Source organism: Amycolatopsis sp. NPDC104775 (assembly GCF_055583325.1).
The window spans coordinates 115,344-173,014 of the sequence record NZ_JBVJOE010000007.1; the positions used below are offsets into that span (position 1 = coordinate 115,344).

At 71.3% G+C, this 57,671-nt stretch carries 34 protein-coding genes and 1 pseudogene (2 of these 35 cut by a window edge); 19 read left to right on the forward strand and 16 right to left on the reverse strand.

All coding sequences use genetic code 11. The annotated features are described in order from the left end of the window. The 5 genes in view from ACZ63D_RS28970 to ACZ63D_RS28990 are tightly spaced (each overlapping or abutting the next) and all read right to left on the reverse strand, a layout consistent with a single transcriptional unit that may run on beyond the window. Positions 1-1,312, reverse strand: partial view of an ABC transporter transmembrane domain-containing protein gene (locus tag ACZ63D_RS28970; RefSeq protein ID WP_465357522.1) — the 5' portion only. It extends 368 nt beyond the left edge of the window; only the first 1,312 of its 1,680 coding nucleotides appear in the window; the start codon lies at positions 1,310-1,312; its stop codon lies off the left edge, out of view. Then, on the reverse strand, positions 1,299-3,266 hold the full coding sequence (locus ACZ63D_RS28975; protein WP_465357523.1) for a B12-binding domain-containing radical SAM protein: 1,968 nt from the start codon (positions 3,264-3,266) through the stop codon (positions 1,299-1,301). The genes ACZ63D_RS28970 and ACZ63D_RS28975 overlap by 14 nt, the downstream gene beginning before the upstream one ends. Further along, positions 3,251-6,583 (reverse strand): amino acid adenylation domain-containing protein, encoded by a 3,333-nt coding sequence (locus tag ACZ63D_RS28980; protein ID WP_465357524.1) that lies wholly within the window; start codon positions 6,581-6,583, stop codon positions 3,251-3,253. Before ACZ63D_RS28980 ends, ACZ63D_RS28975 begins: the two co-directional genes overlap by 16 nt. Beyond that, positions 6,580-8,880 carry a lantibiotic dehydratase gene (locus ACZ63D_RS28985; RefSeq protein ID WP_465357525.1) on the reverse strand — a complete coding sequence of 767 codons (2,301 nt, stop codon included), beginning with the start codon at positions 8,878-8,880 and terminating at the stop codon, positions 6,580-6,582. The genes ACZ63D_RS28980 and ACZ63D_RS28985 overlap by 4 nt, the downstream gene beginning before the upstream one ends. After that, positions 8,867-14,107 carry a type I polyketide synthase gene (locus tag ACZ63D_RS28990; RefSeq protein WP_465357526.1) on the reverse strand — a complete coding sequence of 1,747 codons (5,241 nt, stop codon included), beginning with the start codon at positions 14,105-14,107 and terminating at the stop codon, positions 8,867-8,869. Before ACZ63D_RS28990 ends, ACZ63D_RS28985 begins: the two co-directional genes overlap by 14 nt. A gap of 158 nt (positions 14,108-14,265) precedes the next feature. Here ACZ63D_RS28990 and ACZ63D_RS28995 point away from each other — a divergent pair, with 158 nt between their 5' ends. From ACZ63D_RS28995 to ACZ63D_RS29010, 4 genes are read left to right on the forward strand one after another with little or no spacing between them, the layout of a single operon-like run. Further along, positions 14,266-15,363, forward strand: coding sequence for a Rossmann-fold NAD(P)-binding domain-containing protein (locus ACZ63D_RS28995; RefSeq protein WP_465357527.1), 1,098 nt, complete (start codon positions 14,266-14,268; stop codon positions 15,361-15,363). Next, entirely contained in the window at positions 15,333-16,691 is a 1,359-nt protein-coding gene (locus ACZ63D_RS29000; RefSeq protein ID WP_465357528.1) for a DUF6002 family protein, read from the forward strand. Before ACZ63D_RS28995 ends, ACZ63D_RS29000 begins: the two co-directional genes overlap by 31 nt. Further along, the gene (locus ACZ63D_RS29005) at positions 16,688-19,351 is read left to right on the forward strand and encodes a non-ribosomal peptide synthetase (protein WP_465357529.1); all 2,664 of its coding nucleotides are present in this window, start codon (positions 16,688-16,690) and stop codon (positions 19,349-19,351) included. Before ACZ63D_RS29000 ends, ACZ63D_RS29005 begins: the two co-directional genes overlap by 4 nt. Then, positions 19,348-20,967, forward strand: a complete 1,620-nt coding sequence (locus ACZ63D_RS29010; protein WP_465357530.1) for a beta-ketoacyl synthase N-terminal-like domain-containing protein — start codon at positions 19,348-19,350, stop codon at positions 20,965-20,967. Before ACZ63D_RS29005 ends, ACZ63D_RS29010 begins: the two co-directional genes overlap by 4 nt. Before the next feature lie 2 nt (positions 20,968-20,969). On the opposite strand, the gene ACZ63D_RS29015 is transcribed toward ACZ63D_RS29010, so the two are convergent. The 3 genes from ACZ63D_RS29015 to cynS form a co-directional block, all read right to left on the reverse strand. Further along, positions 20,970-21,935: a hypothetical protein gene (locus ACZ63D_RS29015; RefSeq protein ID WP_465357531.1), complete on the reverse strand. Its 966-nt coding sequence runs from the start codon at positions 21,933-21,935 to the stop codon at positions 20,970-20,972. Positions 21,936-22,118: 183 nt separating this feature from the next. Next, positions 22,119-22,349 (reverse strand): MbtH family protein, encoded by a 231-nt coding sequence (locus tag ACZ63D_RS29020; RefSeq protein ID WP_465357532.1) that lies wholly within the window; start codon positions 22,347-22,349, stop codon positions 22,119-22,121. Between the two features lie 169 nt (positions 22,350-22,518). Further along, positions 22,519-22,989, reverse strand: a complete 471-nt coding sequence (cynS, locus tag ACZ63D_RS29025; protein WP_465357533.1) for a cyanase — start codon at positions 22,987-22,989, stop codon at positions 22,519-22,521. A gap of 22 nt (positions 22,990-23,011) precedes the next feature. Here cynS and ACZ63D_RS29030 point away from each other — a divergent pair, with 22 nt between their 5' ends. From ACZ63D_RS29030 to ACZ63D_RS29055, 6 genes are read left to right on the forward strand one after another with little or no spacing between them, the layout of a single operon-like run. After that, complete coding sequence (locus tag ACZ63D_RS29030) at positions 23,012-24,442, forward strand: hypothetical protein (RefSeq protein ID WP_465357534.1); 1,431 nt, start codon at positions 23,012-23,014, stop codon at positions 24,440-24,442. Beyond that, positions 24,439-25,470 carry a hypothetical protein gene (locus ACZ63D_RS29035; RefSeq protein ID WP_465357535.1) on the forward strand — a complete coding sequence of 344 codons (1,032 nt, stop codon included), beginning with the start codon at positions 24,439-24,441 and terminating at the stop codon, positions 25,468-25,470. The genes ACZ63D_RS29030 and ACZ63D_RS29035 overlap by 4 nt, the downstream gene beginning before the upstream one ends. A gap of 1 nt (position 25,471) precedes the next feature. After that, positions 25,472-28,471 (forward strand): hypothetical protein, encoded by a 3,000-nt coding sequence (locus ACZ63D_RS29040; RefSeq protein ID WP_465357536.1) that lies wholly within the window; start codon positions 25,472-25,474, stop codon positions 28,469-28,471. 54 nt (positions 28,472-28,525) lie between these two features. Next, on the forward strand, positions 28,526-29,053 hold the full coding sequence (locus ACZ63D_RS29045; protein ID WP_465357537.1) for a hypothetical protein: 528 nt from the start codon (positions 28,526-28,528) through the stop codon (positions 29,051-29,053). 9 nt (positions 29,054-29,062) lie between these two features. After that, the gene (locus tag ACZ63D_RS29050) at positions 29,063-29,884 is read left to right on the forward strand and encodes a DUF3592 domain-containing protein (RefSeq protein WP_465357538.1); all 822 of its coding nucleotides are present in this window, start codon (positions 29,063-29,065) and stop codon (positions 29,882-29,884) included. Between the two features lie 13 nt (positions 29,885-29,897). After that, positions 29,898-30,896, forward strand: a complete 999-nt coding sequence (locus ACZ63D_RS29055) for a hypothetical protein (protein WP_465357539.1) — start codon at positions 29,898-29,900, stop codon at positions 30,894-30,896. On the opposite strand, the gene ACZ63D_RS29060 is transcribed toward ACZ63D_RS29055, so the two are convergent. Next, a complete protein-coding gene (locus ACZ63D_RS29060; protein WP_465357540.1) occupies positions 30,897-32,066 on the reverse strand; it encodes a PucR family transcriptional regulator in 1,170 nt (389 codons plus the stop codon). Between the two features lie 80 nt (positions 32,067-32,146). Here ACZ63D_RS29060 and ACZ63D_RS29065 point away from each other — a divergent pair, with 80 nt between their 5' ends. The 4 genes from ACZ63D_RS29065 to ACZ63D_RS29080 all read left to right on the forward strand — a co-directional run bounded on the left by ACZ63D_RS29065 (position 32,147) and on the right by ACZ63D_RS29080 (position 38,101). Then, positions 32,147-34,189: an acetate--CoA ligase family protein gene (locus tag ACZ63D_RS29065; protein ID WP_465357541.1), complete on the forward strand. Its 2,043-nt coding sequence runs from the start codon at positions 32,147-32,149 to the stop codon at positions 34,187-34,189. After that, entirely contained in the window at positions 34,182-35,501 is a 1,320-nt protein-coding gene (locus ACZ63D_RS29070; RefSeq protein ID WP_465357542.1) for an alkyl sulfatase dimerization domain-containing protein, read from the forward strand. The genes ACZ63D_RS29065 and ACZ63D_RS29070 overlap by 8 nt, the downstream gene beginning before the upstream one ends. 87 nt (positions 35,502-35,588) lie before the next feature. Continuing rightward, entirely contained in the window at positions 35,589-36,920 is a 1,332-nt protein-coding gene (locus ACZ63D_RS29075; protein ID WP_465357543.1) for an MFS transporter, read from the forward strand. After that, positions 36,920-38,101, forward strand: coding sequence for an alkyl sulfatase dimerization domain-containing protein (locus ACZ63D_RS29080; protein WP_465357544.1), 1,182 nt, complete (start codon positions 36,920-36,922; stop codon positions 38,099-38,101). Before ACZ63D_RS29075 ends, ACZ63D_RS29080 begins: the two co-directional genes overlap by 1 nt. 64 nt (positions 38,102-38,165) lie before the next feature. Here the strand turns inward: ACZ63D_RS29080 and ACZ63D_RS29085 are convergent, their stop codons facing one another. The 3 genes and pseudogenes from ACZ63D_RS29085 to ACZ63D_RS29095 form a co-directional block, all read right to left on the reverse strand. Continuing rightward, positions 38,166-39,374: a cytochrome P450 gene (locus ACZ63D_RS29085; protein ID WP_465357545.1), complete on the reverse strand. Its 1,209-nt coding sequence runs from the start codon at positions 39,372-39,374 to the stop codon at positions 38,166-38,168. Then, positions 39,371-45,088 (reverse strand): annotated as a pseudogene (locus ACZ63D_RS29090) (SDR family NAD(P)-dependent oxidoreductase); the annotation flags it as partial. The gene ACZ63D_RS29085 and the pseudogene ACZ63D_RS29090, both read right to left, overlap by 4 nt. A 769-nt stretch (positions 45,089-45,857) precedes the next feature. Then, on the reverse strand, positions 45,858-47,138 hold the full coding sequence (locus ACZ63D_RS29095; protein ID WP_465357546.1) for a threonine/serine exporter family protein: 1,281 nt from the start codon (positions 47,136-47,138) through the stop codon (positions 45,858-45,860). Between the two features lie 252 nt (positions 47,139-47,390). On the opposite strand from ACZ63D_RS29095, the gene ACZ63D_RS29100 reads away from it, so the two are divergent. Both ACZ63D_RS29100 and ACZ63D_RS29105 read left to right on the forward strand, forming a co-directional pair. Further along, positions 47,391-49,451, forward strand: a complete 2,061-nt coding sequence (locus tag ACZ63D_RS29100) for a hypothetical protein (protein ID WP_465357547.1) — start codon at positions 47,391-47,393, stop codon at positions 49,449-49,451. Between the two features lie 25 nt (positions 49,452-49,476). Continuing rightward, positions 49,477-51,108, forward strand: coding sequence for an ABC transporter substrate-binding protein (locus ACZ63D_RS29105; RefSeq protein WP_465357548.1), 1,632 nt, complete (start codon positions 49,477-49,479; stop codon positions 51,106-51,108). Between the two features lie 34 nt (positions 51,109-51,142). Here the strand turns inward: ACZ63D_RS29105 and cysC are convergent, their stop codons facing one another. Beyond that, positions 51,143-52,981 (reverse strand): adenylyl-sulfate kinase, encoded by a 1,839-nt coding sequence (gene cysC / locus ACZ63D_RS29110; RefSeq protein ID WP_465357549.1) that lies wholly within the window; start codon positions 52,979-52,981, stop codon positions 51,143-51,145. Next, complete coding sequence (cysD, locus tag ACZ63D_RS29115; protein ID WP_465357550.1) at positions 52,981-53,898, reverse strand: sulfate adenylyltransferase subunit CysD; 918 nt, start codon at positions 53,896-53,898, stop codon at positions 52,981-52,983. The genes cysC and cysD overlap by 1 nt, the downstream gene beginning before the upstream one ends. A gap of 84 nt (positions 53,899-53,982) precedes the next feature. Between cysD and ACZ63D_RS29120 the strand changes: the two genes are divergently transcribed. Then, on the forward strand, positions 53,983-54,456 hold the full coding sequence (locus ACZ63D_RS29120; protein ID WP_465357551.1) for a nuclear transport factor 2 family protein: 474 nt from the start codon (positions 53,983-53,985) through the stop codon (positions 54,454-54,456). 4 nt (positions 54,457-54,460) lie between these two features. On the opposite strand, the gene ACZ63D_RS29125 is transcribed toward ACZ63D_RS29120, so the two are convergent. Together ACZ63D_RS29125 and ACZ63D_RS29130 are read right to left on the reverse strand one after the other, a co-directional pair. Next, positions 54,461-54,895 carry a hypothetical protein gene (locus ACZ63D_RS29125; protein ID WP_465357552.1) on the reverse strand — a complete coding sequence of 145 codons (435 nt, stop codon included), beginning with the start codon at positions 54,893-54,895 and terminating at the stop codon, positions 54,461-54,463. Between the two features lie 24 nt (positions 54,896-54,919). Continuing rightward, positions 54,920-55,795, reverse strand: a complete 876-nt coding sequence (locus tag ACZ63D_RS29130) for a helix-turn-helix domain-containing protein (protein WP_465357813.1) — start codon at positions 55,793-55,795, stop codon at positions 54,920-54,922. Positions 55,796-55,888: 93 nt separating this feature from the next. Between ACZ63D_RS29130 and ACZ63D_RS29135 the strand changes: the two genes are divergently transcribed. Together ACZ63D_RS29135 and ACZ63D_RS29140 are read left to right on the forward strand one after the other, a co-directional pair. Further along, the gene (locus tag ACZ63D_RS29135) at positions 55,889-57,058 is read left to right on the forward strand and encodes a hypothetical protein (protein WP_465357553.1); all 1,170 of its coding nucleotides are present in this window, start codon (positions 55,889-55,891) and stop codon (positions 57,056-57,058) included. A gap of 4 nt (positions 57,059-57,062) precedes the next feature. Then, positions 57,063-57,671 carry the 5' portion of an SDR family oxidoreductase gene (locus ACZ63D_RS29140; RefSeq protein ID WP_465357554.1) on the forward strand. The gene runs 171 nt beyond the window's last position, so 609 of the gene's 780 nt are visible here — the first part of the coding sequence; the start codon lies at positions 57,063-57,065; its stop codon lies beyond the right edge, outside the window.

Genomic DNA, 57,671 nt, shown 5'->3' on the forward strand with positions numbered 1-57,671 from the left:
CTTCCGCCGCGGCCACTCGCAGGGCGGCCAGGGCGTCGTCGTCGCGGTGGGCCGCCAGGGTTTCCCGCAGCGGGCCACCGAACAAGTATCCGTCGACATCGCTCAGCACGATCCGGCGGCGGACCTCGGCCAGCGAAACCGCGCGGAGCGGGACTGAGCCCCACTGGACGTCCGAGTCCGTGAGCCGGGCGAGGCGTTCCAGGACCGTGACGGCTTCGGCGGTCGTCGGGGTCGCGAGCACCAGGAACTCCCCGGCGCGCACCTCGAGGCCAGAGCTCCAGTCGGCCATCGGCGCCTGTCCCGGCGGTCCGGGCAGCGCGTCGGGATGGTCCGTCACGTCCGGGCGCAGCAGGAGGATTCGCACGACCCGCCGCGCGGCCACCAAGCCGAGGCTGATGTCCCCCGCGCCCTCGATAAAATAGGACACCGGCACCACCAGCACCGCGACATAGCCGTAGACCGCGACCAGTTCGCCGATCGTGATCTCCCCGGCGGCGGTCATCCGGGCGGCGATCCACGTGACCGCGCCCAAGAAAAGCGCGGGCAGGCCGACGCCGAGCGCCTGGATCCAGCTGATCACCGCACCGATCCGGTTGCCCTCCGCACGCAATGCCTGCGAGGCACGCCGGTAACCGCCCGCGAACCGGTCTTTTCCGCCGATTCCGCACAGCACCCGAAGTCCCCCGGCGATGTCCGCGGCCCGCGTCGTCAGTGCCGCCTCCTGCCGCCGGTATTCGGTCTCCACGCGCTGGAGCCGACGCAGCAGCGGGCCGGTGAGCACGACCAGCAACGGCACCCCAAGCAACACCACGAGCGCCAGCGTGGCCGACACCGAGAACAGCAGCACCGCGACCACCGCGAAGGCCACGAGGCCGCCGAAACCGGGACCGGTGACCGTCAAAGCCCAGCTGATCCGCATGACATCCGTCGCCGAGATGCTGACGACCTCGCCCGCCGAGACCTTCCGCGGCAGGGTCGCGCCGACCTCGACGGCTTGGCGCGTCAAGGCCCGCACGGTGCGGAAAGAAGCATCCATCCGGACTTGGGTCATGGTGCGGTGCCGCACCGTCTCCAGCGTGGCATTGACCGCGCCGATGCCCAAGATCGCGGCAGCCCAGCCCAGCAGCGCGGCCATGCTCCCGCCGCGCAAGCCCTCGTCGACGGCGCGAGACAGGAAATACGGCGGCAGCATCAGACAGCCCATCCACGCCGTGCTGACCAGCCCGCCGGACAGCACCCGGCCCGGTTGGCACCGCACCAGCCACCACAGGTAGCGGCCCGGTCCCTTGGTGTCCGGGTCAGGCACCGGCATCGTCCTGAACTGTCACCAGGCCCTTCGCCACCAAGGAGTCCACAATGGACGGCAAATCGCCGGCGCGGGCGTCGCCCTCGGCGAGCCCGCGCAGGACCTTTTCCTCGTTGTCCCCGAGCGGAAATACCCGGGCGCGGTGGCGGTCGACGGCGATGGTGATCGCCAGGTGCGACCGTTCGAAGCCCGCGTGCGACGCCTCGGTGTCGTCGTCGAAGTGGACCGCGCCGGAGTTGGCGACCAGGACGCGATGCAGCACGACACCGTCGGCCAGCGACAGTTTCGCCTCGGTGGGAAGCAGGTCGGCCGGTTCGCCGCCGCCGTCGAAGAACTTCCGGAACGAGTTCGGGCCGAACCGGGCGGTGTAGAGAATGTCCTCCGGCACGTCGATCAGCGCGACCTCCGGGTAGAGCCGCTGGATCCGCTCGGCCAGACCGGTGGAGGCGCCAGTGTTCTCTTCGTAGTCGAGGTGGTACCAGCGCCGGGCCGGGTCGTCTTTCACGGTGATCCCGTACACCTCGGGCTCGTCGGCGATCGGCGCGCCCTTGAGCAGCCGGAAGGTGCCCGCGTCGGCACGGCCGATCACGTGCCGGTGGTCGCGGACGAACCGATAGGTGTCCTCCGCCTCGGCCGCGGTCTCCGAGGGGAAGTCGCTGAACACGCCGGCCTCGACGGAGATCCCGGCGGTGTGGCACATCGCGAGGATGTCGGCCATCCGTTGCGGCGTCGTGCCCTTGTCCATCGCCTTGAGCACGCGTTCGTTGGCGCTCTCCAGTCCCATGTAGAGCCGCACGCACCCGGCTTCGCGCATGGTCGCGAACACCTCCGGGGTGAAGCCCTTCTCGAAGCGCGCGACCCCGTGCCAGCGGATGTCGGTCTGCCGCTCCAGCAACGCTTCCGACAGCGACCTCAGGTGCGCGGGCAGCATGACGTCCGCTTCGAAGGAGAACACGTCCTCGCCGGTCGACGCGACCACGGACGCCACGTCCTCGGCGATCAGCTTCGGCGACCGCATCCGGTAGGGCGCGATCTTGATGAAGGCGTAGTTGCAGAACGCGCACCGGTTGAAGTAACAGCCGCGCGTGGGCATCATGCAGATGACCCGCTTGGGCGCGAAATAGTCGTTCAGCGGCAGCATGGTGAAGTCCGGGGCGGGCAGCCAGTCCAGGTTGAGCTGGTAGCCGGGGTCGAGCTGCTCGCGGACCGCGCCGCCGACGTAGCGGACGATATTGCGCACCGAAGCCGGATCGCGTTCTCCGGCAAGGGAATCCGCGAACTGCAGGAGAGTCTCGTCGGCCTCGCCGACGAGGAACGAGTCGAGCCAGCGGTGGAACCGGGCGTCCGCGGTGAGCACTTCCCGGCCCCAGGTGATCACCGGGCCGCCCGCCGTGACGTGCACGTCCGGGTCCTGCCTGCGGATTTCCTCGGCGAGCAGGAAAGCGGGGATCAGCTGCGAGAAGTACGGCACCGAAAGGCCGATCAGCCGCGGCTTCCGCGCCAGCAGCGACGGTACGGCGACGTCGCGGAAGTAGCCCGCGAGCGGTCCGGTCTCGGTGTCGACCGCGTGCGCGACTTCCTCGTAGCTGTCGTAGGTCGCCTGCGAGTAGGAGTACTTGCCGAACCGCGAGTCCGGCTGGCCCGCGGTGATCAGGTCGCCGGCGAGGTGGAAGATCCGCTTGGCGTAGAGCAGTTTCGCCGGATCGTAGAAGTCGACGGGGTCCCGCAGGATGCGGCGGGACTCGGCGATGTTCGCGACGACCTCGGCGGCCGCTCCGTCCGCGGCCTCCGCGAGCGGTTCGGGCCGCAGCAGGTGGTCGAAGGCCTCCAGGTTGAGGTCGCGGAGTTCGACCTCGTCGTGTCCGCCGCGGCGCAGCACGGCGCCGAGCAGCGGCAGCGCGCCGTGCGGCAGCGAAGGATCGGCCGCGGGCGGGAAAACCAGCGTCACCGGGACGCCCATGACCGGCCTCCTCGCGTCTGGGCTCGGGCCCGGCGGGCGCGCGCCCGCCGGTCGGCCGCTTCGAGTGCGGTGTCCGCGGCCTGGCCGTCCAGGAAGGCCGCGAACGCGCGCACGGTGGGATAGCGGAACAGGTCCACGAGCCGGGCGCGGCCGCCCCATCGCCGTTCGATCCGTCCGTGCAGGACGGTCAGGGCGAAAGAGGTCCCGCCGAGGTCGAAGAAGTTGTCGGCGACCCCGACCGGGCGGCCGTCCAGGACGTCGGCCCACAGTCCGGCCAGCTCTCGTTCGGTGCTGGACCACGTGCCTGCCTCGGCCTCCGGCTCCCCCGCGGCCGGGACCTCGCGGATTCCCTGGCTGAGCGAAGGGTCCAGCGGGGGTTTCTCGCCAGTGGCCACCAAGACGGAGATCCATGCGAGGTACGCCGAGAGCAGCCGGTCGATCCGGTCTGCCTCGTACAGCGCGCGGTCGTAGAGAAGCTCGACGCTGAAACCGTCCTCGTGGCGCTCGACGTACACGGTCAAGTCGAAGGCGGAACCGGGCTGTCCGGCGGGCAGGGTTTCCGTGGAGACGCCGGGAAGGACGAGTTCTCCGGGCGCGAAGCCGTAGACGTTGAACAGCACCTGCACGAGCGGGCCGCGAGTGGATTCGCGAGGTACCCGCAGCTCGGCGACGATGCGTTCCAGCGGAGCGGCGGGATGCGCCAGGGCGGCCACGAACTCAGCCGCCGCGGCTCGGACGGTGTCGGCGAAGCTCCGCGTGTCGTCGGCGCGGCACCGCAGCGGAGCGATCTCGACGAAGAACCCGACCAGGTCGTGGAACGCGACGTGGCCGCGGTCGGCGACCGGGGTGCCGAGCACGAGGTCGTCGCGGCCGGTGACGCGGTGCAGCAGCTCGGCGAACGCCGCGAACAGCACCACCGAGGATGTGGTGTCCAAAGTGGACGCCAAGGCTTCGACCGCGGTGGAGACGTCGTGGTCGAGGCGGCCCTGGACGAGGGCTCCCCGGTGCGCTTGCGCAGGCGGGCGGGGGTGGTCGCGAGGGAGGTCGAGCACGGTCGGCGCGTCCGCGAGATGTTCGCGCCACCACGCCAGGTCCTCGGCGGAACGACGCCGGTCGCGCTCGTTTCGCCAGGCGGGGTAGTCGGCGTAGCTGACCGGCAGCGGGGCCAGTTCGCCGGTGCAGGCGGCGGAAAGGTCCCGGCAGAACGGCTGGAGCGACCATCCGTCGAACACCGCGTGGTGGAAGGTGATCGCGAGGACGTGGTCCTCCGGGGCGAGCCGCAGCAGCTTCGCCCGCACCAGCGGACCGCGCGCCAGATCGAAGGGTGCGGTGGCTTCGGCGTCCAGCTCCGTCTGGAGCCGATCGAGGGGTATGTCCGCGACGGGCAGCGGCAGCTCGGACGGCGGATCGGCCACCGCGCGGGGCGTGCCGCCGTCGGACGGGAATCGCCAGCGCAGCACCTCGTGCCGGGCAAGAACCGCGGTCAGCGCAGCTCGCAGGTTTGCCGTGTCGAGCGGTCCGCGCAGCCGCCGGGCCATCGGCGTGTTGTACGCGGCTGATCCAGGGGCCAGCTGGTCGAGGAACCACAGCCGCCGTTGTCCCGGCGAGAGCGCGGGCGCATGTCCGGTGGTCAGCTCGATCTCGTCGGTGCGCACCGCCGTCGCGACGCGTTCGATGAGCCCGGCGAGGGTGCGGCTCTGGTAGATGTCGCCGACGCCGACGGCACGGCCGAGCTCGGCGCGCAGGGCCGCGGCCATCGTCATCGCGGTCAGCGAATGCCCGCCGCTGGCGAAGAAATCCTCGCCGTCGCCAAGCATTCGATGCCACAACCGGGTCACCACCGCGGGCAACGGTTCGTCTGCCGCGCCAGCGAGTTCGGGATCGGGCGGGACCAGCTCGCGCAACAGGCTCAGATCAACCTTGTGCGAGGCTAGCAGCGGCAGCTCGGCCAAGCAGAACACCCGCGCCGGGACCATCGCGGCGGGCAGCCGTGCCGCGCAGTGCTCCCGCAGCGCCGCCGGATCCGCCGTTTCCGGCACGCAGAACGCGATTACCGAACCGGAAACCGTGTCCGCGACGGCGTGCCGGACCTCCGGATGCGCGCGCAGCGCGGTCTCGATCTCGCCGAGTTCCACGCGCTGGCCGCGGATTTTGACCTGCCGGTCCAGCCTGCCAAGGAACTCCAGGTCGCCGTCGGCGGTCCGGCGCACGAGATCGCCGGTGCGGTACGCCCGGCCGCCGGTGCCGAACGGATCCGCGATGAACCGTTCCGCGGTGCGGCCGGGCTGGCCGAAGTAGCCGCGGGCCAGCCCGATTCCGCTGACGAGCAGTTCGCCCGGCACGCCCGTCGGCACCGCGCGCAGCTTCTCGTCGACCACGTGCAGCCCGTGTTCCCCCAGCGCACGGCCGATCGGGATCGGCCTCGTCCATTCGCCGCGGGCGTCGAAGGAGGACACCATGACAGTGGCCTCGGTCGGCCCGTAACTGTTGAGGAACCGGCGGCCCGGCCCGGTCCACCGCGCGACCTGCTCCGGGCCCGGTGCCTCGGAGCCCGTCCCGAGCACCGCCAGCTCGGGCAGCCCGTGCGGTTCGACCAGCGGCAGCACCGAAACCGGAAGATTGGCGTAGGAGACTTCGTGGACGCGCAGGAATTCGTGCAGCCGGACCGGATCGAGGCGATCGTCCTCGGGAATCAGCGCCACCTCCGCGCCGAGCGCGAGCGCGACGCCGATCTCGTGCAGGGAGAGGTCGAAACCGCACGAGGCGAACGCGAGGACGCGGGCGTTCCGGTCGAGTCCAACCCATTCGGCGGCGGCGTCCAGGTGGGCAGCGAGACCGCCGTGGCCGAGTGCGACACCCTTCGGTTCGCCGGTGGAACCCGACGTGTACATCAGGCAGGCGAGGTTGTCCGGAGCGACCTCCACCGGGTTCGCGGTCCCGTGAGATCCCTGACGGATTCGCGGAATACTGTGGTGCGCCAAGGCTTCTTCACCGTCGTCGTCGACGATGACCAGCGCGGGCCGGGCGTCGGCGAGGATGGCGTCGCGCCGTTGTCGCGGGTGGGACAGCTCCAGCGGCAGGTACACCCCGCCCGCCAGCATGATCCCGAGGAGCCCGGCGATCATGTCGGGTGTGCGGCGCTGGCATAGGCCGACTGGCGTTTCGGGGCCAACGCCGCGGGCGCGCAGGGTCGCCGCGACGCTGGCAGCCGCCGCGGCGAGCTCGCCGTAAGTCAGCCGCCGATCCCACTGGCGCACGGCGACCGCGTCGGGCCGCTGCCGGGCGTGGGCCAGGACTCGCTGGGGCAGGAGGATCATCCGCCCGCCCGAGGGTCTCGCAGCTGGATTCGCAGCTCCGACAGGTACGTCCGGCCTTCGGCGTCGGGCAGCCAGGCGTGTTCCGGCCCGGGCAGCAGTTCGGTGAGCGTCAGCGTCGTGTCCTTTCCGGCGCGGGCGGCGGCGCGCAGCGCGGCGCAGAACCCCGCCACGTAAACCGGGCTGGTGAAGTCCGCGTAGAGCGGTTTGCCCTCGGTGGCGAACTTCGCGAACACCCGTTCCGGCAGCCCGAGCTCGCGCCGCCAGCGCCGCACCGCCAGGTACCGCGACAGATGGCCCTCGACGTCGGCCAGCCCGGTTTCGCCGACCGTCGTCCGCCAGCTTTCCCGGCACACCACCAGCCGGTCCACCGTGATCCGCGGCGTATGCGGCCGCGCGGTGGCCGCACGGAACGCGTCGACCGCGCGCATCGTCAGCAGTTCCGAGAACAGGTCCAGCGCCGGGCGGCGGAAGCCGGGTCCGTGCACGACGAGTTCGCCGTCGCTTTCGGACACGGCCAGGCCGGCGATCCGGACCAGCCGCCCGGGATCGGCCCCGGGGGCGGCGACGAAGCCGAGCTGCCGGTCGTCGGCGTTCTCCAGGCAGCGGTTCACCCGTGCGGTCACCCGCGGCCAGGTCGGCGGGAACAGCGGCAGGATCCGGCCGGTGCCGATATCGCCGCGCAGGTCGGCCCGCAGCTGCTCGGGGTCGGGGTGGACGCGGACGGCGACCCCGGTGTCGAAGGTCGGCCACGAGACGTGCAGCTCGCCGAGCACGGCGAAGAAGTCCCCGCGACGCAACGCGTCCAGATTCTCCGCGCACAGCTGGAGATCCGGGCTGTGCAGCCGCGCGCCGGGCCAGCCAGGCCGGTCGGCGGGGAACAGCGTTTCCACGGCGAGGCTCGCGCTGTTGCGGCGGATGCCGCGGACATCCTCGGGCAGGGTGTCCAGCGCGAACAATCTCGCCCACCGCCGGGAAAAGTCGGTCAGGACGGCGGCGACCGGTCCGTCGTGCTCGCCGAAAAGGACGCCGCGGGCGAGGTACCACAACTGTCCAAAGGGGACTTCCGAGCCGCCGCTGTCCTCGGCCAGATCGGCATACAGCTGCCTCAGTCCACTTCGGACGGCGGCGGCGAGTTCCGCGGTGAGCCAGCGCGCGAGGTGGGCCATCCGGGTGAGGGCGGGCCCGAAACCATCCAGCAGCCCGATGCCAAAACTGACGTCCAGGTCCCGGATGGTGTCCTCGTAGCACGGTGTCCGGCCCGCGTACATTTCGCCGGGCCGCTGGCGGGGTGCGCTGCCGGTCACTGCGGTGACCTCGTCGTCCAGCTCAGCGAGGGCGGTCAGCAACGCGTCGGCGTCGCCCGCCGCTTCGGCGACGCGAGCCCGCGCCCGGTCGAGACGGTCGAGCCCGGCGAGTGCGGCGGCCCGGATCCGGTCGTCGTCGATCGCCTGGATCCCTTGGTGCAGCGCGGAGTGCGCGGTGTAGTTCAGGGGCAGGTCGATGCCCCACGACAGCAGCAACCGGTCGTGCAGGTCGGCGAGCATCCGCTCCAGGTCGGCGCGCTCCGCGAGCGTCCCTTCGAGCGCGGCCAGGACTTCCCGGGCCGGACGCCCGTCGCAGTGCGCGAGCAGCCGCGCCTGCTGCGGGGTCAGGGTCCGGGCGGGTTCGGTGGGGTGCCGCAGGAGGGTTCCGTCGAGCGCGAGATGCGGCGGCAGCCGGACGGGGAGCCAAGACCGGATCTCGCGGTCTTCGGCCAGGTGCCGGGCGTACGCGTCGAGCACCCAGTATTCGAGGCGGGTTTCGCGGGCCCGGACCAGGTGCGGGCCGATTTCGGCGGTGACGACCTCCGGCCCGGGGGTGATCTCGGTCCAGCTGACCGGGCCGAAGTAGCCGATCGTCTCGGTCTTGGCGCAGTAGCGCTGCCAATAGCGGGCGAGCAGGCTTTCGTCCCGGCGGCGGCGCCGGTTCTGCCGCGCGGGCTCGCGCTCCGCCGCGATCGCGTCCGCGACCTGCCGGATTCGCGGGTTCTGCCAGACGAGCGCTTCGCGGAACAACGGGTCGGCGGCGACCTTCGACAAGGCCCGGCTGCTTTGCGCGACGGCTTCGGCGAACGCCTGCTCGGCCTCGTGCTGATCGGCAGTGCCGTCGAGGTGCGCATCGACGACCGCCGCGGCTTCGGCGCAGGTGAACGCGGCGAGACCATCGGCGGGGAAGCCGGTCGTGCGGAGCTGGGCCGCGCGCCAGACCTTCCAGTCGCCGCCGGGAACCTCGAGGAGGTGTGCGTCAGCCGCGGCCACTGGCGTCTCCCCGCATCCGGGCGACCACGCCCGCCATCGCCGCGACGGTCGGCGCTTCGAACAGCACCTGCATCGGCACCCGGACCCCGACCGCGCTCCGCACCTGGGAGATCAGCTGGACCGCGGTCAGCGAGTTCCCGCCGAGTTCCGCGAAGTCCTCGTCCACTCCGACCTCGGCGACGCCGAGCACGTCCGCCCACACCCGGGCGATGGCGGTCTCCAGGTCGTCGGCGGGCGCGGCGTCCGAGCCAGAGGACAAGACCGCCTCGGCTCGCTGGCGGATCCTGGCCAGTGGCACCGCGGAAACGATCGCGCGGGGTCCGAGGTCCGCGCCCAGAAGCCGGTCGAGCAGGTCCACGGCCTGTTCCGGACGCAAGCCTTCGCCATTCTGCCCGGAGGGTTTGCTGCTGAGCGCCGCGACATCGGTGCGGCGCATGACGAAATCGGCAACCGTCAGCACCGGGTCGCCGTGTTCGTCCACAACGGACAGATCGGCGGTGATGACCTCGCCGTCCCGGGTGCCGTGGTAGCGCGCCCAGGCCCACAGCCGCGCGGGGAACGGCCGGTGCACCACCAAGCGTCCGTAGCTCAACGGCAGATACCGGCCCTGCCCGTCGCTGGCCACCGACGTGACCTCGTCGAGCACCGCCGGGTGCAGGGGCAGCCGCTCCGCCTCAGCGCGCACCGCGCTGGGAAGTTCGAAGCGGCCTAGGCGGCTCGTCCCGTCGGCGGCGTCGGCCGTGTGCCGGAGGCTGCGCCACCTCCCGCCCAGCGCGAAACCGCCCGCGTGCGCCAGACGTTCGCCGTCGTAGTCCTGGTGCCGTCCAGAGTGGCGAGCGCGAACGGCCGGCAGATCGACGGCCTCGGGAGCCTGATCGGCGGTCCACCGCGCCCGCGCTTCGGCGTGCACACCGGCTTCGCTGGCGACTTCGACCCGGTACTCCCCCGCCTCGGTACGAACGGTGACCTGGATGCGTGCGCTCTCCTCATCGCCGAGGACGAGCGGACGGACGAACACGAGATCGCTGAACTCGGCCCGTTGACTCGGCGACGATCGCGGCACGTGGTCCTCGAAAGCGGCCCGGATCAGCTCGACATGAGCGGCTCCCGGCATCAGGGCGCGCCCTTGGTGCCGGTGCTCGTCAAGCACCCAATGCGTTGCCGGGGAAACAGTCCCGCGGTATCCGCCGCTGCCGTCGCGGTGGGTGAGGATGGGGTGGTCCCAGGCTTCGCCGGGCTGGTCGAGCACGCGCTGCCACTCCCGCGGCACCTCGGTCTCGACGGCCATGCCGATCTCCAGCCACCGCCCCCAGTTGACCGACAGCCGCCGCGCGGGCCACCCGTCAGCGGCACTCGCGCACGCGTCCAGGTAAGCGTTCGCCGCGCTGTAGTCCAGCTGGCCCGGCGCTCCGACCAACGCCGAGGTCGACGAGCACAGCACGAGGAAATCCGGGGAAAGATCGCCGAACACCGATCGCAGCAGGCGGGTGCCCGCCAGCTTCGGGCCGAGCACGCGTTCAGCCTCTTCCCGGTTCCACGCCTCGATCATCTGTCCGCCGGCGACGCCCGCGGCGTGCACGATCCCGTCGAGGCGGCCGAACCGTCCGAGGAGGACTTCCCGCACGTGCGTCAGCCCGGCGGCATCGCACACGTCGGCGGCGACGACCTCGACCTCCGCACCGCCCGCCCGCATCCGGCGGATCGCCGCGACTGCCCGGCCGACGCGACCGGAGCCGTCCAGCCCGTCCCACTCGTCCTCCGGCGGGAGGCCGTGGCGGCTGGTGAGGACGAGCCGAGCGGCGACCCGCTGCGCGAGGTGCTCGGCGACGGTGATCCCGATTCCGCCGGTGCCGCCGGTGATCAGGTACACGCCGTGCGGACGCAGCAATTCGCAGTCCACTTCGGACAGTTCCGGGGCGGCCTGGTGCTCGGGCACCCACCGGCGTCCGCCGCGCAGCGCCACGACCGGATCGGCCGGGGTCGCGCGCAGTTCGGCCAGAAGGGCTCTCCCCGCGCGGTCTGCCGGGCCGAGATCGAGGTGGCGGACGCGCAGAACGGGCAGTTCGAGCGGAGCGACCTCAGCGAAGGCGGTGACCGTCGCGCTGGCCGGATCGACGAGGTCGGTGCCGGTGACGTCCCGCGCGCCCCGGGTGAGCACGTCCAGCCCGATCGCGCCGCTCTCCCCGGACTGAGCCTGCGGGGTGGCAGCGAGCGCGCGCAGACAGGCGATGAGACTGAACAGCCCGCGGTCCTGAGCGCGAAGCGGATCGTCCTCTGTGGAGTCGAGCAGCCAAGCGTGGACGATCCGGGTCGGCATTCTGCCGTGCGCGGCGAGGTCGGCGAACAGCCGCGCGTAGTCGTCCGGCACGGTGGCGCGGACGGAGTTGCCGAACCGGAACTGTTCTCCAGCAACGACTTCGACCACGTCGTCGCCACTGCGCCGGAGCGCCGTGACCAAGTCGGTGCCGCGAGGACCGTCGCTGAAGACCAGCCAGCGGGACGGCTCGCCAGCAGCGGCCAGCGGAGCGGTCTGCCGCCACGTCGGCACGGAGACCAAGCTGTGCTCGACCGGCGCGGGTTCGGGTTGCGGCGTGCCCCGCGGGTCGGGTTCCACGAAATAGTGCGTGCGTTCGAACGGATACGTCGGCAGTGGCACGCGACGTCCGGGGGTGCCGATGCGGTCCGTGCGCACCGGGACGCCGACTGTCCACAATCGACCGGCCGTGGCGTACATCGTCTCGATGTCACCGCGAGTATCGCCGGGGGTCGGCAGGCTCGGCAGGGCGAGCGGGCCTTTCGACCGGGCCGCGCCCTTCGGCCGGATCCGCGCGAGCCCGGCGAGCTGCCGCCCGGGGCCGCATTCGACGAACGCCCAGGAACCGTCGGTGAGCAGCCGCTGCACGCAATCGCCGAACCGGACGGTGTCGCGCAGCTGCCGGACCCAGTGGTCGGGGTCGGTCGCCTGGTCCGGGGTGATCCAGTCGCCGGTGCGGGTGGAGAGGTAGGGCCGGTCCGGACGTCGCAAGGGCACGGCCGCGACCTCGGCGCGGAAAGCCGGGAGAACCTCGTCCATCAAGGGAGAATGGAACGCGTGCGAGGTACGCAGACCTCGGTTCTGGATGTTCTCCGCCGACAGTTTCGCCGCGAAGCCTTCGACGGCTTCGGCAGGCCCGGCGACCACGCAAGCTCCGGAGCCGTTGACCGCGGCGAGGGCCAGGTCCGCGGGCAGCCGCTCGCGAAGCCGGTCTTCGTCCAGCGAGACAGCCAGCATCGATCCTGGCGGTGCCTGCTGCATCAGCCTGCCTCGCGCGCATACCAGCCGGACCGCCTCCGCCAGAGTGAACACCCCCGCTTCGGCGGCTGCCACGTACTCGCCGACGGAATGGCCGATCATCGCCGACGGTTCGACGCCCCACGATCGCCACAACCGGCTCAAGGCGTAACCGACTGCGAACAGCGCGGGCTGCGCGAACTGCGTGTCCTCCGGGTGCTCGGCGAGCAGTTCGCGCAGATCGGCCCCGATTTCTGCACGCGCCAGCGCGAGGCATTCGTCCATCGCGGAACGGAACACCGGTTCGGCGCGGTGCAGCTCCGCGCCCATGCCCGGGTACTGGCTGCCCTGCCCGGAGAACAGGAACGCGACCTTCGTCGCGGGGTCGGCGACCGCCGCGGCCGTGCGCTCCAGCAACCGGGTCAATTCTTCCCCGCTTCGCGCGACCACCGCGGCGCGATGCGGGTGCTCGTCCCGTCCGGTGCGCAGAGTGTGGGCGATGTCGGCGAGGCTCAGTTCCGGCGAGTCCGCAAGGTGTTCGGCCAGCCGCGTCGCCGCGGTTCGCAGAGCGCTCTCGGTCTTGGCGGACAACGGGATCAGCGCGATCTCCGTTGGCTCGGCGACCGGCCGTTCCGGCGGCTGTTCGACCACCAGGTGCGCGTTCGTGCCGCCGAAGCCGAAGGAACTCACTCCGGCCCGGCGTGGCCCGGAAGTCTCCCAGGCCCGCGCGATCGTGTTGACAGCGAACGGCGAGTTCTCGAAGTCGATGTCGGGATGAGGAGCGGTGACGTTCAGCGAGGGCGGAAGCAGCCCGTTCGACACCATGAGCGCGACCTTGATCAGGCCGACGACGCCCGCCCCCTGGCTGAGGTGGCCGATGTTGGACTTGGCCGAGCCGATCGCGCACCGTTGCCCAGCCCGCGGCTCGCGGCCGAAAACCTCGGTCAGCGCGGCGATTTCGATCGGATCGCCGAGCCGGGTGCCGGTGCCGTGCGCCTCCACGTAGCCAATCTCCGCCGGGGAGACCCCAGCCACGCTCAGCGCTTGGGCGATCACCGCGGTCTGGCCCTTCGGCCCGGGAGCGGTGAAAGACACCTTCTCCGAGCCGTCGTTGTTGACCGCGTTGCCGAGAATCACCGCGTGGACGTGGTCGCCGTCCTCGACGGCCTCGGACAACCGCTTGAGGACCACCGTCCCGCCGCCACTGCCCCAGACGGTTCCCGACGCCTGTTCGCTGAACGGCGCGCAGTGCCCGTCGATCGAGTCGACGCCGCCGACACGGGGCAGGTAGCCGCGGTGGTGCGGAAGCTCGATGTTGGTGCCGCCCGCCACCGCCAGGTCGCATTCGCCAGAGCGCAGGGCCTCGCACGCGAGGTGCACGGCGACCAGGGAGGTCGAGCACGCGGTCTGCACGGTCATGCTCGGGCCGCGCAGGTCGAGCTTGTAGGAGGTGAAAGTCGCGAGGTAGTCCGGCGAGTTGCCGACCATCGTCAGGCCGCGCCCGGCCGACTCCCAGATCCGCCGGTTGCCCCGGATGTTGCGCCAGAGGTAGTCGTCGACGCCGGTGCCGCCGTAGACGCCGACCTCGCCCTGGACCCGGCCCGGCGGATGGCCCGCGTCCTCCAGCGCGGTGTGGCACAGCTCGAGGAACAGCCGCTGCTGCGGGTCGGCGAGTTCGGCCTCGCGCGGGGTCATCCCGAAGAACGCGGCGTCGAAGCCCGCCATGTCGTCCAGCACGGGCGCGGCCGGGACGAACGCCGGGTCGTCGAGCTCCCCGGGCGGCACGCCCGCGGCCAGCTGCTCGGCGCGGGTGAACCGGCGGACCGATTCGACCCCGGCGGTCAGATTGCGCCAGAACTGGCGGACGTCCGCCGCGCCCGGCACCCGGCAGGCCATCCCGACGATCGCGACCGGTTCGACGGCCGGGCCGGGCTCAGCGGAGTCACCGATCGCCATACCGCCTCACTCATCGCACACGTCGGCCGACAACCTTCACCGCGCCAGTAGATCCAGGCCGCCCGCGGCCGTCCAGGCTTTCGGGCCCAGGCGAAACGAAGGTGGCGAGCGGGCGAACGCGGCTACCGTGAGCCCCGTTCTCCGCGAAAGGACCAGGTGTGACCGAGAATCCGGCCGGGATGCCCCGCGTCGTCGTCGCCGGGAGCGGTTCCCTGGCGCGCGGTGTGTGCTTTTCGCTTGCCCTGGCGAAGATTCCGGCCGTCGTGCACGTTCTGGCCCGCAGGCCCGCCATGGCGCGGGAGGTCGCCGATCTCGCCGAAATGCGCGCCCGGTTGAGCGGATCGCCAGTGCGCTTCGAAGCGGCGGCGCTCTCCGAAGTCCGGGAAACGCTGGCACGAATCCGCCCGCGGGTGGTGCTGAACTGCGCTTCGCACCAATCGCCGTGGGAGCGGATGACGAGCCCGTCGGAGTGGACAGACCTGCTGCGGCACGGCGGTTTCGGCCTCACTCTGCCGCTCCAGGCCGGTCCGGCGATCTCGCTCGCCCGGGCGGTGGCGGACGCCAGTCCGGACACGCTGCTGGTCAACGGCTGCTTCCCGGACGCGGTCAATCCCCTGCTGAAAGCCTTGGGGCTGCCGGTGTTCTGCGGCATCGGCAACGTGATGACCCTCGCCGCGGCCCTGCGCACCGACGACCCCCGGACGCTGCGCGTGCTGGCCCACCACGTGCACCTGCACGCGCCCGAGGACAGTGCCGACGAGGCGCTGGCCTGGCTGGACGACGAGCAGCTGACCGACGTCACCGCCCGGCTGGCCAAGGTCCGCGCGGCCGACCGCCGGGAGCTGAACGCGGTGACCGGGCACGCCGCCGCGCTCCTGATCGAAGCCCTGCTGACCGGCGCGGACCTCCGGACGAGCGTGCCCGGGCCGCTCGGGCTGCCCGGCGGATATCCGGTACGGATCAGCGGCGGCTCGCTGACCCTCGACCTGCCGATCGCCGAAGACGTTGCCGTGCAGCGGAACCAGCGCGCCGGGCACCGGGACGGAGTCGTCGTCGACGGATCCGACGTCGTGTTCGGCGAGGCAGCGCGCCAAGCCCTGCTGCCGTATCTGCCCGACGTCGCCGCCGGGTTTCCGGTCCAGGACACGGCCGAGGTCTGCGCCCGCCTGCTGGAAGTGCGCGACCGCCTGCGCTCCCCTGCCCCTTTCGCGAACGAGGAGAAGCGATGGCCGGCGCCCGCGCGTCCCGGAACCTGATCACCGACTACTACGACCAGATCCGCACGGAAGCCGCCCGGCGGTTCCCCGCTCCGGCGGCCGAGCCGGGCCGGTTCTCCCCCGGCTCCGCGCTGCCGGAGCTGGACCCGGCGGTCAGGGAGTACTTCTCCGTCGCGACCGCCGCGTGGGGCCCGCTGGCGGAGATCGGCGGCCATGCGCTCCGGATGCTCGACCTCACCGGCAATCCCGGCACGCACACCACGAAAACCTTCGCCTCCCTGCTGATCGTGGCCAGGGCGGTCGAGCACATCCGGCGCACCGGCGAGCCGATCCTGCTCTTCACGCCGACGTCGGCGAACAAAGGCGTGGCCCTGCGCGACGCGGCGGACCGCGCGATCGCGACCGGTCTCGTGCGGCCCGATCAGCTCCGGGTGATCGTGCTCGCGCCCGCCCGCTCCCGGGCGAAGTTCCGGTCCAGCGCGCTGTCGCGGGACCCGGACCTGGCCCGCCGCAATCCGGTGCTGCTGCTGGACAGCCCGCGACCGGAGCAGGTCAAAGACCTCGCCCGCGCGTTCGTGGCCCGCGAAGAGGTCCGGCCCGGTTCCCCGCGCCTGTGGTTCACCCTCGACCTCGACAACTACGTCGTCGCTGACACCGCCCGCGCCTTCCTCGAACACGACGTGGACCCCGCGCGCGGCAACCGCTGGCACGCGCACGCCGTGTCGAGCGCGTTCGGACTGCTCGGCTACCACCAGGGCCGCGAACACCTCGAGGCCGCCGGAGAGGCGGACCCCGCCGCCCATCCGGGTTTCCTGCTGGTCCAGCATCTCGGCGCGCCCGACATGGTGCTCAGCCTGCTGCACGGCGGCCACGATCCCGCGAACGCGCCCCGGTACCGGCGCTCCGCCGACGGCTGGGTCCAGGACGCCGACCCGCACTTCCCGCTGTCCACCGACGACCCGGACGAGGTGCTGGAGCCGACGTTCTACACCCGCCGCCCGGCCACCTCGCTGACCATGGACCCGCTCGTGCGGCGCTTCGGCGGAACCGGGATCGTCGTGTCGCGGCGGGAATGCACCAGCCTTTACCCGAGGATCCGCGAGCTGCTGACCGCCGCCGGGCGGCCGATGCCCGCCGACCACGCGGACCTGCGGGAGTGGTCGCTGGTGATGGCGCTGACCGGGGTGCTGAACGCGATCGAGCGGCGGCTCGTCCCCGCGGGCACCGAGATCGTCCTGCACGCCTCGGGGACCTACTCCGCGGCCGATTACCAGCCGATCGAACCGGCGGCCCTCGTGCCGGTGACCGGCTTGGACGAGGTGAGCGCCGCGGTGGACGCGGCTCTGGCCGTCCCGGCGGGACGATGACCGTGCGGGCGCTGCGCATCACCGGCCCGCTCGACCGGGCAGTCCTGACCACTGCGCTCGAGCGGATCGCCGCCCGGCTCCCGGACGGTCCACCCTCCACAGTGGACGCTTTCCCGGACACCTTCCCGAACAGCCCGGTCGAGATTTCCGCACCGCCCCTGCGGGCGCGCCTGCATCCTCTCGCCGAGGACGAGCACGTCCTGCTGGTCGCCCTGCCCCACGCCACCCCGCTGCGGCTCGGGCAGTTCCTCTTGCACCTCGTCGCGGAACTTTCCGGCACCTCGACCCCCGAATTCACCCCGGTTGCGCGGGCGACCACCGAACTCGACGCACGTTTCGCCGGGCAGCCCGCCTCGGTGTTCCTCACCGCGCTCGCGTTGCTGCTGCGGCGCTACACCGGCGTCAGCGCGATGACGCTCGGCCTGTCTTCCGGCTCCGAGAACCCCGTGACCCTCGCCGTCGATCTCACTGAGGACGGGCCAGTTTCGGCCGCACTCAACGACATCGCTCTCGACCACCCCGAGGCGACTGCCGGATTCGTGGTCACGGCAGCGGTGGACGAATTCCTCGACGGACTCGACCAGCCGAGCCTGCGTGCCTTCGCCCTCAGCGAGGACGGCTCGCCTCTAGCGGCCGGTGGACTCAGCCTGCACCCGGTCGCTCTGCCGACCACGCGGTACGACCTGGAAATCATCCTGGCCCAGCGGACGGACCGCCCCCGGATCTCGTGGCTCGGGCACCTGCCCGAGTCCCTGCTCGCCGACCTCGCCGCCGACCTCCCCGTCCTGCTGGCCGAGATCCTCGACGACCCGGCACGCTCCACAGCGCTCTTGCTCCCGCACGCTCGCGGCGACCGAACGGCAACCCTCAAACCTTCCGGCAGCACCCCATTTCCCGCCGACGCGACCTCGCTCGCGCACCGGTTCGCCGAGATCTGCCAACGGTTTCCCGCCAATCCAGCGATCCTGACCGACATGGAATGCCTCACCTACGCGCAGCTCGCCGCCCGAGCCGCGGGGACCGCGTCCCTGCTGCGCACCGGCACCGGACCGATCGGCCTGCTGCTCCCGCACGGCCCGTCGCACATCGTCGCGATCGTCGCCGCCGTGCTCGCCGGACGCCCCTACGTCCCGCTGGACGAACACCATCCGCCCGACCGGCTCGCCGCGATCCTGGCCCACGCGGGCGCGACCGCGATCCTGACCGACCCGGAACGCGAACCCCGGTGCGACCGGATCGGGCCGACGCTGACCGTGCATCATCTGTCCACTGTGGAGGAAGAACTCCGGCCCGGGGATCTCCCGGTGTCCGGAGACTCCCTCGCCTACGTGCTGTACACCTCCGGGTCCACCGGCCGCCCGAAGGCAGTCGCGCAACCGCACGCCAACGTCCTCTTCCAGGTCCGCAACCACGTCGACAACTTCCGGATCAGCCCCGCCGACCGGCTCGGCCTGCTGACCTCCTTCGGTTTCGACATGGCCGTCACCGACCTGTTCTCCGCCTTGCTTAGCGGTGCTGCCGTGGTGCCCTTCGACGTCGCAGCACACGGCGTCACCGCGCTCGGCGAGGTCCTCGCGAAGCACGCGGTGACGGTCTACCACTCGACGCCCACAATGTTCCGCTACCTCACCGACTCGCTCGGCGACCGTCGCCTGCCTGCCCTGCGCGCGGTTCTGCTCGGCGGCGAGCAAGTGCGCCGCGACGACGTCGAGCGGGCCCGGCGCGTCGGGGCCCCCGATTGCGTGTTCGTCAACGGCTACGGCGCGACCGAGATCAGCTTCGTGACGCAGCACCACCTCGGACCGGACGCGCCGGTGGACGGCGAGGTGATCCCGGTCGGCAGCCAGTTGCCGGGCGTCGAGGTCCGCCTGCTCGATCCGGCGGGCCGCCCCGCCTGCCTGCGCGGGGAAATCACCGTGCTCAGCCAGCATGTCGCGCCCGGCTACTGGCGGGATCCGGCCGCCTCCGCCGGGAAGTTCGTCACGATCGACGGCGTGCCCGCCTACCGCACCGGGGACCTCGCCCGCAGGCTGCCGGACGGAACCCTCCAGCACCTCGGGCGCGCCGACCGGCAGGTGAAGATCCGCGGCTACCGGGTCGAACTCGGCGAGGTGGAAGCGGCGCTGTGCGCGCAGCCCGGGGTCGCGCAAGCCGTCGCCGTGGCCGGGCAGAGCGAGATCGTCGCGTATGTGGTGCCACGCGGCGAGAAACCGGATCCGGCGGCGCTGTCCGAAGCAGTGGCGGGGAAGCTGCCGCACTACATGGTGCCGCGCGAGATCACCGTCCTCGACACGTTTCCGCTCACCAGCACCGGAAAGGTCGACGTCCGCGCGCTGCCCGCGCCGTCTCCGGCCCGCCGCGCCCGCCCGGAGGCAGACCTGCCGAGTGCGATCACCCGGGTCTGGTCGGCCGTGCTGGAGCTGCCGGAGCCTCCCGCGGACAAGGACTTCTTCGCGCTCGGCGGGCACTCCGCGCAGGTCCCTGTGCTGAAACGCCTGCTGGAGAAGGAACTCGGCGTCGAAATCCCCCTCGGGCGGCTGTTCGACCATCCCACCATCACCGCGCTCGCCGATTTCCTCACGGACAGTCCCGGCGACGCGCTGGACCGGGTCGGCACCCGGATGTCCCGCCGCCGCGCGGCCCGCCGGGGCTCCCGATGACCGAGGACATCGCGATCATCGGCATGGCGTGCCGGGTCCCGGGCGCAGCCGACCCGGCAACGTTGTGGCGCAACCTCTTCGCGGGCGTCGACCCGATCCGCCGCTACTCCGACGATGAGCTTCGCGCCGCCGGAGTCGAGGAATCGTTGCTGCGCGACCCGGCTTTGGTGCGCTCAGCAGGCCATCTCAACGGGATCGCGGAGTTCGACGCGGAGTTCTTCGGGTACAGCGCGGACGAAGCGGCGCAGCTCGACCCCCAGCACCGGTTGCTGCTGGAAACCGCGTGGTCGGCGTTCGAGGACGCGGGCTACGACCCGGCTTCCTGCCCGGACACCGGGGTTTTCGCCAGCGTCGGACCGAGCTGGTACGACCACTATCGCCTGGCCGGCGCCTGGCCCGGCTCGGCCCCGGTGGGCGCCGCGACAGACCACGCCGCCGCCCGAGTGTCCTACGCGCTCGGCCTTTCCGGCCCGAGCCTGGCCGTGCAGTGCGCGTGTTCGTCGTCGCTGGTCGCGGTGTGCCTGGCCGCGCAGAACCTCGCCGACTTCCGGTGCGACCTCGCTCTCGCGGGCGGCGCGGCAGTGCCCTACCCGGCGCGGCTGGCCGCGGACGACGGATTGATCTCGCTGTCCGGCCGTCTCCGCGCCTTCGACGCCGACGCGGACGGCTCGGTGTTCGGCAGCGGCGCGGGCGTCGTGCTGCTCAAACGGCTCGCCGACGCGCTCGAAGACGGCGACGCCATCCATGCCGTGCTCCGCGGCTGGGCAGTCAACAACGACGGCGAGCGCCCCGAATATCGCACCCCCAACGGCAGCGGCCAAGCCGCCGTGGTGCTGGAGGCGTTGCGGGCAGCGGAGATCGACGCCGTCAGCTACGTCGAGACGCACGGCAGCGGCACGCTGCTCGGCGACGCGCTGGAGGTCGACGCCCTCGGCCGCGCCTTCCGGCTCGCCGGGATCCCCGGCTGCCCGATCGGTTCGGTCAAGTCCGCGATCGGCCACCTCGACGGGGCGTCGGGGGTCGTCAGCCTGATCACGGCCGCGCTCGCCGCCCGGCACGGCACCGTCCCGCCGACCGCGCACTTCCGGCGGCCGAACCCGCACCTTCCCCTTTCCCCCGGCGGTTTCGCCGTCGCCGCCGAGCCCGTCGAACTGGCCGCGCCCCGCCGGATCGGAGTCAGCTCGTTCGGGCTCGGCGGGACGAACGCGCACGTGATCCTCGAACAGCCGCCGCCGGTTCACCGCCCGGCCGCGGCTCCCGCGCCGCAGCTGCTTCTGCTGTCCGCCCGCACTCCGCGGGCGCTGGCGGCGACCGCGACGCGGCTCCGGGACCATCTGGACCGCGAACCGGACTTGCCGCTGGCCGACGTCGCGTTCACCCTGGCCACCGGCCGCCGGGCCGGACCGTGCCGCCGGTTCGAGATCGTCCCCGGCCGCCTGCCGTCCGCCCGGCCGGACGAGTCCGCGGACCTGGCCCGCGCGGGCCAGGTCTGGGCAGCGGGAGGAACGCCGGACTGGCCGGCGCTTTTCCCCTCCGGCCGCCGGGCCTGGCTGCCGACGTACCCGTTCGAACGCGCCCGGCACTGGGCCGGCCGGGTTCCGGTGCTACCGGAATGAGGTCAGCGCGCGTCGCACAGCGGCGCATCGCTCGCCCGCACCAGCGACGCTCCCAGTTCCGTCGCCGTGTGCAGAACCTTCCGCCCGGCCCGCACCGTCATGATCAGCCCGGCGTTCCGCAGCGCACTGGCGTGTTCGGAAGCCGACGACAGGCTGACCCCGGCCTGCATCGCGAGCTCCGTAGTCCCGCGCGGCACCACCGCGGCACGGAGAATCGCCGCCCGCCGCGCCCCGACCAGCGCGGACAGGCCGTCCCCGCTCGTTCTGCCCGGCCCGCCGCGCGCGGACACGCCGGGAATCGGGTACACCACGGTCACCGGCTCGCCCTCCCCGCCCGGGATCACCACCGTCTCCGGGGCCAGGCACGACGGCACGAAGTCCAGTCCGTGCGGCGCGGGCAGGTCCCGGTCGGCCGGGCTGGCGATCTCCACGACGTTCCCGGGCCGGCTGATCCCGGCGGACACCGAGCCGATCGCGCCCGCCAGGCCCTGGCGCAGCAGGAGGTGCCCGCGCTGCGCCAGGTCCGCCTGCGCGGTGGCGGCGATCTCGGCCCACCGCGGCTCCACCAGGCTCCGGTAGCCCGCTTCGACGGCCTTCACCAGCGCCGCCCGCGCGCCGGCGCTGCCCGCGGCGAGGTCGTTCAGCCAGCCCGCGGGCTGCTTGAGCCGGAACGTCGCGGCGAGGTCGGCGCGCACCCGGCTGGCGGGCAAGGCCGCGAGGTCGTCCAGCGCGGAGCCGATCTCGGCGCGGCGCGAGACGAGGAAGTCCGGCACCTCGCCGCGCGCGGAGAACAGGTCGAACAGCGGCCGGATCGGCCGGGGCGGCCGCGTCCGCACCGCGAAATGCCCGCCGGGCCGCGCGTCCCGGCGCAGCCGGCACAGGGCGCCGAGCAGTTCGACCACCGGGAGGGGGCCTTCGAGAAAACGAACGGACTGCAATGACTCCAGGGTCAGATGAAGCCGGATCACGATACCACCGATCTGACGGAAACGCCGTTTAATCCCCCCTCCAGGCGAAGTCAATCAGGGCCGCGTACACGAAGAATACAATCGCCGCGCCCGCCATTCCGCGCGCGCGGAGAAATTCAGCGGAGACGCATTTATTCGTGCGACGGTGGTGTCAATTCCGGGGCTTCCGCCCGCCGGACGACCTCAGCGCGCGGGCGGCTCGGCGGCCTCCGCCATCGCGGCGACCAGCGAGGCCGGACGCAGGTCAGTCCAGTTTTCGTTGACGTACTCCAGGCACTCCGCCCGGGACGCCGGGCCGTGGACGGTCGTCCATCCGTCCGGCACGGCGGCGAACTCCGGCCACAGCGAATGCTGATTCTCGGCATTGACCAGGACGAGGTAAACGCCATTCTCGTCTTCGAACGGATTGGTCACGGAGTTCCCCTGTTCCAGTAGGCGGCCGAGCGCTGAGAGCAGGATAGACCAGTATTGCCGCGACGACGAGCAGTTGCCGCCGAGACTACCCGATTTCCGAATTCGCCGCCGGAATCGGTTCAGACGGACCAGGGCGGGCCGGAGCGCTCCCCGGCCCGCCCTGGTCCGCTCAGAACGGCTTGGCCGGCAGGTACTTGCCGTCCAGCGTGATCACGGCGCGCTCGCCGCCTTCCGGATCAGGAACCTTCTGGACGTCGAGCCGGAAGTTGACCGCGGAGATGATGCCGTCGCCGAACTGCTCGTGGATCAGGGCCTTGAGCGTCGTTCCGTAGACCTGGAGGATCTCGTAGAAGCGGTAGATCGTCGGGTCGGTCGGCACCCGGTCCGGGATCGAACCGCGCACCGGCACGCTCTGCAGCAGCAGCGCCGCGTCGTCGCCCAGGCCGAGCAGGTCCGCCACGGCCTCGGCGGATTCCTTCGGCAGCGGATGCTGGCCGAGAACGGCAGCAGTCGTGAACACCACCGACAGGCCTGCGGCGTCGGCGATCCGCTGCCAGGTGAGGTCCTTGCGGGCTTTGGCTTCCACCGCTTTCGCGGCCAGTGCTTCGCGGACGGCCGGGTCGTGCTGGCTGTGCACCATGGTCGGAAAGTCCTTTCCTCGGATGAGCACCGCACTGTGCGTGGACTCGGCCCGCGGTTTCCCCGCGCCGCCGAGGACTGCCATCGTCGTCGCGATCGCCGCGGCCGGGAACCGCCGCGGGCAGGATAAAGTGCGGGCGGAACGAGGGGGCGCGATGATGGCAGGCCAGGGGGAATCCCGGTTGCGTTCGGCCGTTCTCGCGCAGGCCTGGCGGCGGATCCCGGGCGTCGAAGTGCTTTCGGCGGGCGACGGCGGCCCGCTGACCCGCACGATCAAGAAGATCGTCGACCCGCTGGTGATCCGCACCGCGGCCCGGCCCCGGCTGGGCCGTCCGCTGCTGGATCCGGCCGCGGCGGCGGAACTGACCGAGCTGCTGCTGGCCGACTCGGCACGGCTGCGCGCGACGGCGGAGTGGTTCACCCACCTCAAGCGGCAGCGCCGGGCCCTGCGCATCACCGCGGGAAACGTCCAGGACGTGTGCTTTCCCCTCGCTTACGAACTCGCCACCGGCTTCGGCAGGCCGGACGCCTCCGCGCCGGAGCGGGCCGCGGCGGCGTTGCGCGAATGGCACGGGGAAGACGGTCCGGCCGGGATCGATCAGCTGACGCGGTACCTGGCGGATCACCATGCCGACCTGACCGCCGAGTTGCGCGGTCGCTGGGCTGCTCCGCCGAGCACCTCCCCGGAAACATTCGTGCCTCTGCTCGACGCTGTCGCCCACGGCTTCACCGACGAGGCGTGGCAGGCGCTCGCCGACTCCCCCGCCGGGCACGTGTTCGGCCTCGCCTTGCGCCAGCCCGGCGGCACCGCCGCGCTCGCCCGGGCCGTCCGCGAGATTTCCGGCCTCCCCGCCCCGGATCTCGGCCTGCAACGCGGCGAACGCACCGCCGTGCCGCCGCTGAGCCAGCGCGACGAAGCCGGACCCGAGCTTCTCGAACGCAGCATCGAACGGCGGGTCCGCGCGACCCTGCGCCGCGCGGCCGAGCCAAGCCCCGTCGCCGACCTGGTCGACGAAGAACTCCTCCGCGCGACTGCCGGTTTCGGGCTCGAAGCGCCAGTGCTGGCCACCTGTTTCGTGCTCGGCGTCGTCCTCGCGCCCGCGCTCCGCCCCCTCGACGGACCGGTGCCCAGCGCCATCCCGGAATTCGCGCAGAGGCTCAACGCCCAGGTCGCCCGGGAGGGATACGTCCTCTACGCGCGCCGGGCGCTGGCCGGTTCGACGCCCCTCACCGCGCAGCCGGACGCCGAGATTCTGCGAGAACTGCGCGAATTCGCGAAGCGTTTCCTCGCCCGGCTGTGGGCTCGGCTGCACGGCTTCGACGTCAGCGGGGAAATCCCGGCCGACTTCCGGGACCTGCTCACCGGAGTCGTCCGCTCGACCTCGCTGGACCTGCGGACGAAAGTGCGCCGCGCACTCGTCGCCAGCCTGCCGCGACTGGAGGCCGCCTCGTGACGCATCCGGTGCACACTCCGGTTCTCGCCGCGGACGGCGGCCTCATCCGCTTCGCGCTCGCCGAACTGCTCGGCGCTTCGAAGCCGTCGATGCGGATCGAACTCACCGACGCCGCGGCGGCTGAACCGTGGCTGACCAGGCTCGTCGGAGCCGAAGCGAGTGTGACCGCGCTCCGGGAAGGGCACGTCGACGTCCCGGCGCGGCCGGAGCTGGCCCGTCTCGCACTCCTGCTGTGGGCGCGCCGCTGGTGGCCTGCCAGCCCGCGGCTTGGAATCCCGTCGCTTGATCCGGCGCTGCTGGACCTCGAAGCGGCCGTCGCGACCGCGGCGGTCGAAGACGTAGCCGAGGGCTTGCTCGACGGCTTCGAGGCCAGCCCGGCGGAATTGTTCGACCAGGCGGCCAGCTCCGGCCTGCTCGCCGCCGCGCAACCGGTGGCGGAGGAAGCCCGGCTTCTGGGTGAGCAGCTTTCAGCGTGGTTCGACCGCCAGGACGACCTGGACCGGGCCGAAACGGCTCAGCTGGCAATCACCCCTGGTCAACGTGCGTATGCCTTGGCGGCGGGTTCCGGCCCCGCCGCGACCGGCGAAGGCGTGCTGGCCGAGGGACGCACCAGTGTCGACTGGGCGCGGGTGCCACCGGGCGTTCTGGACGCCGCGGAGGACACCGTGACCTGGCGAATCGTCGCGACTAGGACCGGTGCCCGGGTTGAGGTCGAAGTCGCGGGCGCGCTCGCCGACGCAGCCCTCACCGCTGTGGCGACCCACGACGGCGAGCCGTTCGCCGAAGTCGCTCTCCATCTCGGCAGCGGAGGCTTCGCCGGGGCAACCGAGCTGGACGAAGCCGGGACCCGGCTCGCAGCGGCACCCTCCGGCCGGATCGGGATCGTGGTCGGCGCGGCGGATCCGGACGTCGAGGGAACCGCCCCGGAGGACCGCGCCGAGGTGATTTCCCTGGTACGGGCGCGCGAAGCGCTGCCGCGGGAGGCCCGAACGCTGGCGGAGCGAGCCGCCGCGGACGAGGAGTTCTGACGTGCTCGCCGGAATGCCGCCGCCGCTCGCGCCGCCGGACCGGCCGCCTCCGCCGGAACTGGCCGACGCGGTGTCGCACGGCTACAACTGCCGTTGCGTCGCAACCCATTTCGGCCTCGACCCCACCGCCTACCAAGAAGTACCCGCCTGCACGCTGACCCAGGCCGAATACGACTCGCTGCTGACCGAGGCCTCCGCCGTCCAAACCGAGGCCAAAAGACTCGCCGCGGCACGCGACGTCACCGGCGCACAACGGGCGTACACCCGGATGCGGCAGCTCGCGCAGCAACTCGACCGGGTCAGCCTCGAACTCGCCGCGGTCAGCGACCTGGCCACCGTCTGTTACTCGGCGGGCGACCTCCGCACCGCGCGCCACTGCGCGGAAGCCGTGCTCAGCGTCTTCCAGACGACCACGGCCGCGATCGTCCACTTCGGACAGTACGCCGAACTGCGGATGGTCGAAGGCTCCCGCGAGGTGGCCGAACGCGTCCTCATCTCACTGTCCACTGAGGAGGGTGACCTCGTCAGGGCCCGCGAGCTGCTCGCGGACCAGCGACGCCGCGCGGCGTTCCGGAAGGCCGCCGAACCCGGCCAGTTCCCGCGCGAGCAGCTCGACCCGCACGGCACCGACGAGCTGGAGCTGCGCATCCTCGAAGTCCGCGTGCAGGTGGCCGCCGGGGATCCGGCCGGGGCGCGCGAGGCGATCGACGAGATCCTGGCCGCCCTGGACCGCATCGCGGAGATTGACGAGGTCCGCGAGCAGGCAGCGGCGTTGCGGGCGATGGCGCGGGCCGAACGCGCCCGCATCCGCCAGGCAGGCGGCGAGGAAGCGGACGCGACGGCGGACCTGCTGCGGCTCACCGCCCGGCACGACGGTCCGCTGGCGGCCAAATTCGCCATCGGGCTGGCCGAAACCCGCGCGCTCGACGGGGATCTGCCCGGCGCGATCGCGGCGATCGTCCAGGCCAGGGACGAACTCGCCGCGGCCGGGGTGACCGGCGACGTCGCCGACGCGAGCTACGCACTGGGCTCCTTGCTCCTGCTCGCGGGCGACGTCACGCAGGCGCGGGACCAGTTCGAGCACGCGGGAAAACTGTGGGCAGCGAACGGCGATACTCCGGGCGCGCGCCGGCTCGCGGCGGCGCTGGCTCGGTGCGCGGCGGCCGAAGGCGACTGGACGTCAGCGGAAGAGCACGTGACCCAGCTCCGGACGGCAGCCCGCGAATCGGGCGAATGGCTGGAGTGCCTGCGCGCCGACTACCTCGCGGCGGCGATCGGCCGCGAACGCAGCGAAAACCCGCGCGCAGTCCTAGACCTGCTGTTGCCGGTAGCCCTCGCGGCGCAGGAGTACCGGTTCGCCTTCGCCTCGGCGCAGGCGCGTACCGCCTGGGCGAACAGCGTTGCAGGCCCGGCGACGGAACTGCTGATGGTCCTGCTGACTCAGCTCGGGGAGACCCGGCTGATCGCGGAGCTGATCGAGCGCGCCTGCGCGGTCGGGGCGTACCCGGAAGCCCGTTCCCTGAACCTGACCGATGAGCTGCCCGCGCTGGCCGCTCCTCCAGCTCCGCAAGAGCAACTCCCCTTGGCAGCACTGGGTTCGGTCACCTCGTCGCTCCCGCTCCGGCTCGCCCCACCACCCGGCCTCCGCTGGTCGCCGTCCTCGCCGATGGAACTGGACGCCTGGACCCGGCTGGCCGCCGAACGGTACGGGTGCGCAGTGCCGACGACCGGCACCGTCGAGACCTGGCCCGCCGCCGAGCCCGGTCGCGAGACCTTCCTTCTCCGCTACGCCGACGCCGGGCACACCTATCTCAGCTGGCGCACCACCAGCGACCTCGACACCGTCCACACGCACCCGATCGACGCCGACCTCGTCGCCACCGTGCGCGGGTTCCTCGCCGAAGCCGCCCCGACACCGCGAGAAGGCGAACCGGTCGCCGCCGCCGTCCGTCGTTCACTCGACGCCTTCGGCAGCTTCGCCGCGGAACAACGCCTTGCCCGCATCCTCGCGCTCAACCTCCTTCCCGCTGACCTCGTCGCCCAGCTCCGGCGAGCCTCGCGCCCGCTGCTGCGCATCCAGCCGTCCCCGGCGCTCGCCGCCGTCCCGTGGGGCCTGCTCGCCCTGCCCGACCGACGCCCGGACCACGTGCTCGACGCCGACAAGGTCGACAGCTGCTTCGACAGCGACGTACGGATCCTCGACCTCGCCGACGTCTCCCTGCTCGCCCCCGCCGGAATCCCCCGCCGCGCACCAGCCCCCGCCGGACCTCCGGTCTACCTGCTCGATCCGCGGATCCCCGGCCAGAGCGCGTTTGGCGAACTGGGCTCCGTGCTCGGCAAACAGAATCCGTCCTCCCCGCTGATCCGCCACCTCGACGCGCAACTCGCCGCGGGCCCCGTCCGCCCCGCCGCGGCCCGCGGACTGGACCTGGTCCGCCGCACGGACACCGACCGGCGACTGCTCGCCGAACTGCTGGCCGAACCGTGTTCACGGCTGGTCTTCGCGGGGCACGTCAGCCGCATCCAAGACGCCCACGGCGCGCAGACCGCGCTCCACCTGTCCTGCTCGGCCGACCTGCCCGGCACCGCCGCACCGATCGGCGCGCACCGGCCGTTCACCGCCGCCGACCTCGCACTGTCCGAAGTGGACATGCCCGCACGCGTCGCCCTGATCGGCTGCGCCAGTGCGAGCGATTTCGGCCTGCCCGAACCGTTCGGCGTGCTGCTCGCCGCCGTCGCAGCCGGGGCCGGGCTGGTCGCCGCCACCGTCTGGGCACTCCCGACCTCAGCCGCAGTATCCGGCGCGGACCCGATGGCCGAACTGCTCATCGCCGTCGACACCGCGCTCGCCGGGACGGACCCAGTCACGCAGCTGTGCGCCTGGCAGCGAACTCGGCTCGCGCGCTGGCGCGAACGTCCCGAACCAGCCCACTCACCGATCTTCTGGGCCGCCCTGACCTGCCTCGACACCACCGGCGACGGCAAAACCTGGGTTCGGTAGCAGCCTCGCGGCCCGAAGCTGTGTCCAGCACACCGGCACAGCGAAAGGCATCCGATGTTCAAGAAGATCCGCGACAAGATCAACGAAGCCACCCAGCAGGGCATGGCCCGCGGCGCGCAGGATTTCCAGCAGCACGCCGAGCAGTTCCGGCAGGCAGCCACCGCGCAAGGGCACGACATCACCCCGCAGCTGCCGACGCCGCAGCTGGCCGCGCAGGCGTACCGCAACGCCGCGGCCGATCCGGAGACGGCGGCGTTCCTGGCCCTCCCGATGCCGGAGCAGCTGCGCCAGCAGCAGGAACTGCAGGCCTACGGCGCCGAACTGCGCCGGTTGTACGACACCGGCGAAGAGGCCACCCTGGTGATCCGCGCGCTGGAGCCGACCGGACGGACGGTGGCCGGACAGGCCCAGTACACCGCGACGCTCGACGTCACTCGCGCTGACGGCATGATGTACCAGGCGGTCGTCCCGCTGATCGCCCCGCAGGCGACGATCCAGCAGTACGCGCCCGGCACCCGGCACGAAGCCCGCCTCGACCCTGCCGATCCGGCCAAGGTCGCCGTGTTCGGCCCGCTCGCGTAGGCGGCCGCGGTGTTCACTTCCTTCGCATTCGGCCTGTCGGACGACCCTGAACAGACCCGGGCGTCGAACCGGCGGCTGTGGCTGCTCGGGATTCCCGCCACGCTCGCCTGGGCGGTCGCCGGGTGGTCCGGTGCCCTCGGTTTGCTGGACGACTTCCGGCTGATGTCGCTGAACCGCGTCGGCGCGTGGGGGGCCGACGCGGGATCGGCGGCTTCTCTGGTGCTGTTCTTCACCGTGTCGGTCATGGTGGCGTCGTCGCTGGGTTTCGCGATGCTCTGGGGCAGCGGGATGTCGTTGCGCCGCATGGGGATTGGCTTCCGGGCCAGTTCGCTGGCCGCGGCGCTCGGGGTGATGCTGGGCAGCGGCGTGGCGGTTCCGTCGTGGACGCTGCCGGAATCCGTCGGCGAACGGCTGCCTTTCCTCGACAGCAAGGCCGAGCCCTGGTCCGATGTGGACTGGGTGGTCTACTACGAGCCGTTTCTGGTGCCCGCCGCGGCCGGGCTCGTCGCCCTGGCCCTGATCGTGGTGCTGCTGCGGTCTTCCCTGCGCGCGGCGAAGGCGGAGGACCGCGAGCAGGCGCTGCGCCGCAGCGGCCGCCGGGTGACGGGGGTGCTCACCCGCGTGGACTTCACGAACGTCTGGGTCCTGGGGAGCCCCCGGTTCTCCGTCCACGTGCGGTTTCCGACCGAGACCGGCGAACGCGAGGTGGCGACCACGATGATCACGTCGCTGTTCCAAGCCCCGCACGAGGGTTCGGCGGTCCAGGTCCGCTACGACCCGCTGGACCCGAAAGCCGTTCTGGTGGAACCGATTTCCGCCGGACCGCAGTGAAGGGACTACTCCCATGGCAGCCTTCCGCACGATCGCGTTCGGTTTCCTGACCGGTTTGGCGATCGGAGCCAGTCTGTGCTCACTCGTCGCAGCGATCATCGTCGAGAGCGTTCCGTTGCTCGTGGCCGGGCTGGGAATCCCGCTCGGCTACGGCCTTCTGATCTACCTCGGCGGCCTGCCGCGGCGCGTCCGCGAAGCAGCGATCGAGCCGGTGGTGGCGCTCGCCCGCATCGAAAGCCTGCGCGCCGGTGGCGCCGAAACCGGCGATCTCACGGTGGATTTCATCCTGACCGTCGCGCCGGACGGGGCACCGTCCCATCGGGCATCGGCGACCCGCACGGTCAATCTGGTCGATCTCCGCGACTACCGCAAGGGCGACGTCCTGGTGGTCAGCTATCCGCCGGGCCGGCCGTGGAAAGTGCGGATCGTGGCCGACCCACCGCCGGAGTGGCGACGCCGAGCGGAAAACGCGGTCATCCCGGCCGCGGCTGAGTCCGCTTTGGTCCATCCGCCGCCGAAGGGCTGCGCGGCCGGTGTCTGCGCGCTCATCGGGCTGCTGCTCGGCGCGGGTGCGGTCCTCGGGCTGTTCCGCGCCGAACTGTTCACGCCGGAGCCCAGCGCCCCGCAGACCTCTCAGCCACCTGCGGCGGTGACTTCCTCGGGTTCCGCGACGGTCGACGTTGGCCCCGAGCAGTCATTGCTGGACGAGGGAGAGCTGCGCCGCGCCGTCGACGGACTCGCCCTCGGCACCGACGTCTCCCAGACGCTGACCGCGGTCGTCCAGGAACACCGGCTCACGGTCGTCTTCGCGCCGAGCGGAGCCCAGGTCCCGCGATTCGACCTTCGGACCCTGCCTGTCCCCGAGATCTCCCGCCTGGTCCGGAAAGCCTTGCGGACCCTCGACGTCGGAACGCCGCAGACCTGGCAGGTCACCGTCGTTCAGCTGCCGTCCGCGCGGATGATCCGGGTCACCGTGACCGGCCCCAAGGGCAGCGCCACCCTCGCCGGGTGATCAGCCCGCCAGCCCCAGTGACGCGCCGAGCAGCAAAATCCCTTTCGCCGTCCGCGGATCCGCGCCGGTCAAGTTCGCGATCCGCGACAGGCGATTGTCCACGGTGTTCGGATGGACGTGCAGCTTCCGCGCCGTCTCGCGCCGGTTGAAATCCGTGTCGAAGTACGTCCGGAGCGTCCCCGTCAGATCAGGCTCACCGCTCAACCGCGCCGCCAAAGCACGCAGCTGAGGAGTCGCCGCGCTGTCATGATTCAGCTGGTACTCGAACAGATGGTCCGCGAGCACCGCGACGGTGCCGGGCTTCGCGTTCAGCCGCAGCAGCCGTTCCGCTTCCGCCACCGCCGCCGGGATTTCCGGCAGCTCGGCCGCGTGCGCGAACGCTCCGGTGATCTCCACGCCCGTCGCCTGGTGCGCGCGCGGAACAGCCTGCCGGGCCTCGGCCAGCGCCGCCTCGTGATCGTCCGAAGCGGACGGAAGCAGCAGCAGGCCGCCGCCGGGATCCAAGTCGGCCAGCACATCGCCGGACAGCTCTCGATGCAAGTGCTGCAACAGCAGCCGCGCCTTCCGCTGTCCGGCCAGATGGCGCCCGACCGCGTCGCCGACGGAATCCGCCGGGTCGGCGGCGAATCGCACCGCCAGGACGCCGTACGCCGGGGCGAGCCGGACGTCGGCCGGTTCCGGGACCGCCTCCCCCGCGGCCAGCCGCCGCACCAGCGCCCGGGCCGCCTCGCGCTGTTCCTGGTCGGCGATCCGGAATTCCTTCTGGTGCGCCTGCACCGCCACGTTCACCACCCGGTGCAGGCAGTTCAGCAGCACCGCGGTCGTCTCCGGCGGCGGCGAACCGCCGGACAGCTCCAGGATCTCCGCCCACAGCTCCTCGGCCGCCAGCAGGTACGCGTGCACGAAATCGCCGACCGGCAGCCCTTCCGCGCCTCGCTCGCGGCCTCGCTGCCGGAACAGCTCCAGCTCGTCCTCGCGCGGATCGCTTCCCTCCCGCACCGCGCGCGCGAACATCCGGCCGAACTCGCGGCAGGTGTGCGCCATGTACAGGTGCAGGTGAGCGGGCGCCTCGCCGCGGTAGTGCGAGGACGTCTCGACGTACCGGCGGATCGTCCGCTCGACCGCCTTCGGCAGCCGGTGCTCGAAGGCGCGCCACGAGAACTGTGACATGTCACAGCACGGTAGCCGAAAACCTGGGCGATGTGCGCTACCAGCCGGGTGGGCCAGCGGCGACAGTTGGGGTTGTGTCCATGACCGCGATCACAGGAGGCCCGATGCGCTGCGAGCCGCTGTTCCGCCCGAAGTCGGTCGCCGTGGTCGGCGTTTCCGCGACCACCGCGCTGTCCTGGGGCCGGATCGCGCTGGACCGGCTGCTGCGCGGCGGCTACGGCGGCGAGGTCTTCGCGATCTCCCGCGGCCCGCTCGAGCTGCCCGGCGTGCGGACGGTCGGTTCGCTCGCCGAGATCGGCTACGGCTCCGACCTAGTGGTCCTCGCGACCCCGGCGGAAACGGTTCCCGCGCTGGTCCGGCAGGCGCGCGAACTCGGCTCCGGCGCGGTCGTCGTCTTCGCGTCCGGTTTCGCCGAAGGCGGCAACACCGCGCTGGAGGACGAGCTGCGCGAAGCCGCCGGAGACCTGCCGGTGCTGGGCCCGAACTGCCTGGGCGTGGTGAGCCACCCGGCTGGCGTGCAGCTGTCGACGACCGTTTTCCTCGACCGCGAACGCCTGCCGCCGGGCCCGATCGCGATCGTCACGCAGAGCGGCGCGATGGGGTTCGTCCTCGCCGACCTGCTCGAACAGGCCGGGATCGGCTACTCCTACTACGCGAGCGTCGGGAACGAAGCCTGCCTGTCCAGCCACGAGATCGGCCGCGACCTGCTGGCCCAGCCTGACGTCGACGTGCTCGTGCTCTACCTCGAAGGCGTGCGCGACGCGGACGGTCTCCGCGCGCTCGGCCGTCAGGCGCAGGCTGCGGGCAAGACCGTGGTGGCGCTCGCGGTCGGCAGCAGTGCCGCCGGTCGGCAGGCCGCTTTGTCGCACACCGCGGCCGTCGCCGGGGATCACTTCCTGCTCGCCTCGCTGTGCCGCCAGGAAGGCATCCACCTGGTCACCGACGACGACCAGCTCGTGGACGCCGTGCTCTGCGCCCGCAAAGGCACGACGCTGCCCCCGGCTCCCCGGCTCGCGGTGCTGACCATGTCCGGCGGCGCGGGCGGCATCCTCGCGGACAACCTCACCGCGCTGGGCGTCCGGATCCCGCCGCTGTCCGGGAGGACGCGCACGAAGCTCGCGGAGATCGGCGGGGTCGAGGCGGCCGACGAGAACCCGGTCGACCTCGGCGGCAACATCGACCGCTGGATGAACCGGGTCGGCGATCTGCTGAGCGCGCTCGACGAGGACCCGGACCTGGACGGCGTCGTGCTCTATCTGACGTTCGGCGACCGGTTCCGCGAGGCGTACCACCGGCTGGCCGCCGCAGCCGCCGCGATGCGGACGCCTACGTGGTTCGTCTGGGCGTGCGCGCCGCCTGGAGAGCTGGCGAAGCTCGGGCGGCCGGACACCGTCCTGCCCAGCATCGGCGCTCTCGTGCGTCGCCTTCGGGTGCTAGTCCCGGACCGCGTGCCGGAGCCCGCGCGGCACTCCAGTGGCGACGACCGTCCAGTGTGGACTGAACTGCGGGCCGCTCCCCTGCTGGAGGACGCCGGTATTCCGCATGTGGACACCGTCGCTGGGACCGATCTCGCCGCCGCAGTACGGCACCGCGGCTGGCCAGGGCCGTATGTGGTCAAGGGCGATGCCTTCGACGTGCCGCACCGGGCGCGCGCCGGACTGGTCCGCGTCGGTGTCACCGCGGCCGAACTGCCCGCCGTGCTGGACACGCTCCAAGCGCGGCTGGACGAGGTCTCCACCGACCCGAATCGCACCCTCGTCGTGCAACCCCAGCTGCCGCACACCGCCGAACTCGCCCTCGGCGCTACACGAGATCCGTTGTACGGCACCGCAATCGTCCTCGGCGCGGGCGGCGACCGAGCCGAAGACCCCACCGCACCCCGCCGCGCGCTGCTGCTCCCGGCCACCCCGGACCAGCGAGCCGAGCTGGCCGCCTGGGCCGGTGCCGTCCTCGCCGCCCCGGTCCCCGCCGTCGCCGCCGCGATCGACGGGCTTGTCCGCATCCTCGGCGACCATCCGGAATTCGCCGAAGCCGACCTCAACCCGCTCTGCGTCAGCGGCGAAGCCTTGGTCGCCGTCGACGCGCTGTTCACCGAGAACGTCCAGGAGGCATCCCGTGACTGACCTGCTCGACTACGCCGACAAAGTCTGGCGAGGCGAGGCCGACACCCGCGTCTACCACACCGGCACGCTGCGCAAGGACGGTCTGCACGAGCTGGCCGAAGGCGTCTGGATGTGGCCGGCGTTCGGCAACGTCTTCCTCTTCCCCACCGACGATGGCCTGTTCTGCTTCGACACCGGCGAACGCCGCACCGCGAAAGACCTTTTCGGCGCGACCCGCGCCCGCACCGACGCACCGCTGCACACTGCTGTCTACTCGCACGGCCATATCGACCACGTCTTCGGCGTCGGCCCATTCGACGCCGAAGCCGACGAGCGCGGCTGGTGTCGTCCATCCGTGCTGGCGCACGAAAACACACCGCCCCGCTTCGCCCGATACGAACGCACCCGCGGCTACAACACGGTGATCAACCAGCGGCAGTTCCAGTCGCCCGGCTTCCGCTGGCCGGAGACGTACCGGCACCCCGACGTCACTTACCGCGACACCGCCACGCTCCGGATCGGCGACCTCGACGTGCGGCTCACGCACGGCCGCGGCGAGACGGACGACGCGACGATCGCGTGGCTGCCCGACCGGAAAATCCTGTGCTGCGGCGACTTTTTCATCTGGTCCTCCCCCAACCCGGGCAATCCGCAGAAGGTGCAGCGCTACGCCGCGGAGTGGGCGCGGGCACTGCGCTGGATGGCCGGACTCGGCGCGGAACTGCTGCTGCCCGGCCACGGCGTGCCGATCGCCGGAGCCGACCGGATCCGGACCGCGCTGTCCGACACCGCCGAGTTCCTCGAAACCCTGCACGACCAGACCGTGGACGCGATGAACGCGGGCGCGACGCTCGACGAGGTCGTCCACGGCGTCACCGCGCCCGCAGAGCTGCTGGCCAAACCGTATCTCAAACCGGCTTACGACGAACCGGAATTCGTCGTCCGCAACGTCTGGCGGCTCTACGGCGGCTGGTACGACGGCAACCCGGCCAACCTCAAGCCCGCCCGCCGCGCCGACCTGTCCCGCGAACTCGCCGACCTGTCCGGCGGCTCCGACCGGCTGGCCGCCCGCGCGCGGGAATTGCTCGCCGCGGGCGAACACCGGCTGGCCGGGCACTTCGCGCAGCTCGCCGTGGACGCCGCGCCCGCCGACGAAACCGCGCACGCCGCCCGCGCGGAAGTCTTCACCGCGCTAGAAAAAGCCGCGACCTCGACGATGGCCAAGGGCGTCTACGCCTGGGCCGCCGCCGAATCCCAAGCCGTGCTGAACGGCACCGACCGCACCGAACAGCTGCGCGCCCGGACAGCGGGCCGCACCCGCTGGGCCTTCTGAACCGCCCCGGTCCGGATTGCACTGGTCCGGGCTGCACTGGTCCGGACCGCACCCCGTCCGACAACGACGTTGAAATGGGGACCCACCATGAAAGCTCCCGCCCTCCCCGCCGAAACCGCCGACAGAAGGCGCGTCCGCGGCACCAGCGCTCGCGGCTGGGTCGTCACCGGGCTGCTGCTGGTGTTCATGCTGATCAACTTCGCGGACAAGGCCGTCCTCGGGCTCGCCGCGAAACCGCTGATGCACGATCTCGGCCTGACGCCCGAGGCGTACGGCCTGATCAGCAGCGGGTTCTACTTCCTGTTCAGCATTTCCGCGATCGTCGTCGGGTTCGTGTCCAACCGCGTGCCGACGAAGTGGATCCTGCTGGTGCTGGGCGTGATCTGGGCGCTGACGCAGGCTCCGATGCTCGGCACGGTCGGCTTCGGCGCGGTGCTGGTCAGCCGGATCGTCCTCGGCGCGGCCGAGGGCCCGGCGAATCCGCTGGCCATGCACGCGGCGTACAAGTGGTTCCCCAACGAGAAACGCGGGCTGCCGAGCGCGTTGCTCAACGCCGGTTCCGGCATCGGCGTGGCGCTGGCGTCGCCGTTGCTGACCGCGCTGATCGTCGGCTACGGCTGGCGGTGGGCGTTCTTCGCGCTGCTCGTCGTGGGCCTGCTGTGGTCGGTCCTGTGGGCGGTCTTCGGACGGGAGGGCAAGGTCGCCGGAACCGCTTCGGTGCACGCGAGCGCGGTCAAGTCCGAAGCGGACGAACCCCGCGTGCCCTACCGGCGGATCCTGCTGAACGGCACCTGGATCGGCGGTTTCCTGGCCGGATTCGCCGCGTACTGGGCGCTGGCGGTGCTGGTCGCGTGGGTGCCGCATTACCTGGAAACAGCGCTGCACTACAGCACGGTCACCACCGGAACGCTCGTCGCGCTGCCGTGGATCGCGTCGGTCGTGTTCAACCTCGCCCAAGGCGCGCTCAGCGACCGGCTGATGCGGCGCGGCGTGTCGAGCCGGGTGGCCCGCGGGGTGCTCGGCGGCGTCGCGGTGCTGGTCTCCGGTCTCGCGATGCTGCTGTTCCCGCACGTCGGCGGGGGCTGGTTCCAGATCGCGCTGCTGACCGTCGCGTTCAGCCTGGGCGGGGTCGTGTTCGCCCTCGGCGTCACGATGAACGCCGAGATCAGCCCGACCCGGCAGCGCGGCGCGGTGCTGTCGATCACCGTCGGCCTGGTCACCACGGCCGGGCTGCTCGCGCCGTACCTCACCGGACGGCTGATCCAAGCGGCTTCGACCCCGGAAAGCGGCTTCACGCTCGCCTTCACCATCAGCGGACTGCTGTCGGTCGCGGGCGGTCTGCTGGCCGTGTTCTTCGTCAACCCGGACCGCACCGCGCGGCGGCTCGGACTCCGCGACCGGATCGAGGTGGTCGGCTGATGCCGTTCCAGGACAGCAAGAACCCGCTCTACGGCACCGGCGAGATCACCGAGGTCGCGCCCGGCGTCCGCTCGATCGGCCTGCAGGGCAACAGCCTCGCGGTGGAAACGCCTTCGGGCCTCGTCGTGGTCGACACCGGCCCGTCCCCGGACCTCGTCGCGCCGGTGCTGGACCGGCTCGGCGAACCGGTGCGCTGGATCGTCTACAGCCACGGGCATCTCGGCTACAACTACGGTGTGCCCGGATTCTTCGACTACGCCGCCGCGCACGGCGAACGCCGCCCGACGGTCGTGGCGCACGAGAACGTCGTCCGGCGCTACCAGCGGTACCTGGAGACGGCCGGCTTGCAGAACCACATCAACACCCGGCAATTCCGCCGCGCCATGCCGGACCTGGCGGCCCCGCCGCCGCTGACCTTCCCGGACCAGACCTACCGGGAAGCGATGACGCTGGCCCCGGACGTCCGGCTGCTGTGGGCACCGTCCGAAACCGACGACGTGACCGCCGTATGGCTGCCGTCCCAACGGGTTCTGTACGGCAGTGCAGCGGTGATCAACGGCATCCCCAATATCGGCACGCCCATGCGGACCATGCGCGACACCGTCCGCTGGGCCGACACACTGGACCGCCTCGCCGCGCTCAACCCGGCTGTCCTGGTCCCGGAGTTCGGCCCAGTGGTCCGCGACGATCCGGTGCGCCAGCTGACCATGACCGCGGCCGCCTTGCGGTGGCTGCGGAGCGCGGTGGTGGATCAGCTCAACGCGGGTCGGCGGGTGGACGACATCGTGCACGATCTGCGGTACCCCGCCGAGCTGTTCGACGTGCCGTGGATGCGCGAGCACTACGGGCACCGGGAGTACATCGTGCGGGACATCGTCCGCTCGGAAACCGGTTGGTGGGACGGGAATCCGACGACCCTGCACCCGTCCCGCCCGGACGTCGCGGCCGCCGCCCGGGCCGAGGCGATCACGGACAAACAGGCGGTGCTCGACCAGGCCGAGCGGCTGCGCGGGGAGGGTCGGGTGCAGGAGGCGCTGCACGTGATCGACCTCCTGGCGCTCGCGCCCGGGGACGACCCACTGGTCAAGCAGGCGCGGACGGTCAAGGAAGAGTTGTGTGCCGAGCGGGCGAAGGACGCCAGCAGTTACGTGTCGCGGAGCTTTTACCGCAGCGGGTGGTGACCGCGCGGATGTCCGTGAGGAAAACCCTGCGGGAATCGGGTTCCCCTCACGGACATCCGGGGTGTCACTGCGCGGGCAACGCCTTCCGCCACGTCAGCTCCAGCCGCTCCGGCCCCCGCTGCCGCCGCCCGGCCAGCCACGGCACGTCGGCCGCCAGCTCAAGATCCGGGAACCGGGCCAGCAGCGTCCCCAGCGCGACCTGCAGTTCCAGCCGCGCCATCTGCGCGCCGAGGCAGTGGTGCGGGCCGTGGCCGAAGCCGACGTGGTGGTTGCGCGTGCGCGCCAGGTTCAGCTCCTCCGGGCACTCGAACACCGTCGCGTCGCGGTTCGCGCCCTCCAGATCCGCGAACACCGCCTCGCCCTTGCGGATCAGCTGGCCGCCGATTTCGACGTCCTCGCTGGCGATGTGCGCGAACCCGGCGCTCGCGCCGAGCGGGACGAACCGCAGCAGTTCCTCGACCGCCGAGGGCAGCAGGCCGGGGTCGGAGCGCAGCCGGGCGAGCTGGTCCGGGTTCGTCAGCAACGTGTAGAGCAGGTTGGAGATGTGGTTCGCGGTCGTCTCGTGGCCGACCGCCAGGATTCCGCCGGACAGGTCGATCAGCTCGCCTTCGGTGAGCCGCCCCTCGTCGTCGCGGGCCCGCACCAGCGCGCCGATCAGGTCGTCGGTCGGGGTTTCCCGGCGTTCGGCGACCAGCCCGGCGATATACCCCCACAGCTCGCGCTGGGCGGTCATGATCGCGGTGTGGTCCGAACCGTCGCCGCTGAGCATCAGCATGGTGTCGGTCCACTGGTGCACCTTGTCGCGGTCCTCCTGCGGGACCCCGAGCAGCTCGCACAGCGCGGTGATCGGCAGCGGGATCGAGAACGCCGACACCAGGTCCGCCGGCGGGCCCTGCTCGATCATCCGGTCGATCAGGCCGTCGGCGATTTCCTGGACCCGCGGGCGCAGCGTTTCCACCCGCTTCGGCGTGAACGCGGCCGCGACGAGCCGGCGCAGCCGGGAGTGCATCGGCGGGTCCATGGTGATGATCGAGCTTTCGCTCTCGATCGCCTCGGTCCCGCGCGGCGCGTCCTTGCCGACGGTGAGGCTGCGCATCAGCCGCCGGTCCACGAGCACGGCTCGCACGTCCTCGTACCGCGTCGCCAGCCACGCCTCGCCGCCGAACGGCAGCCGCACCCGGCTCATCCCCCGCTGCTCGCGCATCTCGGCATACCGCGCGTCGACAGTCAGCGCCGACGGCGCGAACGGATAGGGGCACACTTCACTGGTCACGACGAACTCCCAAGTCCGGTAACGGTTTCCACGAAAGGTTCTGCCACGGATTCCAGCCACGCGGAGACCGCCGAGGCGGTGCTCTCCGCGTCCTCGGCGGCGAGGCTGAAATGGTCCCCGCGCACGGTTTCCACGCGGTCGGCCCGCGACCACGTCGTCTGCCACTCCGCCCCGGCCACGTCCGCGAAGCTGCGCGCGGAGCGCAGCAACACCGTGGGCACGGTGATTTCCGGCGGCCCCGCGGTCGCGAGAAGGCCGAGGTAGCGGCCCATGGCGGTCAGTTGCGCCCGGTCGAACCCGCCGTCGTCCTGGCGGGTCAGCACTTCCCCGGCCATCGCGTGGACCGCGCTCTCGGCCGGGCCGCCGATCTCGTAGGTGTCCAGCAGGCACAGCCCCGCCGGAGCACGGCCGGTGCGGGCCAGTTCCGCCGCCACGGCTTCGGCCAGAAGACCGCCGGACGAGTATCCGAGCAGCGCGAACGGCTCGTCCTCCGCTGCCTCGCGAGCCTGGCCGGCCAGCGCCGCGACGAGCGTGCCGAAGTCGGCGGGCAGCGGTTCGTCCGCGGTGAAACCGGGCAGGGACAGTACGGAAAACCGCCGTTCGCAGCGGAACGGCGCGGCCAAGCGTCCATATTGGACGGCCCCGGTCATCGCGGCCGGAGACGGCACGCATAGCAAAGCGGGCTTGCGGGGTCCGTCGGCCAGCCGTACCGGCCGGAATCCCGTAGCCGGTTCCGTGAAGGACGAGCGCAGGTGCGCGGCGGCTCCGAGCAGAGCGACTCCTTCCGGCACCCGGCCCGCCGCCACGGCCTCGGCGAACAACCGGGCGACCGGGTCCCCCGGCTTCGGCGCGGGCGATTCCCCCGGAGTGTCCGAAAAGGACTCGTTCAGGAAGTCGGCCAGGTCCGCGACGGTGGGATGGTCGAACACCAGGGTCGCGCCGAGAGTCAGGCCGGTGGCTTCGGAGAGCCGGTTGCGCACCTGGACCGCGGTGAGCGAGTCGAACCCCAGGCCGGGCAGCGCGCGGCTGGGCTCGATGGTCTCCGAGTGCCCGAGCACCGCCGCCACCTGCGCGCCGACCAGTTCCGCCAACCGCTCCCGGCGTTCGGCGGGCGGAGTACGGCGCAACCTCCCCGCGGCGGAACCACCGGCCCGCCGGGGCGTCCGCACGTGGCCGCGGAGCAACAACGGGACATCTTCGCCGCGCCACGCATCGAGCCGTAGCGGAGCCAATACCGGTGCCGGGTCGGCGATGGCGGCGTCGAACAGCGCCAGCCCCGCTTCGGCGGTGAGGCCGCCGGTGCGCTGGTCGGAGTTCCACAATCCCCAGGCCAGCGATTGTGCGGGCAGCCCGAGGTTGCGGCGGTGCTGGGCGAGAGCGTCGAGGAACGCGTTCGCCGCCGCGTAGTTGGCCTGGCCCGGCGCGCCGAGAATGCCCGCGGCGGAGGAAAACAGGACGAACTTGTGCACGTCGCCAGCGAGTTCGTGCAGATTCCACGCGGCGGTGGCCTTGGCCTCGAACGCCGCGTCGAGTTGTGCTGTGGTCAGCGAGGTGAGCATCCCGTCGGCGAGAACGCCCGCCGCGTGCACGATCGCGGTGACCGGATGCGCGGTCAGCAGCGAGGCGACGGCGGCGCGGTCGGCCAGATCGCAGACCGCCACCTCGGCTCGCGCACCGAGCGCGGCCAGTTCGGCGGCGACGGCGTCCCCGCCTCGGCCGGTCCGGCTCACCAGGACCAGTTCGCGCACGCCGTGGTGCCGGACCAGATGTTCGGCCACCAATCGGCCGAGCTGCCCGGTACCGCCGGTGATCAGCACCGGCCCGCTTCCCCATTCCGCGCCTTCGGCGGCCTCGGCGGCGACCAGGCGCGGAGCCAGAGTTTTACTGCCCCGCAAGACAATGGCGGGCTCACGCAAGGTGGCGATCAAGTCGGTCGAGGGCGGCGCGTCGGTGTCCAGGTGCACGATCCGGCCCGGATGTTCGGTCTGCGCCGAACGGACCAGCCCGGCGACCGCGGCGCCGGCCAGGTCGACCGGTTCGCCCGGCAGTCCGGCCGCGCACCGGGTGACGACCGCGATCCGGCGATCGTCCTCGAGCGCAGTACGCAACGCGGGGAGGATCCGCTGGAGTTCGCGCTGTGCCGCCGCTGCGTCCGCGCCCGGCGAAACCACCAAGGTCTGGACGTCCTCCGCACTCCCGCTGGGGAGAACGCACTCAGTCCATTCCGGACGGAGCAACGCCCCGGCGCGGGGCGCGCGCCGGACACCGGTGACCGGGCGCAGCGCCAGCGACCCGATCGTGGCCACCGGATTGCCCGAGCCGTCCGCCAAAGACAGCGAGACCGTATTGTCCGCCAGCGGTTTCACCCGCACCCGAAGCTCGGAGCTGCCAGCGGCCCACAAGTCCACTTCGGACCACGAGTACGGCAGGAGCGTCTCCGCACCGGTCGCCGGGCCGAGGCCGATGGCGTGCAGCGCCGAATCGGCCAGCCCCGGATGCAGCCCGAATGCCGCGGCGTCCAGCACCGCGGATTCCGGCAGCGAGACTTCGGCGAACACCTCGTCCGCGCGCCGCCAAGCGGTCTTCAAGCCCTGGAACAGCGGCCCATACTCAACCCCGCGCTCAGCGAGCAGCTCGTACATCCCGTCGAGATCGACTTCCTCAGCCCCGGCGGGCGGCCACGCGGAATCCACCGCGGGCGGCGAACCCGGCGGAGCCAGCGCCCCGTCCGCGTGCCGCACCCAAGGCTCGTCGCCGGTCTGCGCGTGGACGCTCACCGGCCGCACCCCGGCCTCGTCCGCAGCGCCGACCCGGACCTGAACCCGGACCCCGTCGGCGTCCAGCACCAGCGGCGCGTGCACGGTCAGCTCGCGAACCCGGGCACCACCGGCTTCCTCACCGGCGCGCAGAGCGAGTTCCAGGAACCCGGTGCCGGGGAACAGCACCGAACCGCCGACAGCGTGTCCGGCGAGCCAAGGCTGCGCGGCGGTCGAAATCCGACCGTGCAAGAGGAACCCGTCACCGTCGGCGAGCGGAACCGCGGCGCCGAGCAACGGGTGTCCGGCGGCTTCGAGCCCGGTCGCGGACAGGTCGGCGGCTTCGTCCGAGGCCGACAGCCAGTAGCGTTCCCGCTGGAAGGGATATGTCGGCAGGTCCACGAGCGCCGCCGAGCGAGGGGCGAACACCGCCGTCCAGTCCAGAGACACCCCGTCGGCGTGCAGTTCCCCGATCGCCTCGGCGACCGCGACGTCCTCCGGCACATCCCGGCGCAGTGCGGAGACGGCGAGCGGAGCGTCCGGCAGCAGCGCGGTCAACGGCCGGTCCGCACCGAGTTCGAAGAATCGCGTGACGCCTTGTCCCTCCAACGTGCCGACCGCGGCACCGAACTGGACCGTGCAACGGATATTGCGCACCCAGTAGTCCGCGTCGAAGGACTCGATCGGCTCGCCGGTCACCGTGGAGACGATCGGCACTCTCGGCTCGGCGTATTCAACCCGCGAAGCGAGTGCGCGGAACGGCTCCAGCACCGGGTCCATCAGCCGCGAATGCGAAGCGACCGCAAGCGCCAGCCGCTTGGTGCGCCGTCCCTTCGCCGAGAACCGGGCGGCGACGGCCAGCACCGCAGCTTCCGCTCCGGCGACGACGACCGAACGCGGCCCGTTGACCACGGCGACGTCGACCTCTTCCCCGGCGAATTCACCCGGATCCGCCTCGATCGCCGCCATCGCGCCGCGCGGTCGCTCCTGCATCAACGCCGCCCGCGAGACGACCAGCTCCGCCGCGTCCTCCAGCGACAACACTCCCGCACAATGCGCGGCGGCGAGTTCGCCGCCGGAGTGTCCACAAAGGACGTCGGGAAGCAGCTGCCACGATTCGGCCAGCCGGAACAACGCGACCTCGATCGCGAACAACGCCGCCTGGCTGTACCGGAACTCGTCCAGGGCTCCGCCGACCGCCTCCCGCAGCGGCCGGTCCAGGTGCCGGTCGAGTTCCGCACAAGCAGCGGCGTACGCGTCGGCGAACACCGGATAGGCGGCCGCCAGTTCCTCGCCCATGCCCGTGCGCTGCGAACCACCGCCAGAAAACAGGAACGCGAGCGGCCCCTCGCCACGCGCCATCCGACCAGGCGGATCTTCCAGCCCGGCCAGCAACTCGTCCCGATCGCGGGCGACGACCAACGTACGGTGCTCCAGATGCGTACGCCCGGTCGCGAGCGTCCGGGCCACGTCCGCCAGGCGGAGATCCGGCTCCACGCGCAGCCGTTCGGCCAGCCGTTCCGCCTGCGCGCGCAGCGCCGCCGGATCATGTCCGCTGAGCACCACCGGCACGGCCACCCGGTCGTCCGCCGCGCTTTCCGCGACCGGCGGAGCTTCCTCCACGACGACGTGCGCGTTCGTCCCGCTCAACCCGAAACTGGAAACCGCACCCCGCCTCGGCCGAGCGTTCCTTGGCCACGGGATCGCCTCGGTCAGCAGTTCGACTTCCCCGGCGGACCATTCGATCCGGCTGCTGGGCGCGTCCACGTGCAATGTCTTCGGCAGCAGTTCATGCTGCAACGCGAGCCCGAGCTTCAGCAACCCGGCAACGCCGGACGCGGCCTGGGTATGCCCGAGATTGGACTTCAGCGACCCGAGCCGCAGCGGCTCCCCGCCGGCCCGCTCCGCGCCATAGGTCGCCAGAAGCGCCTGTGCCTCAATGGGATCGCCGAGCGGCGTCGCCGTTCCATGCGCCTCGACGACGTCGATCTGCGCGGCGGACAACCGAGCCGACGCCAGTGCCTGCCGGATCACCCGGCGCTGCGCCGGACCGTTCGGCGCGGTGATGCCGTTCGACGCGCCGTCGGAGTTGACCGCGCTCCCGCGCAGCACCGCCAGGATCGGCCGTCCGGACCGGCGCGCGTCCGAAAGCCGTTGCAGCACCAGCATTACACAGCCTTCGGACCACGCCGTTCCGTCGGCGGACTCGGCGAAACTCCGGCACCGCGCGCCGCGCGCCAACGTGCCGTCCTTGCTGAACTCGACGAACGTGCGCGGCGTGGACATCACCGTCGCTCCGCCCGCGAGCGCGAGTTCGCACTCCCCCGCACGCAGCGCTTGCGCCGCCAAATGGACGGTGACCAGCGACGACGAACAAGCCGTGTCCACCGTGATCGCCGGGCCCTGCAAGCCGAAGGTGTAGGCCACCCGGCCGGACACCATGCCGGACGCGGCGAAACTGCCCGGATAGTCGTGGTACATCACGCCGGTGAACACGCCGGTCCGGCTGCCGCCCAGCGAACGCGGCGGAATCCCGGCCCGTTCCAGCGATTCCCAGCCGGTTTCGAGCAGCAGCCGCACTTGCGGGTCCATCAGCAGCGCGTCGCGCGGGCTGATCCCGAAGAGCCCGGCGTCGAAATCCCCCGCCCCGGCCAGAAACCCGCCCTCGCGCACGGAAATCGACCCCGGCCGGACCCCGTCCGGGTCGTACAGCCGCTCGACGTCCCAGCCGCGGTCGTCCGGGAACCCGCCGATCGCGTCGCCGCCGTCCGCGAGAAGCCGCCACAGCTGCCCCGGCGTCTCGATCCCGCCCGGCAAACGGCATCCCGCGCCGACTATCGCGATCGGCTCCGCTCCCGCGGCCGCGCTGTGCAGCCGCCGGTTCTCGTCTTTGAGCCGATGATTCTCCTTCAGCGACGCACGCAATGCGGCGATCAGGCTGCGTTCGGACTCGCTCAACGGCCCCCCAGGGCTAGATGTGCGGTTTGGCCCGACCGACGTTACGCACCGGCAAGATCCCTGCCACCCCCTAATACCGCGAGAGAAGTCCGGTAAGCGGCCGTTTGCCGGGGTCGGGCCGCAGGGGCACCGACCGCTAGCGAATTGCTCGGACACCCGGCTGACCAGCGAGGGAATGTCGATTTACGCTGCGGAGGCAAGCGAAACCGGGGAGTCTGGTCGGCGGACGGGCACGACGAGTCCGGTTGGGTCGAGGAGTCACAATAGGTGGCGTTCACGCTTCGACGCTTGGGAAGCAAGCGCGGTCGCCGCGGCAATGCCGAACCAGAAGCGCAGGCCGCGGTGAACCGCGACTCGCCCGTGAAGCGAACGAAGCCCGAGCATCACACCCCGCGTCGGCGCAACCGCCGCGACGACCCGGCTCCGGGGCGAAGCGCGGCTCGCCACTCAAACAACCGCGGCCCCGCAACGCACCCCACTGCGACAACCCAGCCCGGAGCAAAGCACAGCTCGCCCGCCAAACAACCGCGGTCCCCGCACCACACCCCACGTCGGCACAACCGCAGCAACAACCCTGCCCCAGAGCAAAGCGCAGCACACCCGCCGAAACAACCGCGGCCCCCGCAACGAACCCCCGTCGGCACAACCGCCGCGACAAGCCCGCCCGAGAGCAAAGCGCAGCCCGCCCCGTCAAACAACCGCGGTCCCGCGCAACACCCCACGGCCGCGACAAGCCCGGTTCCGGAACTCCGGACCGGAGCGCGCCACATCACGCAAGCGGAGCCCCCGGCAGCACCACCCCCGGTCGCCGCAACGCCGCGAGCTGCAACCCCAGCACCACGCCCACGCCGATCGCCGCGGTGGACAACGTCGCCTCCGCCACCGCGTCCCAGGAACCGGGGACCCGCGCGAAAACCTGCGACAAACTCAAGTACAGCGCGGGCCCCGGCAGCACGGCGCCGGTCAGCCCGGGAATCGTCACCACTGCCGTGGGCACTTTCAGCGTGCGCGCCGCCGCACCGGCCAGTGCGCCCAAGACCGTCGTGGCAAGGAAAATCGACACCGGAGCGGCCAGGCCGAGCACCGACCGGCCAGTCCAGTTCACCAGCGACGTCACCACCCCGGCCCCGCAGGCGAGCAGCCACCACCGCGCCGGCGTGCCCATCAGAATCGCGTTGCCCAGCGCGCCGACCAATGCCGTCACCGGCACCAGCGCGAGCGGCAACGCGGCGAGCTGCACCCGGCTGGCCTCGCCGAGGATGTCGAGATCGTTCGCCACCGACACGACGACCATCACGCCGGTGGCGATCGCCCCGGTCAGCAGCAGCACCGTCACGATCCGGGCGGCCGCCATCAGGTGGAAGTCGCCGACCGCGTCTTCGACCAGCGAGACCAGCGACAGAATCGGCAGCAGCAGCACGAGATTCGCCGCCGAGAGGCTCGCCGCTTCGTGCCCGGTGAGCATTCCGAGCGACAGCAGGAAAATCGCGACCACCAGCACCGTGCTCGCTTTGGCCGCGACCTGGAAGAACTCCGCGATGCCGACGGTGCTCAACGCCCATCCGACGCGGTTGGCGAGCACGAACAACCCGGCCGAGCACGCCGCGGCGAGCACGGTTCCGTTCGCCTGCAGGCAGATCATCGCCGCGAGCAGGCACCCGCCGAGCAAACTCACGTACCACGGCCACGTCGGGCCAGCTTGAGCGAGGATTCCGGCGTCTCGCTCGGCCTCGGCAGGGGAAATCGCACCCGCGCCCGCGCGGACCGCGAGCGCCTCCAGATCTCCCATCCGGCCGATGTCGCGCGTGTCGTTCGCTTGCACGCTCCCGAACAGCACCAGCGGCTCGTCCCCGCCGCCCGGGCAGTACTGGAGGTGAATCGCCCGTACTCCCACCGAAATCCGCAGATCTTTCACCCCGCCCGCCGACGCCAGCCCGCGGACCGTGCGCACGATGACGGCGGTTTCGATGCCCTGCCGGAACATCTGCATCGCCACGTCGAGAGCGAAGCCCAGCACCCGTCGCGCCCGCTCGCGCTCTTCCACTGCCATGCCCGCACTTTAAGCAGCCGCCCCGACAAGAACGCACCCGTGAACGGGACGGCGGCCCGCCTTCGCCCGATCGTGGCGTCCGCCGCCCGGCGGGAGACCCCGGACGGCCGCGGGCGCACCCGCCGGGAGAGCCACACTTCTGGGTGAACCGCCACGCAATCTGTGACGCGGCCCACAACTGAACCGATACACCCTGTGCAGTGCCGCGCACCGCACCGCGATCCGGACAGCAGGACCCTGGGGGAACCGCACGTGCTCACCGCCGCAGAACTCTTTGCCTGGCAGGCATTCTGGCGACCGGCCGAGGGAACCGCGGTTCCGGAGCCGGTGGTCGCGCTGCTCGGACCGGAAGGCGCGGGCAAAAGCACCGCGCTCAAGGCGATCGCCGACGCCTGCGGAGGCACGATCGTGCACGCCCGGCTCGATTTCCAGGACGCCCGCGTCGCCGATCCGATCTCCGCAGTCGCGTACGTGTCCTTCCTGCTCGCCCGGCACTGGGACAACCTGCCCCGCGACCCGGCCTTCCACCGCGTCGGCCTTTCCTTGCTGGCACTGAACGAAACCTTGCCGCACAACCGGGACACCGCCCGGGCGTACGTGCTCAAACTCGTCGAAAGCTATCTCCGCCAGGAAGACGACCACCGGGTCGCGGACATGGCGGGCGAGGCGGTCCAGTTCGCGCTGTCGCTGTCCGGCATCGGCGCGCAGGTGCCGGGCAAGGCGGTACAGAAGGTAGTGAGCAGCGGAATCGGCGCTCTGCTGCGCCTCGCGAACCGGCGGCGGCGAAGCGTGCGGCAGGCGTTGAAGTGGTTCGGCGGCATGCTGGAAGGAGCCGGCACGATCGATGCGCTGATCGAACTGAGCCAGCGCGGTTCGGATCCGCTCCCGCACGTGATGAACGCGTTCCTCACCGATTTGGCGCACAGCGCCGCCCAATGGACGACCCCGGTGCGGCCGTGTCACTGCCTGACCCCTCACCAGCCGCCCGTCCCGCACGAGCACGCCTGGGCTCTGCTGATCGACAACGTCGACGCCGCCCCAGCCGGCCGCGAATTCCTCTCCGCCTTCGTGCGCGCGCGGCAGAATCGGCTGCCCGAGCGCGATCCGCTGCTGATCGTGGCAGCCCTGGACCGGTGGTCGACCGCGTGGGGCAATTGGTGGCGGGAACCGTGGCGAACACAGGAGGACTGCCCGGACCGGCGGCCGATCCCCTTGCTGTCCCAGGCTGATTTCCAGCAGTGGACCCAGCATCAGGCCGCCACTGCCGAAGCGGGCGCCGTTCCGACGCGGGCGTGGTATCCCGTCTGGCTCGATCCGCCCGGTCCGGAAGTGCTCCGCGCGCTCGCCCCGGCCGCGCCGGCGGGCTGGGAACCGGCCGTCTTCGACGAGTTCGTCCGGCGGCTCTCCGGCGGCCTGCCCGCCGCCGCGCGCGAGATCGGCCGCCGGGCAGGCGAACTGGCGGCGGAAGCCGATCCGCCCGCGCGTTCGATGTTGTTCGAGCAGCAGAGCGGAAAGGCGTTGTGGGAAAGCGCGCTGGCCTCCTTCCTGCCGAGGTCGCTGCGGGCGGACCCGCTGCCGGTCGTCGTCCCGCAGGCGGTCGCGGTGGGGGTCCGGCTCCGCCAGCCCGGGCGGTCGGCCGGGCTCGACCCCGCCGCCTTCCCCGATGCCAACGACATCCTGCGCGCACTGCGGGAAAACCTGTGGATCAGCACCTTCGCCGCCCGGCCTTCGCGCCTGTGGCCGGTCGCCTCCCCCGGCCGGGAGCATCCCGCGGTGCTGCACCCGTGGCTGCTCGCCTGCTTGCTGGCGGGCCTGCACGCCCAGAGCGCGGCCGACCGCCATCCCGAAGCGATGACCTGGGCCGAGGTGTTCCGGCGGATGGCGAACACCTGCGCGGGACCCACCGGCGGGGCCGAGGACCAGGCCCGCCGGCTCTACTACGCTCTCGCTTGCGACAACTTCGCCCAGGTAGTCAAAGAACTGGTCGACCAGTTCGCCACCACCCCGCACCCTGGCTGGGTCCGCCTGGTCGACCAGATCACGACGGCGCCGTGCCGCCTGCCCGCGATCGAGCCCGCCGACACCAGTCTCGCGAAGCTCGTGCCCGGCGGGCAGCCGGGCCGGGAATCCGCCGAAGCCGCGATCACCAGCATCGTCGCGCGGCTGTGGCTGCACCACGACCCGCACACAGTGCCCAGCCCGGCGCACGACGAGCGGATCGCCAAGAACTTCCGGCGGCTGGCCGGCAACTACGCCGCCGGTGACGACACCGACGCGCTGACCGACGCCGCCGCGCGATTCGACAGCCTCTAAGCCGAATTCCCCCGACAGGAGCGCGATGAGCCGCTTTGAAAGATTCCTGCGCAAGTTCACGCACAAATTCCCCCGGCTGGCCAACTGGGTGCTGCGGCGTCCGGTGCTGGCCACCGGCTTCGCCACGCTGACGGTGGTCGCCCTCGTCGCCGCGAGCATCGTCACTCCCCGGCTGTTCGCCCGGTGCGGGGACGGCATGTCCGCCGATCCCCACGGCGCCTGCGTCGGCATCAATCTCGACAGCGCGCAGTTCTGGCGGGACGAACCGGGCCACCTGCGGGAGCTGGAAGCGACGGTCCGGGCCAACAACGAAGCGGTGACCGGCGATTACGTTTCCGTGGTGCTGTTGCAGGACATGTCGCCGAAGGAGGGCGTCGACACCCGGCTCTACCCCGATCTCTATCCCGACATCGAAGGCGCGATCGCCGGGGTGTGGCGGGCCAACCACACCGCCGCGTTCCAGGGCGGCGCGCCGAAGGTGAAACTGTTCCTGGCGAACATGGGCAGCCAGTACGCGAGCTGGTCGGAGGCCGTGGACAGCATCGCCGAGCACGCCTCCGCCCAGCACGTGGTCTCGGTGATCGGGCTCGGGCAGAGCATGGACAACACCCGCGCGGCGGCGGCCAAACTGACCGGGCAGGCGCGGCTTCCGGTGATCGGCGCGACGATCACCGGGGACACGATGAACCTCACCCCCGAGGGCAAGCTCAACACCGGGTTCTTCCGCACCTCCCCCACCAACACCCATGCCGTGGCGGCCGCCGCCCGGTACATCGAGAGCATCGAACCGGACCCGTCGCGGGTCGCGATCGTGCAGGACAACATCCCCGGCGACGACTACACCCAGACCCTCGGCGCGCGGGCGGTGAAGGAAATGCCCGCCGCGCACCGGTTCCCGTTCACCTCGCCCGGCGCGCTGCCCCCGGGCGGCTCCCGCAGCGACCCGCTGCTCACCCAATTCGCTTATCTGGACCAGAATCTCTGCTCGGTCGCGCCGACGGTCGTCTACTTCACCGGCCGCGGCACCGACCTCGGGCCGTTCGTGCAATCGTGGACGCAGGGAAACACGCCGTGCGCCAAAGGAAAACTGACCGTCGTCACCGCCGACGACGGCGGCTCCGCGATCAACGAGGCCAGCCTCCGCGACGCCGTCCGCGGCGGCCACGTCCGGGTGCTGTTCACCTCGCTGGCCAGCCCGGACGAATGGGGTGCGTGCAACGGCTCCGCTGACCAAGCCGCCTACAACACGTTCCAGGCGGTTTTCACCGGCAAACCCGGGGTGTGCGACGGCCAGCCCGTCCGCGCGGACGACGGCACCGCGCCGCTGGCCTTCCCCGTCGCCGACCTGGAAAGCGGCGAAGGCATCCTCACCCACGACGCCATGATGGTCGCGGTCACCGCCGCCCGCCGCGCCGCGAACGGCAACGCCGACACGGTCGTGCGCGCGCCGCTGTCGCAGATCGGGCTGATCGAGGAGATGCGCTGCCGGAACGCCGTCCCGGGCGCGAGCGGGACCATCCAGTTCAGCCCGGACCAGGCGGAGTACGGCAATCCGGTGGAGAAACCTTTCCCGGTCGTGGAAATCCGGGCGGACGGGTCGACCGCGACGGTGTGGAACAAGGCGGTCACGACTGCCGCGCCGAAAACGTCCTGCTGACCCCGGACGGTCTAGGCTGGCAGGCAGACGTCTGTCACTCCAGAGCGGCGAGAACCAGCGCGGCCATCGCCGCTGGGTCGCCGTTTTCCGGGCGCAGCACCAGATCCGGAGCGGCGGGCCGTTCGTACGGGGCGTCCACTCCGGTGAACCCAGTGATTTCTCCCGCGCGGGCCTTGGCGTACATGCCCTTCGGGTCGCGGTTTTCACACACTTCCAGCGGGGTGTCGACGAAAACCTCGGTAAACGGCAGACCCGCGCTTTCGTGCACCGTCCGCGCGAGCTCGCGGTCAGCCTGGTACGGGCTGATCAATGACACCACCGCTACGACCCCGGCGTCGGCGAACAGCTTGGCGACCTCTGCCACGCGGCGAATGTTCTCGGCCCGGTGCTCCGGGGCGAACCCGAGGTCGCTGTTGAGCCCATGGCGGAGATTGTCGCCGTCCAGCAGGTAGGCCGGGCGGCCGGAGGCGACCAGTCTGCGTTCCAGTTCCACGGCCACGCTCGACTTGCCCGAGGCGGACAGCCCGGTGAGCCACACCGTGTGGCCGCGGGTCGCGCGTTCTTCCCGCCCCACCGCCGCCGGATGCCAAACTACATTCGGCGCGGTCGTGCTCGGACCGGTGATCATGCCCACGCCGACAGTGTCCCCAGAGTGTTCATCGATCAGCAGGAATCCGCCGGTCGGCCGGTTGCGGAGGTAAGGGTCGAACAGCAACGGCTGCCGCGTCCGCACCTGGATCCGGCCGATTTCGTTGAGCGACAACGATTCCGCGGCCTCGTCGCGGTGCAGCGTCGTCACGTCCAGCCGGTAGTCGAGCGCGCGGATCTCGGCCTTGGTCTCGCGGGTGGTGTGCCGGACGAGGTAGCTCGCGCCCGGGGCGAGGGTGGCCTGTTCGGAGAACCAGCACACCATGGCGTCGACATCCTGGCCGACATGCGGACGGTTGCCGGGGCGGCAGATCAGGTCTCCGCGGCTGAGGTCCAGTTCGTCGGCAAGCTCGATGGTGACCGCCAGCGACGCGAACGCCTCGGGCACCGCGGTGCCGCCGGGACCCCAGATCGCGCGCACGGTCGTGGTGAATCCGGACGGCAGCACGGTCACCTCGTCGCCGGGTTTGAAGACCCCGCCCGCGACCGTTCCGGCGTAACCGCGGAAATCGCGGCTGTGCTCGCGGATCACGTACTGCACCGGAAAACGCGCGTCGACCAGATTCCGGTCGGAAGCGACGTGCACCTGCTCCAAGTGGTGCAGCAGCGAAGTGCCTTCGTACCACGGCATGCTCGCGCCCCGGTGCACCACGTTGTCGCCGTGCAGCGCGGACATCGGCACGAACGTCAGATCCGGGGTCCGCAATTTCATCGCGAACCGGCGGAAGTCCTCTCGGATTTCCTCGAACCGGTCTTGCGACCAGCCGACGAGATCCATTTTGTTCACGCACACCACGAGATGCCGGATGCCCAGCAGGCTGGCCAGGAACGCGTGCCGTCGCGACTGTTCGAGCACCCCCTTGCGCGCGTCGACCAGTATCAGCGCGACGTCCGAAGTGGACGCTCCGGTGACCATGTTCCGGGTGTACTGCACGTGCCCCGGGGTGTCGGCGATGATGAACTTCCGGCGCGGGGTGGCGAAATACCGGTGCGCGACGTCGATGGTGATGCCCTGTTCGCGTTCCGCGCGCAGGCCGTCGGTCAGCAGCGCGAGATCCGGGTACGCGTCGCCCCGATCCCGGCTGGTGCGCTCGATCGCTTCGAGCTGGTCGGCGAACACCGTCTTCGAGTCGAACAGCAACCGGCCGATCAGGGTCGATTTGCCGTCGTCCACGCTGCCTGCGGTGGCGATCCGCACCGTCGTGACCCGATCCCCGGCGCCCATCAGAAATAGCCTTCCTTTTTGCGGTCTTCCATCCCGGCCTCGGAAATCCGGTCGTCGGCCCTCGTCGCACCGCGTTCGGTGATCCGCGTCGCGGCCACCTCGGCCACGACTTCCGCCGGAGTCGAGGCGGTCGACTCGACGCATCCGGTGCAGGTCGCGTCGCCGATCGTGCGGAAGCGAACCGTTGCCGGATAGGAAACTTCCCCCTCCGCCACGGTGAGGAACCGGGTGTCCGCGAGCAGCATTCCGTCGCGCTGGACCACCGACCGGCGGTGCGCGTAGTACAACGACGGCAACGTCACGTTCTCGGCCTCGACGTACTGCCAGATGTCCAGCTCGGTCCAATTCGACAACGGGAACACCCGGATGTGCTCGCCCTTGCGATGCCTGCCGTTGTAGAGATTCCACAGTTCCGGACGCTGCCGCCGGGGGTCCCACTGGCCGAATTCGTCGCGGAAGCTGAACACTCGCTCCTTGGCCCGGGCTTTCTCCTCGTCGCGCCGCGCCCCGCCGAACACCGCGTCGAAACCGTTCTCGCGGATGCCGCGCAGCAACGTGGCGGTCTGGAGGCGGTTCCGGCCCGCCTTCGGATCCTCGACGCTCCGGCCCGCGTCGATGTCCTCCTGGACGCTCGCGACTACCAGTCGCAGCCGGTAGCGCTCGACGGTCTCGTCCCGGAACCGGATCACCTCGTCGAAATTGTGCCCGGTGTCGACGTGCATGACCGGGAACGGCAGCGGCGCGGGCCAGAACGCTTTCGCCGCGACGTGCAGCATCACCATCGAGTCTTTCCCGCCGGAGAACAGCAGCACCGGCCGCTCGAAGGTCGCCGCGACTTCGCGGAACACGTGCACTGCTTCGGCTTCGAGCGCACCGAGGTGGCTCAGCTCGTAGGCCGGGGGTGCGTTGCTCGCCATCGGATCCCGCCCTTCCGGGGTTCGAGGACAGAAAAGTAGAACAGGTTCTTGCACTCGGTCAAGCGAGCGGAGGACACTGAGCGCATGGATCTGGCCGCACTCGAAGAAATCCGCCGCGTGAAATTCCGCTACCTCCGGTGCCTCGACCTCAAACGCTGGGACGAGATGGCGGAGACGCTGACCGCCGACGCCCGCGTGCACTACGGCACGCCCTCCTACGGCGAACCGCTGAGCTTCGACAATCGCGACGCGCTGATGGAGTTCCTGCGCACCGCCGTCGGGCCCGGCATCACGACGATGCACTTCGCCGGCCACCCGGAAATCGAGATCGACGGCGACACCGCGACCGGGCGATGGCTGTTCCAGGACAAGGTGATCGTCGCCGAGCACCGGGTGGTGATCGAGGGCGCCGCCTACTACGAGGACACCTACCGGCGCGAGGACGGCGTCTGGCGGATCAGCGGGACGGGGTACGAGCGGCTGTACGAAACGCTGGTCTCGATGAAAGACCAGCCGGGGTGGAAGCTGACGGCGAACATGTGGGGCCAGCCCGCCTGACCGGTCAGCCCAGCCGTTCGGCTACTTCCCGCAGCCCGTTCCTGACCAGCTTCCCGTACTCGTCGTCGCCGAGCGCGCCGATCCTGGCCTGGGCCCGGCGGAGGGATTCGCGGGCCCGCCCGAGATCGCCGAGCTTGCGGTAGCACTCGGCCAGGTTGAGGTGCAGCGACGGATACAGCCCGGCGGCCGTGAGCGGCACCCCGGCTTCCGCCAGCCGGGCATCGGTCAGCAGATCGGCGGCCGCGAGCGCCCGCCGATCCCAGGCCAGTTCCTCTCGCGGATCGTCCTGCGCGTCCGCCATCGCGTGCGCGAGGGTGCACCGGTGCAGCGGGTCCCCTTGCTCGCCGATCTCCGTCCAGCGCTGGTCGAACAAGCCCCGTGCCGCGTCCCGCTCGCCTCGATGGTTCAGCCGCGCCGCCTCCCCGATCCGGACGAGCACCGGCTCCGTGGTTATTCCTCAAGCCTAGCCAGGACGGACGCCGCCCGCCTCCGCCGTCACCGCATCCGCGACCGCGGTCAAAGCCGCGCCCCGGCGGGCGATTTCCGCGCCGGTGATCGATTCGCCGACCGACAGCGTCAGCACCAGCTCCTGCCGTCCCGCCGCGTCGAAAGTCGGGGCGGCGAGCAGGCTCACCGCGTGCTTCTTCCGCGGTTCCAGGTCCGCCCCGAGATACACCCGCTCCCCCAGGCTCGACACCAGCTCGCCGACCAGCCCGCGCACCTCCGGCGGCAGATCGCCCGCGGCCACGCCCGCCATCAGCGTGTAGAGCCGGCGGCCCGCCGACGTCAGGCTTTCCACCAGATAGCCGTGTTCCCGGCATTCGGCGACCACACGGCGCAGGTACGCCTCGTCCAGCCGCACCGGCACCGCGGGCGGCGTGGCGAGCCAGGCGTCGAAGGCGGAATCGGCGTCCCACAGCACGTACATCAGCCCGACCGGCGGCGCGAACGGATACGTCTCGCCGAGCCGCACCTTGCCCGGACCGGCGCTCTGCAGCATCAGGATGCGCCCGTCGACCACCGCCGACGCGGTGCACGTCGCCTGGTACCGGGCGCTGAGTTCTTCCAGGTGCGTGCGGGCGATTTCGCTGGCGCCGAACCCTTCTCCCGCCGCGCGCCCGGCCGCGATCATCGCCGGTCCCAAGCGATACGTGGTGGTCCGAGGGTCGCGGACGACGTAGCCGCCCTTGGTCAGCTCGGTGAGGATGCCGAGGCAGGTGGGCTTGCTCAGGTCCAGTTCCCTGGCCAGCGCGGAAAGCCCGAAGCGCTGCCCGGGCCGGGCCGCGAAATAGTCCAGCAACCGCACGACCCGTTCGGTCGGCGGCGAGCGCCGCGTCACCGCCATTGACCCATACTTAGAACGCGTTCTAGTCTCAATCGACATCGAACGTACCATCCCGGTACAGAATTGGACCAGCGTGAGGAGTCCCGGGTGCTGACCGAACCGCTCGCCGGCGCGATCGCCGAAGCCGAAAAGATCATCGCCGAGGCGCCGCACGTGCGGACCGAACAGGACCTGATCGAGGGCTACGACTACCTCGCGGGCAGCATCCGGGCCTCGATCCAGACCGCGTGGGCCTACGAGCGCGACTTCCCGTACTTCACCCTCTCCACCGGCCCGTACACGAAAATGGGCCTGGACAACCCGGACACCCTGTACTTCAACGCGAACATCCGCGAGGACCGCGAGTACGTCGTCACCGGCACCCGCGGCACCACCGCCGACCTCAGCTTCCAGATCCTCAACGGCGACTACACGCCGGTCGAGGTGCCCGACAGCGTGACCGCGTTCGACGACCGCGACATCCCCGTCGCCGCCGACGGTTCGTTCGAGATCCGCTTCGGCCCGGCGAAACCCGACCCCGAGCCCGGCTATTTCGTGCTGGGCAAGGGTTCCTCGATGCTCGTCGTCCGCGAGGTCTACAGCGATTGGGCGACCGAACGGCGCGGCACCATCCAGCTTCGCTGCGCCGACACCAGCGGACAGGCGCCGCCCGCGCTGACTCGCACCGCGATGGAGAAACGCTACGGCGTCACGGGGAAGATCCTGCTCAGCCGCCTGCGGACGTTCCTCGCCTTCCCGAAGTGGTTTTACCTGAACCTGCCAGTGAACACGATGACCGAACCCCGCAGCACCCCCGGCGGCCTGCCCACCCAGTACTCCTCGGCCGGGCATTACGAACTCGCCGACGACGAGGTCATGATCGTCACCGTGCCCCGTTCGGACGCGCCGTACCAGGGCATCCAGCTCGGCAGCCCGTGGTATGTCTCGCTGGACTACCTGAACCACCAGACGAGCCTCACCGCCGACCAGGCGCGCGTCGACCCGGACGGCAAGCTGCGCTTCGTGATCAGCGAACGCGACCCCGGTGTCGCGAACTGGCTCGAACGCACCGGACACGACCGCGGCTACGTCCAGATCCGCTGGCAGCGGCTTTCCCGGGAGCTGACCGCGGAAGACGGCCCTGAGGTCGAGGTCGTGAAGTTCGGCGAACTCGCCGACCGGTTGCCGCACTACCAGGAGGCCCGCGTGACCCCCGGGGAATGGGCAGAGCGGATCGCCGCGCGACAGGCCGCCGTCGCGGCCAGGATGCTGGGCTGAATTCATGGATCTCCTGACTGGCAAGGTCGTTCTCGTCTCCGGCATCGGCCCGGGCCTGGGCCGCTCCATCGCCCTGCGCTCCGCCGCGGCTGGTGCTGACGTCGTCCTCGCGGCCCGCACTGAATCCCGGCTCGCCGAAGTCAAAGCCGAAGTCGAAGCGCTCGGCCGCCGCGCCCTCCCGGTGCCCACCGACATCACCGACGACGCCTCGGCGGCCAAGCTCGTCGAGACCGCGCTGAGCGAGTTCGGGCGGCTGGACACCTTGGTGAACAACGCTTTCGCGGTCCCGCCGATCACCGACCTCGCCGACGTCGATCTCGACGCGGTCCGCGCCGGGTTCGAAACGAATGTGATCGCCGCGCTTCGGCTGACCCGGCTCTGCACGTCCGCACTCGCCGAGAGCGCCGGTTCGGTCGTGATGATCAACTCGGCCGTGCTGCGGCATTCCCGGCGCACTTTCGGCGCGTACAAAATGGCCAAGGCGAGCCTGCTGGCGCTCGCGCAAAGCCTCGCCTCGGAACTCGGCCCGCGCGGAATCCGGGTCAATACTGTCGCGCCGGGCTACATCTGGGCCGACTCGCTCAAATGGTATTTCGCTTACCTGGCCAAGGAA

What these genes read in the sequence shown, in the direction of transcription:
- ACZ63D_RS29060 (WP_465357540.1), bottom strand. Translation starts at nt 32,066, where the DNA reads ATGTCACAGTTCTCGTGGCGCGCCTTCGAGCACCGGCTGCCGAAGGCG.
- ACZ63D_RS29000 (WP_465357528.1), top strand. Translation starts at nt 15,333, where the DNA reads ATGGCCGGCGCCCGCGCGTCCCGGAACCTGATCACCGACTACTACGAC.
- ACZ63D_RS29030 (WP_465357534.1), top strand. Translation starts at nt 23,012, where the DNA reads ATGAGCACCGCACTGTGCGTGGACTCGGCCCGCGGTTTCCCCGCGCCG.
- ACZ63D_RS28980 (WP_465357524.1), bottom strand. Translation starts at nt 6,583, where the DNA reads ATGATCCTCCTGCCCCAGCGAGTCCTGGCCCACGCCCGGCAGCGGCCC.
- cysD (WP_465357550.1), bottom strand. Translation starts at nt 53,898, where the DNA reads ATGGCGAGCAACGCACCCCCGGCCTACGAGCTGAGCCACCTCGGTGCG.
- ACZ63D_RS29095 (WP_465357546.1), bottom strand. Translation starts at nt 47,138, where the DNA reads ATGGCAGTGGAAGAGCGCGAGCGGGCGCGACGGGTGCTGGGCTTCGCT.
- ACZ63D_RS28975 (WP_465357523.1), bottom strand. Translation starts at nt 3,266, where the DNA reads ATGGGCGTCCCGGTGACGCTGGTTTTCCCGCCCGCGGCCGATCCTTCG.
- ACZ63D_RS29065 (WP_465357541.1), top strand. Translation starts at nt 32,147, where the DNA reads ATGACCGCGATCACAGGAGGCCCGATGCGCTGCGAGCCGCTGTTCCGC.
- cynS (WP_465357533.1), bottom strand. Translation starts at nt 22,989, where the DNA reads ATGGTGCACAGCCAGCACGACCCGGCCGTCCGCGAAGCACTGGCCGCG.
- ACZ63D_RS29055 (WP_465357539.1), top strand. Translation starts at nt 29,898, where the DNA reads ATGGCAGCCTTCCGCACGATCGCGTTCGGTTTCCTGACCGGTTTGGCG.
- cysC (WP_465357549.1), bottom strand. Translation starts at nt 52,981, where the DNA reads ATGGGCGCCGGGGATCGGGTCACGACGGTGCGGATCGCCACCGCAGGC.
- ACZ63D_RS29005 (WP_465357529.1), top strand. Translation starts at nt 16,688, where the DNA reads ATGACCGTGCGGGCGCTGCGCATCACCGGCCCGCTCGACCGGGCAGTC.
- ACZ63D_RS29075 (WP_465357543.1), top strand. Translation starts at nt 35,589, where the DNA reads ATGAAAGCTCCCGCCCTCCCCGCCGAAACCGCCGACAGAAGGCGCGTC.
- ACZ63D_RS29105 (WP_465357548.1), top strand. Translation starts at nt 49,477, where the DNA reads ATGAGCCGCTTTGAAAGATTCCTGCGCAAGTTCACGCACAAATTCCCC.
- ACZ63D_RS28990 (WP_465357526.1), bottom strand. Translation starts at nt 14,107, where the DNA reads ATGGCGATCGGTGACTCCGCTGAGCCCGGCCCGGCCGTCGAACCGGTC.
- ACZ63D_RS29080 (WP_465357544.1), top strand. Translation starts at nt 36,920, where the DNA reads ATGCCGTTCCAGGACAGCAAGAACCCGCTCTACGGCACCGGCGAGATC.
- ACZ63D_RS29045 (WP_465357537.1), top strand. Translation starts at nt 28,526, where the DNA reads ATGTTCAAGAAGATCCGCGACAAGATCAACGAAGCCACCCAGCAGGGC.
- ACZ63D_RS29120 (WP_465357551.1), top strand. Translation starts at nt 53,983, where the DNA reads ATGGATCTGGCCGCACTCGAAGAAATCCGCCGCGTGAAATTCCGCTAC.
- ACZ63D_RS29010 (WP_465357530.1), top strand. Translation starts at nt 19,348, where the DNA reads ATGACCGAGGACATCGCGATCATCGGCATGGCGTGCCGGGTCCCGGGC.